The following is a 57,671-nucleotide window of genomic DNA, read 5'->3' as shown; positions in this document are numbered from 1 at the left end:
GGGACTCAATGTAACCATCCCCTACAAAGAAGTAGTGATTCCTTTCCTGGATGAGCTGAGTAAAGCCGCGGCACAAATAGGCGCCGTGAATTGTATTCATTTGAAAGATGGGAAGAAAACAGGCTATAATACAGATGTAATTGGCTTTACTAAGTCGCTGCAACCCTTGCTGCAACCGCATCATACACGGGCGCTGGTATTGGGTACAGGCGGTGCTGCCAAAGCCATCATGTATGCACTGGAGCAACTCAACATTACTTATACGGTGGTAAGCAGGCAACCCGGCAACGGTACTATCACTTATGAAGCCCTGGATGAAGCTACCATGGCTGCACATACCATTATTGTAAATACCACCCCTTTAGGGATGTATCCTAAAACAGATACCTTCCCCGAAATACCTTATCAATACCTGACTTCTCGTCATCTGCTGTATGATCTCGTATATAATCCGGCAGAAACAGCCTTTTTACAGCGTGGTGCCGCACAAGGCGCTACCATTAAAAACGGTCATGAAATGCTGATCCTGCAGGCGGAGGCCTCGTGGGAGATATGGACGGAGCAGAAAGCGTAAAGCAGAAAGCGTAAAGCTATTGAAGCGAATGAACAAAGCGGATTATTTTCGCCATGTTCATTCGCTTCAATAGCTTTACGCTTTCTGCTTTACGCTTTCTGCTCTCTGACTTATGCTTCCCCGTTTTGCAGGGGTTTAATCATATAATACATACAGGTGGTAACGAAATTTCTGACAAAAGGAATGGCGGCCACCGGCTTCCACTGCTCTCTTGCACTTACCCCGAATTTATATTTGTAGATGGGATTGATCAGGTAGAAGCGGCGCTGTGTAATCTTATACTGCTGACGTTTTACAATGCGTTCAAATCGCTCTATGGAAATGCCTGTAGACTTTACGTCCATCAGATCTACCACTACATCATCTCCTTCGCCAAACATGCGCAGTAAGCCTTTGTATAAGGGTCTGGGCAGGAGGTGGATATAAGGGACCATGCTGAGAAATTTGTTTTTGCAAATCTGCTGATGTCCTCCGTGGGGCATATACCAGGGTGGGAACCCGAAATATATCTGGCCGCGCGGGGTGAGTAATTGCTTCAGGTGTCCAATGATTTTTTCCTGGTCAGGAATGTGTTCAATGGCATCTTTCAAAATAATGACATCAAAGGAATGTTGGAATTCTCCCAGGAAGTCAAGATCATAGATGTTTTTGGCGATCAGCTTTAATTGTCCGCCATCCAGGTATTTTTGAAGGAAGTTTTTCGCCAGCTCGATACGGTCAGGTGCAAGATCCACGCCCACACAATTACAGCCTTTGTCCAGGAACGGGATCAATACGCCGCCTTCTCCACATCCCACCTCCATTACACGCAGGCCTTCCAGTTGGGGAAATTCCTGCTGAATGAATGGCAGTACGTAGTCGCGCGAATTATCCACCTGTTGCTGGTGCCGTAGTGTTGCGTCTAAGTGATGTTTTAATGCCATGTATTTGAAAATTGCGTGAATTTAGTAAAAAGCAGCTAGCTTTTAGTCATTCGCACCTGGTAAATGCTGCAAAGGTAATATATGATGGACTCTGCAGCACTTACTAAATGCTAAAAGCTAGCGGCTAAAAGCTAAATCGCTATCTTTGCGGCATGCAAACGAACGAAAATATTAATTACAAGGAAGGAGCGGTGATACTGATTAATAAGCCACTGACATGGACTTCCTTCGATGTAGTACGTAAAATAAGGAATACCACTAAAGCTAAAATAGGTCATGCCGGCACGCTGGACCCGCTTGCTACCGGTTTGCTGATTTGCTGCACCGGAAAAATGACCAAAAAAATTAATGAATACCAGGCACAGGAAAAGGAATATACCGGCACTTTTACCTTAGGAGCTACCACGCCTACTTTTGATAAAGAGTCTGAACCGGAGAATTTTAAAGACATCAGTCATCTTGACGAAGCCGCTATATTGGCTGCTACGCAGCCTTTTATCGGAGAAATCATGCAGTTTCCACCCATACATTCTGCTATCAAGCAAAATGGCAAACCTATTTACCTGTTAGCCAGAAAAGGGGTGGATGTAAAAGTGGAGCCACGTAAACTGACGATTTCCGAATTTGAGATTACCAAAATAGCATTGCCGGAAGTTCATTTCAGGGTAGTATGCAGCACGGGTACGTATATACGTTCATTGGCCAATGATTACGGTGCCGTCCTGGGTTGTGGTGCTTACCTGAGCAGCTTATGCAGAACAAGGATTGGTAATTTTAAGTTGTCGGATGCTACTGATATGGCCGATTTCATTGCGGCCAATACCATTCCTAAAACGGATAACCAATAGCGATATTCCAGATAATATTATCCCGTCGCCATTTACCATCTTTTAAATCCCATTGGCCTATATACCAGCCATTTTTATTGCCGGTAAAGTAAGGGACTTTCAATGGAATGCCCCAATCCACGCGGATAAGGAAGAAAGAGAAGTCTAACCGTAGGCCCGCGCCGGTTCCCATAGCCAGATCATGATACAACTGGTTGAATTGGAATTCAGAGCCGGGCCTGGTGGAATCTTTCCGGATCATCCAGATATTTCCCATATCCACGAAGGTGGCGCCTTTCAGGTTTACACTGCCTCCAAACATTCTCAACAGGTCGAAACGGTATTCTATATTGCCTTCCAGCTTCATATCGCCGGTTTGGTCGGGGAAAGTTTGTGCGGTAGCGGAGGTATCTTTATAAGCTCCGGGTCCCAGTGTACGTAGGCGGAATGCACGGATACTATTGGGGCCACCGGAAGTAAATTGCCTGATGTAAGGCAATACCTGCGAATGACTGTAAGGGATACCGATACCTGCATAAGCCCGTGTGGCCAAGCCACTATGGATTCCCAGCTTCCAGAAATGACGGTAGTCAGCTTCCAGTTTTACGAAGTTGGAGATATTAACGCTGGTTAGTGTTTCCAGGTTGGTTTTCTTACCGGAAATGCTGTTCATCACGCTGTTGATGCCATTGAGCCACAGGCCGGACTCTTCCAGGTTTACCCTGAAATAGCTGTAGTGGCGCTGATGTAGTAAGTCCTGGTTGCTGTAAATGAAGGATACGCTTTCGCCGCCAATTAATGCCGGCTCAAAGCTACGTTTCAGGTAAGGATTGGTATTTACGGTACTATCGCGGAAAGTAGGATCCAGGCTTACTCCTACATAGTTCAATGTGAAGGGGCGGATAATCCAGCGTTTATAAACCGATTCATTCCAATCGTAGCCATAGGAGGCGTTGATGCTCTTAATATCGAATCTTTCTATGCGGGACAGGTAGTTGGCGCCCAGTGTTAACCGGGTTTTTACGTTAGACCTGGCAGATTGTTTAATATGAAATGGCAGGGCGAAACGTGGCCAGGTAAGGCTTACTTCTCCGCCAAACTGTTTGGATTGCAGGTCCCACCCGGATTGCTGCTTTACCAGTTCAATACCGGTATTGAGCGTCATCCCAAACTGGGTGGCGGTTCTGTTTAAATTGATATGGCGGTAGTTGAGTGTGATACCCGATCCCAGCGTATAGTCGGAGCTGTTACTTAGCTCAAAACTGGCGCCCAGTTCCTGTTTGCGGCGTGGGGTAAGGAATACGTAAGCATCTAGGGTTTTAGTGGAATCTTTGGGTTCTTTGTACTGTAGTGTTACAAATTGCCAGATACCGATGTCGTATAATTTATTGATGGTATTGTTATACTGTTGTATGGAGTATGTTTCTCCCGGCCGCAGCAGTATTGACTTAGAAAGAATTTTAGGTCTTAGTATTTCCTGGTGGTAACGGATGTTGATATACTTGCGGTTGTCCCGTTTCAGGGTACTGTCGTCGGGGTTGCTATTCAGTGAGAAGTCAGGATAGGCGTATATTTTACCGATGTGGTATTGTTCCCAGGTGGTGAGGCTGTCTTCCGGATTTTTGATGTGGATTTCCACGTCCATGGTCAATTTCTCCCGTCCTTTATTTTCATTGAAGATATTTACAAATCCCTCGAAGGGGTTGAGGCTATTTCGGAAGAGGGCTTTATTCAGGGTATCTACGCTATATTCAATGGCATCACGGTTAAACTTATAGTAGCCGGCATCCCTGATGAGGCGGGTGAGTCTTTCTCTTTCACTGCCCAGTGTGGCTGATTTGAATACCACACCTTTGCGCACGAGGGATAAGTTTTCATTTGCCTTTACAATATTTAGGATGGCGGTATCCGGAATCACGTAGGTGACTTTATCTATTACGAAGTTTCTGCCGGTATTCACCTGGTAGGTGACGCTGGTTTTTTTGTGTTTGGTTTTGGACTCATAGTTTACCGTAGCATAGAAGAATCCTTGGTTACGGAGATAGCTGGTCATGCGGGCAACCGATTCTACGGATTTGGTAGAGTCGTATACCACGGGTTCTTCGAGGTTTCTTTTTGACAGTACCAGGTTCCAGAACCAGTTTGATTTTTTCTCATTATACTTCTGGTTATAGAGCCATACTTTGATGCGGGTAGTCAGTAACTTTTTGTTGGGTTGCTGTGTCATCAGCGATTTAGAGGAGAGGGAACTGCGGAGGTCCTGTTTTTCGGAACTGAGGATTTCTCCCTGTACGTCTACTTTGCTACTGGTGTAGAGTGTTTGATTTTGCTGGAGGTATTTGGTATTGGAGCATGCTGTCAACGTGAATATTACCGCCAGTAGCAGCCATTGTTTCAGCAGTAAAAATCTGGATTTGGGAAGCAGCTGCATCACGGGTGAAAACGTTATTAGTAGTTTTAAAAGCCATGCTGAACAAACTGGAAACCATGCCGCTACTTGGCTGATTAAAAGAAATCGTGTAGGTTTGGTCCCATGTTGTCAAAGGCGCAAATTAAATATATTCAATCATTACAGCACAAAAAAAACAGGCAAAAATCCAGCCAGTATGTAGCCGAGGGTGACAAGATCGTGCAGGAGCTGCTACAGGCGGGCATGCCCGTAAAAGGAGTGTTTGCAACAACGGATTGGTTGGAGCAGCATGCACCGTTGCTGGATAGCTTGCCTGCGGGGGCAGTAGTAACAGTGGATGCAACTATACTAAAACAATTGTCGTCGCTCACCACACCCAACAGGGCGATGGCTTTGCTGGACATGCCTGCACCGGTTGGCCCGTTGCCGGCGGCTGGTACAGTGGTATTGGCGCTGGAAGCTATACAGGATCCGGGTAATATGGGGACACTGATTCGTATTGCCGACTGGTTTGGTATTCCGCAGATTATTTGCTCCCCGGATTGTGTGGATGTATATAATCCTAAAACTATCCAGGCTACCATGGGTAGCATTGTGCGGGTACGTATAGCCGAATACGATATCCGGGAATTATTACAGCAAACTACGCTGCCTTCTTATGCGGCTACCTTGCACGGCAAAAATATCGCTGATTTTCCTGTCATGAAAGAAGGCATTATCCTGATTGGTAATGAAGGAAGAGGTTTAACGGAAGAAGTAATTGCCGGGGCTACCCACCGGATCACCATACCCCGCCTTGGCGGTGCTGAATCACTGAATGCAGCAGTAGCTGCAGGTATTATCTGCGGCCGGCTGCTTATTTAATCTGTCATGATACCCCGTGTATATTTTGTCGCCTTGTTATTGTTATTGGCTGCCTGTAGCCAGCCCACCCATCGTGGGAAGGTAACGCCTGCCTTTTATTATTGGAAACAAACCTGGACAGGTAACCCCCGGGAACAACGATATGTTGACCAGTTGCCTGCAAAGCGCTTATACATAAAGTTGTTTGATGTAGACCTCGATGAAGTCACCAAAGCCCCGGTACCCGTAGCTATTTTCCGGAAAACGGCGCCATTGCCGGCTGGTGTAGATATTGTGCCGGTAGTATTCCTGATGAATGAAGTATGGGCACATGCTGACAGTACATTGGCCGGCAACATTGCCCGGCTGTTGGAAGGGCTGTGCGACAGTATTCCGGCGGAGCGGATTCCTGAAATACAGCTGGACTGCGACTGGACACAGGGTACCCGCGAGGCCTATTTTTCTTTTATCAAACAGATCCGGCAAACGCCTTTCTTCCGGCAGCGACGCATATCCGCTACCATCCGCATGTACCAGGTGAAATATACCACGCGTACCGGTATTCCGCCAGTGGATAAAGGTTTGCTGATGTGTTATAACATGGGCGACCTGCGCAAGCCGGGCACCCATAACTCTATTCTTGACACGGAAGTAATGGACACCTACCTGGGAGATAGCCGGGTTGCGGAATATCCCTTACCTTTGGATATCGCATTACCGCTTTTCGAATGGAGTGTTTTATTCCGCCGGGACGTGGGGTATGCAGGGATTTTAAGGAATGTTGGTGCACCAGAATTGAGAAATACAAAGCTTTTTGCCCCAGGCCCCGCTAACCTATACACCGTACTGCAAGACACCGTACTGAATGGCTATTCACTCACGAAAGGAAGCGTTATCCGAAGGGAAACCAGCGACCCGTCCGCATTGACCGCTGCGGCTAAACTGGTAGCCAAACAATTGCAAACAAAAGATCCGTTTATTATATATTATCATCTTGACTCGTTGACGCTTGAAAAATATCCATTGAATGAACTACAAGAAATTATTCGTCTTTTTAATTAGCTTTTTTGCTGTTTTCTTCGGGAATGTGATCTACACTTTGTCGTGTGGCCCCGACCCTGATCCTTATGATTACTACATTTCCTTTTTTAGTCCGCTGACTAAAGGCGGTGGTTATGAACCATTTTATTATACGTCGCTATCGCAGTTCTACGCCGATCCGACGCCTTCAGAAGAAACCGCAAATGTGGCCGACTGGCAAGGCTATACTGGTAGCAAGGTAACGGCGAAGGATATACGCGAATGTATTTATACCTATACGCCAGAGCAACTATCGGCTATTGCCGCCGGTAATGATGCCCTGCCAGATAGTGTGAAAAAGAACTCCTTTGCGCAGTTTTTATTGAAAGATAAAAACCAGGAAGCTGCGAAGTATTTGTCATTTGCTAAAACCTGCGAACCAGCTGTTGTGAACGCTGATCCCTGGTCAGTACCAGAAAGGAATAATGCTTTACTGGGCGACCTGTACAAAACAGGAGAGGAGCTGCTGAATAAAACAAAGGATAAGGACATCCGCGACAGATATGCGTTTCAGTTGATTCGTCTGCAGCACTACCGTAAAGATTATCGTGAAGCGATTGCTTCATTTGATAAATATTTTGATGGAAAAGAGTTGTCTTCCCTCGTGTATTTTAAGGCACTGGCCTTGAAAGCCGGAGCTAACTTGCGTTTAAAGGATTCGGTACAAAGTGCCTATTTGTTTTCACGTGTGTTTGAGAAAGCACCTTCATTACGTATTTCCTGTTTTACCAGTTTGATGTGGAGCAATACTACCCCCCAACAAGTATATCCGCAGTGTAAGGATAATCATGAAAAGGCCATGGTAGCGGCTATTTACGGCTTCGCCAACAGTGAGCCGGATGTGGATGCTTTAAGGCAGGTGTATGCGTTTGATCCGGCTTCTCCTGCTTTAAATATCTTACTGGCCAGGGAAATTAATAAGGTGGAAAGTGATTACCTGAGCCCAACCCTGGAAGAGGCCCAGCCAGGATATGTGAGCTACCGTAACGCTTCTGTTGACGAGAAAAAAGCCATCTCCAACCGGGTTAAAGCATTACAAACCGTGGTAGATAGCCTCGTAAATAAGGGCCAGTTAAAAGACATGGACCTGTGGCGGGTATCATCTGCCTATATTTCCTATATCCGCAAAGATTATGTAGCCGCAAAAGCTAAGCTGGATGAAGTAAAGACTAAAGATGCCGCGGTGAAAGACCAATGGGAAATAGTTCGCCTGCTGGTGAATATCAATCAGCAGAAAACGATTGACAGCGCCTTTGAATCCAGTCTGTTGGCTTCTTTAAAGTGGCTGGACAGTAAAACACCAGACGCCAGAAAATCGAATGAGTGGTGGAATGGCACCGATAAATCCTATATTTTCCGGAAAACATACCGTAATCTCTTATTTGCGGTGCTGGCACCCCGCTACCATCAACAGGGCGACCTGGTGAAAGAAGTATTGGTGAGAGGGCGCTGTGATTCCTTGTATATGAATGGTTGGGGCGTTTCCGGCCAAACAGCGATTGGCCAGGTAACAGACGATATGAAGTCAGCAGATCTGCTGAAGCTCAACGACTTTTTACATCAGCCGGTGAAATCGCCGTATGAAACTTACCTGGTGGGCTTCTTCCCAAAATCACTGAATATTAACAAGGTGATCGGAGAAAGCTATATGCGGGTACATGATTTCGCCAATGCGCGCGACTGGTTCAAGAAAGTACCGGCAGCAGTGCAGGCTGTTTCCTTCCAGGTATTCCGTGAGCAACTGCAGGATTTTGGAGAAGACACTGCCAGGGCGGGTTTCACCAAACCGATTACCCAGCAACAGTTTTGTGAACGCATGGTGCAGTTACAGGAAAAAATGAAGACAGCTCCCGTGTCCTCTAACGTTTATTACGAGTATGCGTCTGGGTTATTTAGTATTTCTTACTATGGTAAAACCTGGTATTTCGTGAAGGATTACCGCCCGTCTACCAGTTGGTATGAAACCAAATGCGATAAAGATCCGTTTGAGAAACAGTATTTCGGATGCTATAATGCGGAAAGTTATTATTTAAAAGCGGCGCAAGCCAGTACCGACAGGGAATACAGGGCCCGGTGTGCATTTATGGCCGCCCGTTGTTCCCAGAAACATACTGCGGAGAATGAAGACAACGACAAGTATGTTTCTGCGTTGATACGTAACCGTTATTTCCCGTTGTTGAAAGATAATTTCGCGCAGACTAAGTTTTACCAACAGGTATACAATCAATGCAGTTACCTGCGTGATTATGTAAAAAGTACCCGTAAAAAATAATTACTTGAACTGGATGGCCTTAACCGGCGTAATACGTTCTATGAGTAATGACGGTAGCAGCAAAATCAATGTACAAATAAGGAAGGTGCCAATGTTGATCAACAGGATATCCAGCCAATGTACAGAGATAGCTGCTACCGACATATAGTAAGACTCTTCCGGTAATTTAAATATGCCGGTGCTTTGTTGGAGAAAGGCAATGCCCAGCCCAAAAAAATCCCCGATCAGGATCCCCAGCAGGATGATGTAGGCGGCCTGGAAAATAAATATCTGTTGAATATTCCAGTTACGCATGCCCAGAGCTTTGGCAATGCCCACCATGTTGGTACGCTCCAGTATCAGGATGAGTATAGCCGTAATCATGTTGATGATAGCCACTATCGTCATAATGATAATGATGATCAATTCGTTTTGGTTCTGTAATTGCAGCCAGTCGAATATGTTGGGATAGATATCTCTCACCGTGCGGGTAAACAAGTCATCCGGTAGTTGGTTCCGGTATAGATATATAGCCGTGGAATCCATTTTGCGGTAGTTGTTCAGCGTTATTTCGTAACCGCCTACCTGTGTGGGTTCCCAGTCGTTGAGTTTACGTACCAGGTTGAGGTCCCCGATCACATAGGTTTTATCGTATTCTTCGATGCCTGTTTTATAGATACCCGTTACCGTTAGTTTGCGGGCCCGTGGAGGTAATCCGCCGCCCTGGATGAAATATATAATGGCTTTATCATTTACTTTCAGCTGCAGCTCTCTGGCCATGTATTCTGAAATCATAATTTCCGGTGAGTAGGCCGAATCATTGAACTGTAATAGCTGACCAGATTGGAGGAAACGCTTTAACTGTGGCCAGTCGTAGCTTCTGTCTACTCCTTTGAAGATGACGCCGTCTATTTCTTTTTCTGATTTGAGAATCGCCGACTTGGTAGCATAGCTACTGATGGTTTTAATGCCGGGAGCCAGCTTAATGCTGTCTATGAGGCTCTTTCTTCCGGTAAAGGGGATTTCTTCCGTAAGAGGACCGGCATTGGGTTGGTATTCGTTCACATGGATATGGCCCCAGAAGCTGAATATCTTTTCCTGTATCACCTGTTGAAAGCCGTTTACCAATGCTGTAGCCAGTATCATTACTGCAACGCTGATCGCCGTGGCGGCAACTGCTATATTGATAATGAATTTGGAAAAAGTGGATCCCTTATTGAAAGCGATTCTTTTAGCAATAAAAAATGATAAACGCATGTGGCAAATATATACGGAAAAGGGGAAAGCGTAAAGCATAAAGCAAAAAGCCATGGAAGTGAATGACCTAAGTGGATAAATAATTTAAATATCCGCTTCCGTGATTCGCTTCGATGGCTTTTTGCTTTATGCTTTCCCCTATTTGTAGTAACTTCAATATTATCAATTTCCTAGTATGCGTACAGCAGCATTTTTTTTAATAGCCATTACTGTTTGTTTGTTTAGTGAGAAGACGGCGGCACAGGTGAGTGCTATTACCCCGGATCATGTGTATTATAACAATATCAGATCGGTGAAATTTAGTCAGGCTGGTGATCCGCTGAGTATGCCGATGTATACCATTGGCGGCAGTGAGAAGCTGGAGTTGTCTTTTGATGATATGGACAATGATGTGAAAAATTATTACTATTCCTTTGTGCTTTGTAATGCTGACTGGACACCGGCGCAAGTGAATCAGTTTGACTATATGCGTGGTTTTTCGGAAACGAGAATCATGACTTATAAAATGTCGAGTGTTGCCCTGGAGCGCTATACGCACTATACCGTGCAGTTACCGGGAACCAACAGCTACCCGGTAAAATCTGGTAATTATATGCTGAAGGTATACCTGGACAGTGATACCTCACAGCTGGCATTTACCCGCAGAATGTATGTGGTAGAGAATAAGGCGGGCATTACAGGTTTTATCCAGCAGCCTATTGCTCCTAAATTATTCCGTACTTATCAGAAAATTAACTTCGAAGTCAATACAGGTGGACTCAATATTCAGAATCCATTTGACCAGATTAAAGTAGTGGTATTACAGAATTATCGTTGGGACAACGCGCTGACAGGGCTCAAGCCCCAGTTTATCAATGGTAGTGTATTGAAGTATAATGCCGAACAGGATTGTATAATGCCTGCGGGAAAGGAGTACCGGTGGATAGACTTACGTAGCTTCCGGTTGCAAACGGAGCGGGTGCAGCGATCGGAATATCATAACAAGAGTACGGATGTATTTGCGGTGCCTGATCAGGAAAGAGCTGATAAGGTATACCAGTTTATTAAAGACATCAATGGCCGGTATTACCTTGCCACACTGGATGATTATGATCCCAGTTTTGAAGGGGATTATGCGTCTGTACATTTCTCGTTTGCATCGCCGGAGCCGTATGCAAATTATGATATGTACCTGTTTGGTGAGTTTACCAATTATGAGTGTAATAATACGAACAAGCTTACCTATAATGGCGCCACCCGTGCTTATGAGGGTACTTTTTTACTGAAGCAGGGCTATTACAATTATGTTTATGGATTGGTAGATAAAACCATTCCTAACCCTAAATTTGATACATCACTGACAGAAGGAGACTGGTGGGAAACAGAGAATAATTATACCATATTGTTGTACTACCGGGCATTGGGTGGAAGGTCCGACGAGTTGGTATCTTCTATTACATTGAATTCTATCTTGAACAGAAAATAGAGAAACAAGCGAATAACAATAAAGGGAGATGAGGTATTCATCTCCCTTTATTGTTAGATAGCTAATTGATACTTTGCCTTAGTTTCACAATATTGGCGGCGCCGCGTTTAATAATAATACGGGTACCTCTTTCATAAGTAAAGTAGCGGTAAAACCAGTTAATGAATACCACCAGTTTATTTCTGAATCCGAGTAAACTCATGAGGTGTACTGCCATCCAAACCAGCCATGCCGGGTAACCACTCATACGTAAACCTGCAATTTCCGCTACTGCCCTGTTACGTCCAATGGTGGCCATACTGCCGAGGTCTTTATAGGTAAAGCCTTTCATGGGTTTATTAGCCAGGGAAAGACGGAGGTTATGCGCCAGGTTTTTGCCTTGTTGAATCGCTACCTGTGCTACCATGGGGTATCCTTTGGGGAAGCGGGGATCGTTGGTCATTTGTGCCAGATCGCCGATGGCGTATACATTGGTGAGGCCTTTTAACTGGTTCAGTTCATTCACTATGATGCGGCCATTGGGCAGTATAATATCTGTGGGAATGCCTTTCACGGGGATACCCTTTACACCGGCAGACCACAGCAGGGACTGTGTTTGTATCATTTCACCGGTGCTGAGCGTAACGGTTTTTCCGTCGTATTCTTTCACGCCGGTATTGGTCAATACGCGAACGCCTAAATCCTGCAGTGCTGCCAGCGTTTTTTGGGAAGTAGTTTCACTGAAAGAGGCCAGTAATTTAGGACCTGCTTCAATGAGGTATACATTCATTAACGATTGTGGTAAAGTAGGATAATCTTTAGGCATGATGTATTTGCGTAATTCCGCGAAGGCGCCCGCCAGTTCTACGCCAGTAGGTCCACCGCCCACCATGACGAAATTTAGTTTGGGCTTGATCTCTTCCGGATTTTGCAGCAACAGGCTTTCTTCAAATTGCTTTACTACATAGTTCCTGATTTGCACTGCTTCAATCAGTGATTTCATGCCGATGGCATTTTCTTCAATGCCTTGATTGCCGAAGAAGTTGGTATTACTACCAGTAGCAAAAACGAGGTAGTCGTAGTGAATTTCACCGATTCCTGTTTCCAGTATATTTTCTGTTGTTCGCAGGCCGGTTACTTCTGCCATGCGGAATACCAGGTTTTTTTGTTTCCGGAATATGCCGCGGAGTGGAAATGCGATGCTGTCTGGTTCCAGGCCTGCAGTGGATACCTGGTATAGCAGGGGTTGGAAAAGGTGATAATTATTCCTGTCTAATAGTACAACCTGTACGGGCACATGTTTAAGTGCTTTGGCCAGGTTAACGCCTCCGAATCCGCCGCCGACAATAACTACGCGGGGTAGACTGCTGTCCGGTATGTTGGGCTGAATCATAATTCATCAGTTTATATGGTGCAGTAATTTTGATGATATGGTATTTAACGGATAGTACGTCATTAGACCTCAAATGGCATACCAGTGCTAAATTTTATCAAAGTTACTAAACTTTCAGAAAAAAATGAAAGTTTGAAGCGGATTTTTGTCTTGGGGCAAGATTAGGCTGATTATACTGATTTAATTTTTTGTGATTTTATAAGATAGAAAAGCGGAAAAGAGCGAGGAAGGACGCGGATATAGCGTTCTTCTTCGCTCTTTTTCATCTTATAAAATCACAAAAAATTAAATCAGTATAATCAGCCTAATCCTGGTCAAAGACAACGTTCGTTATTGCAGGAAGTACTTGAAAATAAAAGCTGCTGCGGCCGCACCTGCCAGTGGGCCCAGGATGGGAATCCAGGCATAGCTCCAGTCGCTGTCACGTTTTCCGGGAATAGGGAGGAGGAAGTGCATCAGGCGGGGACCGAAATCGCGGGCCGGGTTGATGGCATAGCCGGTAGGTCCGCCGAGGGATAAACCAATAGCCAACACTACAAAGGCTACGGGCAAGGCATCCAGTGAACCGATACCCACAGTAGGGCCAGTAATGAAGCAGATGGCCAGTATAAATACCAGGGTAGCGAGGAACTCGGTCAGGAAGTTGTATTTGCTGTTACGGATGGCGGGAATGGTACAAAACACGCCCAGCTTGGTATTGGCATCGGATGTTTCGTCAAAATGTTGTTTGTAGCAAAGCCATACGATAAGTGCGCCCAGCATGGCGCCGCCTACTTGTGCTGCTACATAACCGGGTACCATTTCCCAGGCAAATTTTCCCTGTAATGCCTGTGCGAAAGTAACAGCGGGATTGAGGTGGGCGCCGCTGTATTTTCCGGTGGCGTATACGCCTACAAATACGGCCATGGCCCATCCCATGGTGATGACCATCCAACCGCCCTGGTTGCCTTTTGATTTATTCAGTATAACACTGGCTACTACACCGTCTCCCAGCACAATAAGGAATGCGGTTCCAAGAACCTCTGCTAAATAAGGTGACATAAGTTGTGTGAAATTAGGTAACGTAGATAAATTATTCTTCGGTCCATGCCTGTGCCGCTCTGATAGCGCGTTTCCAGTCGCCGCACAGTCGTTTGCTTTCTGCCGTTTCCATTTCGGCTTCGAAGGTGGCATCTATTTTCCATTGTTGTGCAATGGTTTCGATGCTATCCCAGTAGCCAACGGCGAGGCCGGCGAGATAAGCGGCGCCCAGTGCGGTGGTTTCAGTAATGGTAGGACGTACTACCCGCAGGTGGGTGATATCTGCCTGAAACTGCATGAGCAGGTTGTTTTTGGTGGCGCCGCCATCTACGCGTATTTCGGTGATGGGCATGCCGGCATCTGCTTCCATGGCTTTCAGCACATCCATAGTTTGGTAGGCGATGCTATCGAGCGCTGCGCGGGCGATGTGAGCAGCTGTGGAGCCCCTGGTAAGTCCCACCATGGTACCACGTGCGTGTTGATTCCAGTAAGGCGCGCCTAATCCGGCGAAAGCGGGTACCAGGTACACGCCATCGCTGTTAGGCACGGTAGCGGCGAGTTTTTCTATATCGGCAGAGTGGCGGATAATCCCCAGGCCATCGCGGAGCCATTGTACTACGGCGCCACCAATGAAGATGCTGCCTTCGAGTGCGTAGCTCGTTTTGCCATTAATTTGCCAGGCCACGGTAGTCAGCAGGTTATTTTTAGACGGGATGGGTTTATCGCCGGTGTTTAATACCAGGAAACAGCCGGTGCCATAGGTATTTTTGATCATACCGGGTTGGGTACATAGCTGCCCGAATAAAGCGGCCTGCTGGTCGCCGGCAATACCGGCAATAGGAATGCGGTAAGGGGTGAGAATAGCTTCGGAATAGCCGTATACTTCGCTGGATTGTTTTACTTCCGGCAGCATTGCAGCGGGAATATCAAAGAGGGAAAGTAATTCAGGATCCCATTTCATGTCGTGGATATTAAACAACAAGGTGCGGGAGGCATTACTCACATCAGTGATATGCAGCTGACCTTTGGAGAAGTTCCAGGCCAGCCAGCTATCTACGGTACCGAAAGCCAGTTCACCATTTTCTGCACGTTTGCGGGCATCGGGAATATTATCCAGCAGCCATTTTATTTTAGTGCCGGAGAAATAGGCGTCGAGGCGCAGGCCAGTTTTATCTTTTACTAATTGTTCTTTTCCTGCTTTGATTAATGAATCGCAATAGGCGGCGGTGCGGCGATCCTGCCACACGATGGCGTGATGAATAGGTTTGCCGGTTTTTCTATCCCAAACAATGGTGGTTTCGCGTTGATTGGTGATACCGATCGCGGCGATGTCTTCCCCACTTATCCTGGCTTTGAGAATGGCTTCAGCAGCCACACTGGCCTGGGAAGTCCATATCTCCATTGCGTCGTGTTCCACCCATCCGGGTTGTGGAAATATTTGTTTGAATTCTTTCTGGGCCACCGCTTTGATGCTGCCGTCGTGATCAAAAATAATGGCGCGTGAGCTGGTAGTACCCTGGTCCAGTGAAAGGATATATTTTCCCATTAGGTTTTCGTTTATAGTGGGTATGCGTGGATATTATCTTTGAATTTAACTAAATTCTTTAATAAAATACGTTTTCGGTGGGTAAAGGAGGATAGAAGCAAAGGAGGCTTCCTGCATAAAAAAAATCCCCGGCGCAATTACTGCACCGGGGATACACCATCTAAAAAAATATCTGATAATTACATTTTCTTCGCGTCTTCGAGGAATTTCGCCAGACCGATATCCGTTAATGGGTGCTTCAGCAGTCCCAGGATAGAGTCTAACGGGCAAGTACATACGTCAGCACCCACTTCCGCACATTTCACAATGTGGAGTGCGCTACGGATAGAGGCCGCAAGGATTTCAGTTTTGAAACCCTGTAAGCTGTAGATCTGTGCAATTTGTGCAATCAGTTCAACACCATCCCAGTTAGTATCGTCAATACGACCAATGAACGGAGATACATAAGCCGCACCTGCTTTCGCTGCCAGGATTGCCTGACCAGCAGAAAATACGAGGGTACAGTTTGTTCTGATACCGTTATCAGTAAACCATTTGATGGCTTTTACACCGTCTTTAATCATAGGTACTTTCACCACAATGTTCGGGTGAATAGCGGCCAGTTTCTTACCTTCTTCAATGATAGATTTGAAATCTGTAGAAAGCACTTCTGCACTCACATCACCATCTACTATTTCGCAGATATCTTCGTAATGTTTGATAATTGCTGCTTCACCTTTAATGCCTTCCTTCGCCATGAGAGACGGGTTGGTAGTTACACCATCAAGAACGCCGAGGTCATGAGCTTCCTGTATTTGCGCCAGGTTAGCTGTATCAATAAAGAATTTCATACTATGATAAATTAGTTGTCAGGAAATGAACCATTTGTGGAAGATGCTGTCATTAGTGAAAGAGGTGGAGAAAATAGCAACCAGATACTATTGACAAGCAACTAATGACAATAAAAAAAGAAAAAAAAGGCAAGTTACTTATATCGCACCGCTACAACCACCTACCCTTGCTACATTCCTGTCCTGGGGGAGTTCAGTAGGAGCTGGTCGTATAAGACTTGCCGGTTGCAAAGGTAATATAATGTGTTGAATCTCCAAATATTAGCGAAGAAAAAGTTGAAGTTTTTTTTCAAAGCGTAGTTATACGCATTCTTTGCTTCTTAATAATGTAGTAACTATGTATATAGCGGGAAAATATATATATTTGGAGTGACAGCTGTTTAAACACTAATAAATTTAACCTCTTATGCAAATTCTTCAAACAAATCCTTATGAAGGTGGTAGCGCATTTGGCGCATTATTCACCGGTACTTTCCTGATTGTCATGCTGGTTATAGTGGTTTTCTTCATCGCCTGTATGTGGAAAATCTTTGAAAAAGCAGGCCAGGAAGGTTGGAAAGCCATCATTCCTATTTACAACATCTACATTCTGACTCAAATTATTGGCAAACCATGGTGGTGGCTGATCCTGATGTGCATTCCCTACATCGGCATTATCTGGGGTATCTGGGCTACCAACCTGCTCAGTAAAAGCTTTGGCAAAACAGAAGGCTTTACCGTAGGCCTGATTTTACTCGGTATCGTGTTTTATCCTATCCTGGCATTTGACCGTACTATCGTATACAAAGGACCAGCAGGTGATCCTACCCGTTTCAATAACGTCAACGATGATTTAAATTCGATAGGTAAAACTATCTGATTAAAAAATAGCTATTAAAAAGGCGGCCCATAGAAGGCCGCCTTTTTAGTTCCTGGTAGTGTAGTAATTGTAATCGTTTAGTACAGTTTCGAGGAAATGGGTATGTGACATATCGGAATCAATATGCAGCACATCTTTTACCCGGTAAGCTACCCTGGCCGCCAGTTCATCATCCTTTGCCATCAATGCACGATCCAGTAACTCCTTCACTTTATTCATATCCCTGTCGGATAATTTCATGATCTGGGGGAAATGTGGTTTATAATCGCTGTGGGAAAGATCCCGGAAAATAGTTTCTTCAATGCTACCTTTACGCTTGGTACTGATCACGATGGTACCAGCTATTAAATCGCCCAAACGCTGATTATACGGGGTTCTTACAATGGAAACAAGGGGAATCAGCACGGGTATTACCAACATAAAATAGATCGGCGTTTCAATTAACCGGAAAATCCATCTTATCAGGTGCTGACTAATACTGGGCGTATTTCCCATCATACTCACCACCTGGATATGCAACAGCTTTTTCCCTGGTGTAGATCCGTTCATGGTGATTTCCGTGATGGGGAAATAGAACATGATGGGCAGAAAAACGAGCAGTATATAGATGACAATATTGGCATCCATGTCCATCCGGAAAGAAGTCAGCACAGCCTGCATCACCAGGAAATAGGCCACACGAATCGCGAAATCAATCAGCCAGGCCAGGAAACGTTTTACAATATCGGCCGACTCAAATTCGAGATCTATATTAAAAGAAGTTGGTATTTTTATATCTGCCATACTCAAATTTACATATTTGTTTATATATTGTTAAACGATTTAGTAAGTTTGCCGGTATTCCCCATTAGTAACCCATTACTGTAGGTAATATCTGTATTTAAAAGGGAAAGAAGAACTCATTATGAGAGAATCGCTGTTTATCAAAAAGAATTTGTCCCGCTGGAAACAATACCAGGAGGAGCCCACAGATGACCCTGATGAAATGGCGGAAAGATTTGTATCAGTACTGGATGATCTGTCTTACGCTAAAACTTTTTATAGCTTCAGTAAAGTAACCCATTATATTAATGGGCTGGCGGCGGCTATCTATCACCGTATTTACCAGAATCGCAAGGAAGATGTAGGCCGTTTTCAACTGTTTTTTAAATACGAATTACCATTATTATTTCGGAAATATCATCGCCTGTTACTGTTTACTTTGTGCTTCTTCCTGCTATTCTGTGTGATTGGCGCTTTCTCCTCTGCGCACGATGAAACCTTTGTGCGTGGTGTACTGGGAGATGAATATGTGAATATGACGGAGCGGAATATCGCCAATGGAGATCCTTTTGGTGTGTATAAGGATGGTAATCCTGTTACCATGTTTTTCTACATTGCCATCAACAATATACAGGTATCTTTCTTTTGCTTTGTAGGCGGTATTTTTTTCGGCATAGGCTCCTTGTACCTGCTGGTACGTAATGGTGTAATGCTGGGCGTTTTTCAGTACATCTTTTTTACACATGGCCTGGGCTGGAAATCAATACTCGTTATCTGGATACATGGTACGCTGGAAATTTCCAGTATTGTGATTGCGGCCTGCGCCGGAATGATTTTGGGGAAAAGCATACTTTTCCCTGGTACACATAAGCGGATTGACTCTCTTCGCAAGGGTGCAAAAGACGGGATTAAAATTATGGTTACCCTAATGCCTATATTTATAGTAGCTGCTATATTGGAAAGCTTTGTTACCAGGCATACAGAAATGCCATTGGTATTAAGTCTTTTTATCTTGTTATCATCATTGAGTTTTATATTGGGCTACTTTGTTTTTTATCCCATCTATCTGCATAAAAAAGGATATCGTTTAAATGCGGAAGGGAAAGTTATCATCCCATTTACCCTTTCAAAGCAGTAACATGATAAGATATTTATGGTTAAAGAGCAGTGTAGGGTTGTTGCTTTGTTTGCTTCCGCTGATAAATATGGCGCAAACCGCAGAGGTTGCGCTGCCCGATACTACTGTAACGGAGCAAGTCGATAGTACAGTAGCTGTGGCTCCCGCTGAAGAAGATGCCTACGAGGACGAAGCCGCTTATTACGAAATGCGGCATATTCCCGACTCACTGATAAATGAGCTGAAAGCCAATAAGAAACTGCAATACAAGGATGTACAAGAAGCGCCGCCTGAACGGTATCTCTGGCTAGAGCGATTCATGGCCGCCCTTGTCAGATCGATCAGTGTTATCCGCTACGTGTTAATGGGATTACTGCTGGCCGGACTAGGATTCCTGGTTTACCGGTATATGAAAGCGAATGGTATGACCATGTTCCGTAAGCCGGTAATGATTGATGGCTTAACAGAAATACAAACAGAAGAACTACATAGCGGGGAAGAATATGAAGAAAAAATCAAGGCAGCCATGGCCGCAGGCGACGCCCGGCAGGCCATACGCTGGTGGTATCTTTACACACTATTTCAACTGGCCAGCAAACAAATGATTGTAGCAGGCAGGGAGAAAACCAATAATGATTACCTGCGTAATATGCGTAGCTCTCCCTACTATAAGAAATTTGCTGCACTCACGCTGGATTATGAATATATCTGGTATGGTGGATTTGACGTGAGTGAAGATAGTTTCAGAAATATTAACCAGGAATTCCGGGATTTTAATAACGCAATAGGAAAAGCTTCGTGAATACTAAACCTATATATATCATCGGATCGGTAGTACTTGTATTGGTATTACTGATGGTCATTGGAGGCAATTTTGGTTCCAACCCGGAAGAGCAAAGCACCAAGATGCTCCGGTCTTCTTTTTCCAGTAAGGATAAGAAAGCGGGAGGAGCTTATGCTGCCTTTAAAATGCTGCCACAGCTGTTTTACAAGAAATCCATACAAGTAGTTACCAAGCCATTTGCCAGCACCTACGAAAAAGAAACGGAGCTGAAAAAGAATGCGAATACCTATATCCTGGTGGCCAACCAAATGTATACTACGGAGAAAGATGTAGATGCTATGCTGGAATATGTGTCCGGGGGAAATGATTTGTTCATCGCAGTGAATAACCCGGATCCCTATCTTGCCAAACAACTTAACTTCAAAATGGAGGAAGGTGCCAGCGAGCAATTCTTTAAGGAAAAAACCGCACAATACTACCGGGATACCATTGTACCAATAGATACGAGCTTCGCTTATGAAGGGATGATCAGTGGCAGTAGCTTTGCGAAGGTAGATAGTACCACCACCACTGTGTTGGGTAGCAACGGGCAACATAAACCTAACTTTATCCGCATCTCATACAGTACTGGGTATATTTACCTGCTGTTGAACCCTTATACCTTCACTAACTATTTTTTATTGCATAAGCATAACACGGGCGCGCTGGAAACGCAGGTGTCTTATTTGAGTGACCTTGGCGGTAATGTATATTGGGATGATTTTTACAATGCACAACACAGCGCGCAGTCCGGCGATTTCAGCGAATGGCAGGTACTCATGCGGTATCCGGCTATGCGATGGGCTTTATGGCTGGGTGTTGCCCTGATGTTGTTGTATGTGATATTTGAAAGTAAACGCCGGCAACGGATTATCCCGGACAAGCCCGTGTTTAGTAATACTTCTGTGGAGTTTGTAGATGCTATCGGACAACTGTATTATCAGCAACACAACAATGATAACCTGGCGCATAAAATGATCCTGCATTTGTTGGAGTATATACGTACCCGTTATTATCTCAATACCAACGTACTCGACGAAGAATTTGTAAAAGCATTATCGCGCAAATCTGCTGTACCGGAAGCTGATATCAGAACCTTGTTACAAATGATGCATCATATACAGCTGGAAGGAAATATAAGTGATGATTACCTGAAGGAATTTTATAAACGCATTCAACTATTTTATTTAAACACGAAGTAAATAATGGATACCAATACATTTCAACCCAGAACTGATTTTTCTGCTTTACATGAAGGGGTAGAATCCATCAGGGAGCAAATAGGAAAAGTAATTGTAGGGCAGCATCAGATGGTAGACCTGTTGATTACGGGGTTACTCACGCAGGGGCATGTACTGATAGAAGGTGTTCCCGGCGTGGCCAAAACCTTAACCGCTAAATTGTTGGCGCAGTGTGTAGACGCGGATTTCAGCCGGATACAGTTCACCCCGGATCTGATGCCTGCGGATGTATTGGGTACTTCTGTATTTAACCCGCAAACCAGAGCATTCGAATATAAGAAAGGACCTATTTTCAGCAACCTGGTACTGATTGATGAAATAAACCGGGCACCGGCCAAAACACAATCTGCCCTCTTTGAGGTGATGGAAGAAAGACAGATTACCAATGATGGTACCACCTGGTCACTCGATCGTCCGTTTATGGTAATTGCCACCCAAAACCCCATTGAGCAGGAAGGTACTTACCGTTTGCCGGAAGCGCAGCTGGACCGTTTCCTTTTTAAGATAGAAGTGAAGTATCCTGATTTGCAGGAAGAAGTAGCGGTGCTGCGCAGTATCCATCATTTTAATGGAGAAACAGATCTTACTAAAATGATCAGTAAGGTAGTTACTACCACCCAAATTATTGCTTATCAGCAACAGGTAAGACAAGTAGTGGTAGAGGATAAGTTGTTCCACTACATTGCCGCTATTGTTAATGAAACACGTATGAATTCATCCCTGTACCTGGGCGCTTCTCCGCGTGCTTCCATTGCCATTATGAATTGTGCAAAAGCTACAGCTGCTATGAAAAACAGGGATTTTGTTATTCCTGACGACGTAGTAGAAATGGTACCCCATGTATTGCGGCATCGTATTATCCTTACTCCTGAAAAAGAAATGGAGGGCATTAAAACCGATGATGTGATTGCACAAATTATTAAGATGGTAGAAATACCAAGATAGCTGTTAGCTATTAGCTGTTAGCCATTTGCAGGTTCAGCTAAAGTCGTTGATTGATAACTAAAAGCTAAAAGCTGAGCGCTAAAAGCTAAGAGAATATGTCCGCAACCGTAAAGAATAATTTATACCAGATACTTTTTTTCACCAACAGGCTTTATCTCCTGCTGGGAGTGAATAGCCTGTTGTTTATTTTGGCATTCTTTTTCCCGGTGCTTTATAATGTAGCCATAGTGGCGTTCATCGTATTGCTGGGATTGGTGCTGCTGGATATGGTATTACTGTTACTGCGGCCATCTGGGGTTGTTTCGCTGGAACGTAAAGCCAGTCATCGTTTCAGCAATGGAGATGATAACGAAGTATTGCTCGATTTTCAGAATCGCTATTCTTTCCCGGTATTTGTAAATGTGATAGAAGAATTACCTTTTCAGTTCCAGGAGCGTAGCTTTCTCCTGAAAGCCAAAGTAGGTGGGGGTGCAAAGCATGTTTTTCGCTATGTACTTCGCCCGGTAGAAAGAGGTAATTATCATTTTGGATATAGTAATGTGTTTGTGAAAAGTGCCCTGGGCATTATCAGCCGGCGTTTTGTGTTTGATAATGAGCAGGAGATTAGCGTATATCCAAGTTTTCACCAGTTGCGTCATTTTGAATTGTACTCCTACATGAACCGGCTGAATGAGCTGGGTGTACATAAACGCCGTGTTATTGGCCATAGCATGGAGTTTGATCACATTAAACCTTATACCAAGGGCGATGATGTGCGCATGTTAAACTGGAAAGCATCTGCCCGTACGGGTAACCTGATGGTGAATAATTACGTGGAGGAAAGATCGCAGCAGGTATATTCTATCATAGATAAGGGGCGTACCATGAAGATGCCTTTTAATGGATTGTCGCTGTTGGACTATGCCATCAACGCATCTTTGGTATTCAGTAATGTAGCCATTAATAAAGGAGATAAAGCCGGACTGGTAACATTTACAGAGAATAAGACCGAAGTGTTACCGGCAAGCAACAAAAAAATTCAGGTAAACAAGATCCTGGACATGCTTTATGGGCAGGAAACGCAATGGCAGGAAAGTGATTATGAAGCATTGAGTATACAGTTGCGTAGTAGTGTATCTACCCGGTCTTTGTTAATGGTATATACCAATTTTGAATCGATGTCCAGTTTACACCGGCAGCTGCCTTTTCTGCGCCGTTTGGCCCGTTATCACCTGGTGTTGGTGGTGTTTTTTGAAAATACGGAGCTGAAGAAAATTACCGAGCAACCGGCACATGATATCGAGGGGATTTATAAACAGACTATTGCGCAAAAATTTGCGTACGATAAAAAGTTGATTGTAAAGGAGCTGGCAAAATATGGTATCATGTCATTATTAAGTACGCCCGAGCACTTAACCCTGAATGTGGTGAACAAATACCTGGAGCTGAAATCCCGTATGCTGATATAGTTATTGTCTTCTTTTTCTTTTATTCCCTTCGGGAGAAGTTTTTATGATCAGGGAATCATTGTCTGGTGCTTGTTTCACGGGGATGACAGACCGGAGGTACAAGCGATCGTTGTATTTGTACCAGGCTTCTACGGTTACTGTTTTGATGGTATCGTTTTTAGGTAACAGCAAATCCTGGCCAATAATGGTACCATCGGAAGTTGCAAACCGGACCGAAGTGGTATCCAGCGGAAATACTTTTCCACTGTTAAATTTTCCTTCTACATTCAGATAAAACCGGATATCGCGTTTGATGCTATCGGCATAATGATTAAACCGGATGCCGGTAATATAAGGCAGCGTGATAGTTGTTTGCAAAGGATCACCATTACCGATAGCTGCGGTGAGTACTACATGGTATTGGTCACGGATCAGTTGTGACCTGTCGAAATACAGTATGCCATTCCGGATGTTACCGTTGCTGCTGCTGACGTTTAATTTATTCCACCGGTAGGAGCCTTGGCCATAGCCGCTGGTGACTTGCGAGGAGCTATCGCTGAAGAATAATGTGATGGCGATGGGCGTACTGTTGTATAATTCGGTTACTGCCGATGGATCATAGCTCCCCTGTATCCTCACTACGCGTGCCTGTTGGGCGTTAGCCAACAGGGGGGTGAAGAACAGGGCGTAGCAGAGCAAGTGTTTTAACATTCAGTTGTGGACTTTAGTAACGAAATGCATTAGTTCCTTACTGCTAATTGCCTGGCTACATATTTACCAAGAATATCGAATTCCAGGTTGATGAGTGAACCTTTCTTTATTTTAGATACGTTGGTATGTTCGTAAGTGTATGGAATGATGGCTACGGAGAATTCGGTGCTGGTTACATCAAATACGGTCAAGCTGATACCATTCATGCAAATGCTTCCTTTTTCCACGATGAGTGCGGCAAATTCGGAAGGGTAGCGGAAACGGTATAGCCAGCTGCCATCCTGTTCCTGGCTGGAAATACATTCTCCCACGCTGTCTACGTGTCCCTGTACCAGGTGTCCATCTATGCGGCCGTTGAAAACCATGGCTCTTTCCAGGTTTACAAACTGGGTGGGTGTTAATTGGCCCAGGTTGGTTTTTTGCAGGGTTTCTGTTACGGCTATGGTTTCGTAAGTATCGCCCTGTATGTTGGTCACGGTAAGGCATACGCCGTTATGGGCCACGCTCTGGTCTATTTTTAATTCGCGGGCCAGTGGTGTTTGTATCGTGATAACCAGGTTACCGCCGTCTTTCCTGGTAGATACTACTTCTGCTAGTGTTTCTATAATTCCTGTAAACATGAAGCTAATTTAAGAAAATTTCTATACCCGGGGTTTCCACGGAATTTCATCTACGCCTAATTTATGTCCTACCCAACGGGCGAGTACAAAAAGGTAATCACTGAGGCGGTTAATATATTTGAGTACCAGTGGTTCAATGAACATATCGTGCTCCTGCATGCCTACGCAAAGTCGTTCTGTACGGCGGCAAACACAGCGGGCTACGTGGCAGGTAGATACTGCTACGTGGCCGCCGGGCAGAATGAATGACTTCATGGCTGGCAATTCTTCATTCATCTGGTCGATGCTTTTCTCCAGCAGGGTGATATCTGCTTCGTGGAGGTCGGGTATTTTTAATTTGGTTTCTTTATCGGGATCACAGGCCAGGGCGGCGCCGATGGTGAAGAGGCGGTCCTGTATTTCGCGGAGCAGTAATTTGGTATCCGGGTCTGCGATATGATCATTCACGAGGCCGATGTAGGAGTTGAGTTCGTCGACGGTGCCATAGGCTTCAATGCGTACATCGCTTTTGGGTACTTTGGTACCGCCAATGAGGGATGTTTTTCCTTTGTCGCCTGTTTTAGTGTATATCTTGAATGACATGGCTGTTATTTAGTGCAAATTACGAATTACGAATTACGAATTACGGAGTTGTGGGTAGATAATAGCGGATGGTCTTCGCCGATATCTACCCACAACTCCGTAATTCGTAATTCGTAATTCTTTTATGCGATTACTTTTTCATTAACCCGGTCTGATTCAATGACGCCGTCTCTTAGGCGGATCACGCGTTTGGCGTGATCGGCAATATCTTCCTCGTGTGTAACCAGTACAACGGTATTGCCGGAGGCATGAATGGCGCCAAAGATATCCATGATTTCCACGGATGTTTTGGAGTCCAGGTTACCGGTAGGTTCATCGGCGAGGATGAGGGAGGGGTTGTTCACCAGGGCGCGGGCAATAGCCACACGTTGGCACTGACCACCGGAAAGTTCGTTGGGTTTGTGTTTATAGCGTTCGCCCAGCCCTACTTTTTCCAGCATGGCAATGGCTCTTTCTGTTCTTTCTTTTTTACCGATACCGGCATAGATCAGTGGGATGGCTACATTTTCCAGTGCGGTAAGCCGTGGCATCAGGTTAAATTGCTGGAAGACGAAGCCAATTTCTTTGCCACGTACGGTAGCGAGGTCATTGTCTTCCATTTTACTCACATCATGTCCGCTCAGTACATATTTACCGGAGGTAGGTGTATCCAGGCATCCCAGGATATTCATCAGGGTTGATTTTCCCGAACCGGAAGGCCCCATCAGTGCTACATATTCATTTTTAAAAATGTCTAGTGCGACCCCTTTGAGTACCGGGAGTTCATTTTTTCCGAGAAAATAACTTTTTCTGATTCCTTCCAGGTGGATGACGGACTTTTGCATGTGGGTTATTTCTTTATAATTTTCGGCACTTTAAAGTATTCCTCAGTAGCGGAAGGTGCGTTCTGCAGGGCTTCTTCACGGCTGATACCCGGGATAACCTTATCTTCCCGGAAAACATTATAATCATCTGTCAGGTGAAGTAATGGTTTCACGTTGGAGGTATCCAGTTCGTTCAGTTTCTCCACGAAGGTAATCATGCGTTGCAGTTCTCCGCGTATTTCTACCTTCTCCTGGTCGTTAAATTCCAGCCGGGCAAGATCTGCCAGTTGTTGTACCAGCGCGTCGTTCACTTCCATAATCAAATTAAATCAAAAGATAATGAAATATAAATGGTAAATATGATAGTATCCCAAAATTAGGGATAAACGGCCAGAAAACACAGAAAGCATGCGTAGCTTTTTGCTTTACGCTTTCGGCTTTTTCATTAAATTGCGCCCTGTTATGGCTACTCAAAAAGAAATTGTGGTAAGCGGCATACGCCCCACTGGTTATTTGCATTTAGGCAACTATTTTGGCGCAATCCGTAATTATATCCGGATGCAGGAAGATTTTAACTGCTACTTTTTTGTGGCAGACTGGCATTCATTAACTACACATCCGGATCCTAAGGATCTGAAAGGCAATGTAATGAGGGTGCTGGCCGAGAATATTGCGTCCGGGCTGGATCCCGAAAAGGTAGCACTGTATGCACAGAGTGATGTACCTGAAATAGCAGAACTGTATTTGCTGATGAATATGCTGGCCTATGTGGGTGAACTGGAAAGAGTACCAACATTTAAGGATAAGGTACGTTTACAACCAGATAACGTAAATGCCGGGTTGCTGACTTATCCGGTGCTCATGAGTGTGGATATCATTATTCAACGTGCCGTAAAAGTTCCGGTAGGTAAGGACCAGGGACAACACCTGGAAATGGCCCGTAATTTCGCACAGCGTTTTAATCACCGTTATGGAGATTTGTTCCCTGAACCGGAAGCATTTAATTATGGTGATGGCCTGGTACGTATTCCAAGCCTGGATGGTAAAGGGAAAATGAGTAAGAGTGAAAATGAGATGGCTACACTTTATTTGGCAGATGAGGACAAACTGATTATGGACAAAGTGAAGAAAGCTAAGTCCGATACCGGTACTGGTGTGCCGGGTTCTCCAATGCCAGAATCTGTACAAAACCTGCTGGATCTGATGAAGTTGGTGTCTGCGCCGGATGCAGTTACTTTCTTCGAAGACCAATGGAATACTACAGGTAACATCCGCTTTGGAGATCTGAAGAAACAGCTGGGAGAAGATATGGTGAAATTCATTGCACCTATCCGTGAAAGAGCGAAAGAATTACAGAGGGATACTAACTATTTGGAGAAAATTATGAAAGCCGGTGCAGAGAAGGCAAGAGCGAATGCGGCACAAACTTTGCAACAGGCGAGAAAACTTATTGGTTTAAATTACTATTGAAAAAGTCGCCAACTGTAGCTATTTTCAATATTTACCTATCATCGCATGGCAAAACAGAATAAGATTAAGCATATAGCTATCGCCGGAAATATCGGAGCTGGCAAAACTACACTCACAGAAATGTTGTGTCGTCATTACAAATGGCATCCACAGTATGAAGATGTAGAGCACAATCCATATTTGAATGATTTTTATGAAGATATGCCCCGCTGGTCTTTCAACCTGCAGGTATATTTTCTGAACGGCAGATTAAAGCAACTGCTGGAAGTGCAGAATGGAAAAGAAACGGTGATCCAGGATCGCACCATTTATGAGGATGCGCACATTTTTGCGCCTAACCTTTATGAAATGGGGTTGATGACCAAGCGTGATTTCGATAATTATTTCAACTTCTTTGAAACGCTGAAAAGCATGGTGAAACCACCGGACCTGTTGATTTACCTGCAGGCTTCCGTTCCTACCCTGGTAGCACAGATCCAGAAAAGAGGAAGAGAGTATGAAGAAAATATTCGCCTGGACTATCTGAAACGCCTGAACGAATATTATAACAACTGGATCGAGAAGTATAATGAAGGCCCTTTGTTGATTATTGATATCGACAAAAATAAATTTCCGGAAAGCGACGAGGATCTGGGAGAAATTATCTCCAAAATTGATTCCCAGTTGTATGGTTTATTTTAAAAATATCCCGGGTTTATTTTTTTGATTTCGGAAGATATACAAGCTTAGCGGAAGCAGGTAAGACAAGCACTTACCGGTTTCCGCTAAGCTTTTTTAATGCTGCACGTATAGAAAAAATATACGCGTTTATGTTTCATTAACAGATGATGGTGGAAGGGTAGCTACCTTTGTATTCGTTGATAGCCCGTTAACCCAACTATAGTAAGCTATCAATTGAATGTATTGTTAAACCCCATTTACGGATGAAACGTTTTATGTTAACCCTCGTATCCACCTGGTGGATTACCTTGTTATCTGCGCAATCTTTACTGGCACCTATTGGAAGGAATACCAGCGTTGGCAGTTACAGCCGTCATTTTCAGCAGATCATTGCCATGTGGAATAATCCAGCCGCATTAGCCTGTTTGCCGGCATTTAGCGCCGGTATTTATTCGGAGAACAGGTTTTTGTTGAAGGCAGCTTCTTTGTATGCCGTCATGGTAGCAGTTCCGTCGCCGGGAGGTGCATTTGGTGGCAGCCTGGTACGTTTGGGTAACAGTGCGTGGCATCAGCAGCAATTAAGTGGTGCATATGGTCGTGGCCTCGGGCGCAGGGCCGGCATAGGGCTGCAATTCAATTATGAAACAACTACGGCGCAGGGAGCTGGTAGTACCAGCGCCTTAAGTGTGGACGGTGGCATATTGTGGCATTGCAATGAAAAATTGCATACCGGGCTACAGGTGCATAAAGCGGCCGGGAAAGGCGTAAGCTATAGTGGTGGTACCGGTTTTGAAGCATCGCGGGATTGCCTGCTAACGGCCATGGTTACCTCTACCGGTGCTATCACCAGTGTTAAGGCCGCGGTTTATTACCGGCTCATCAGTGCGCTGGCGCTGGAGATAGGCCTGGCAACTGGTCCTGCTTACCATAATGCGGCCATTATCGTTTATCTGCGCTCCCTGCGTATAGATATTGCTGCCGGGTTTCACCCACAATTAGGTATCACTCCTTCAACATCACTGATATGGCAACCTGCTGCGCCGTCCGCTGCGGAATAATTGGGAGTGTATTACTGTTGTGTTTATGCAGGGAAGCTATGGCGCAACAACCGGAAGAAGCATTGCCGACAGTGATGGCCAATAACCTGGAACAAACCACCGCCGGCACAGAAACCGTATCAGAAGATGATGCACAATGGCAACGGCTAAATGCCCTGAGCCGGCATCGCATCTCCCTGAATACGGCGGATGAAGCGACCCTGCAATCTCTTGGCCTGCTAACACCGTTACAGATCAGCCATTTCCTGCAGTACCGACTGGTACTGGGCGACCTGTTGAGTATCTATGAGCTACAGGCGATACCCGGTTTTGAGCCGGAAGTGATCCGGCGTATTTTGCCTTATGTGACGGTAGGAAATGACCTGGCGCCCCACTACACCCTGCGTGACTATTTGCATAAAGGGGATCATGCGTTGTTGCTGCGTTATGCCCGCCCACTGGAAAAAGCAAAAGGATACCTGCATACAGACAGCACCTTACCTGCATACAGTGGAGGGCCCGAAAAATTATTTATTCGTTACCGTTATAATTTCCCCCGTTATATCAGCTGGGGAATGGTGATGGAGAAAGATGCAGGAGAAGCGCTTTTCAGGGGAGCGCAGCAACAGGGATTTGATTTTTACAGTGCGCATATTTTTATCAGGAATGTAGGGAAGATAAAAGCACTTGCCATTGGTGATTATACCGTTAATCTCGGACAAGGGCTCTTGAACTGGCAGGCACAGGCCTATGGGAAAGGGGCTGCTGTGATGCAGATAAAGCGGGAAGGAGAGGTGTTGCGGCCCTATACTTCTCCGGGTGAATTTTATTTTTTCAGGGGAGCTGCTATCACGCTGCAGCAAAGGCATTGGGAAATGACGGCATTTGCCTCCTGGCGTAAACAGGACGCCAGCACAGATACACTTGTTGATGAGGTGATGGCGGAAAGTGTAAGCAGTAGTGGATATCATCGTACCGCAGCAGAGGTCAGCAAACGAGGCATGGTACAGGCGGCCAGTGCCGGAGGAAATATCCGGTATATAACGCATCGTTGGCAGCTTGGCGGGAATATGGTCTGGCAGCACTTTACACCTGGCCTGCAACAAAAGACCGCACCATATAATCAGTTCGATTTTCGCGGACAGCAGTTATTGGCCGGAAGCGTTGATTATGCCGGCAGCTGGAAAAATGTACATGTATTCGGTGAGGTGGCTGCCAGCGATAATGGTAAGCTGGCTATTGTACAGGGATTGCTTACCAGCATAGCGCCTGCGGCAGATATAGCATTGTTGTATCGCTACTATGATAAAGCCTACCAGTCGTTCTTTGCCAAAGGGTTTGGCGACAGTTACCGCACGGTGAATGAACAGGGTCTTTATATAGGGCTTACACTGAAGGTAAGCGCCCGGTGCAAACTGGATGCTTACGCTGATTTCTTTCATTTTCCCTGGCTGAAATATCGTATTAATGCTCCCTCGGGCGGACGGGAGTATTTGTTGTCGGGGAGTTATGTATTGAATAAAAGGATGACCTGGCTGTGCCGGTACAGCTTCCGGCAAGGTGAAGAAAATATGCCCTTCCCGGACAACCCCATTAAAGTACCGGAGGTAATAACGGCTACGCGCCTACGTATACAATGGGACTGGCAACAGCATAAGCAGTTTAATACTAAACTGCGATTGGAATGCAGCCAATATCAAACTACTGCCGCTACACAGCAGGGGTGGATGATATACCTGGATGCGGCGTATCATTTTAGTCGTTTACCCTTTGCCGTTAGTGGCCGCTTGTCTCGTTTCCAAACCAGTAACTACGATACGCGTATTTATGCTACGGAAAGCAGCGTGTTATACGAAAACGCTGTATCCCAGCTCTATGGCCGTGGATGGCAGTATTACCTGAATGTAAAATGGAAGGTGAATCGCCGGATTTCAGGTTGGGGACGTTTACATCAAGCGATCTACGAGGGAGTGGACCAGGTAGGTAGTGGTAATGATATGATCAGGGGACATAAAAAAACAATGGTACAATTTCAGTGGCAATATCTGATAGGAAAATAAAACGTTATCAAGACAATTAATCTTACTGATTATCAAACTATTGAATCACGATCTTTACAACCAGTTAAAAAAATGTTAACGAGATGTAGTGCGGCATTCTTTTTTTTTCTAACTTGTGATAGTCAACCGAAATCTAAATCTAATTTGCTTTATGATCCAGAGCGCCCTTCTTTATGAGTAGCAGCTTGTGATTCACAGCAAATGTATTCATTCAATCTAAGGTACATAGCATAATTAGTGACCATTACATTAGGACTCTTTACATTAGCCCGGACTTTGTCTTAATAGCTGGAGTGTAGCGCTCAATAACCATTTTCTGTAGATATATCTGAACCAGTTGTCGGTAATAAAATAATAATATTCCGCTGAGTATTCGGAAATACAAGATTGATATTTAAACAACCAAAATCTGAACAGTTTATGAAGAAAGGTAATTGCCCTTTTACATAGTCGTATCGTAGGCATATACGGTATATCCTGTAATCATATTTCCCTTTGTCCGGGGAACAGGATCCTTCATGCTATTTATTGATCGCATCCGGGGATGCGATATGGGATACGTATGCCATTTGCTTATGCTAGCAGCATGACGAAGCGTCGGAGAATATCTGGCGTAACGGCTGGCTATTGCTCAATAGTAAGTCACTTGTAAGACTCAATGTTTATTTTCTTTTTCAACCAAAACCTGAATTATTTATGAAAAAGGTTCTACTCCTTTTTGCCGTGCTTATGGCACTTGTTAGCCTGGCCTATTCGCAGCAGCGAAAGGTTACAGGTACCGTCAAGGGGAATGATGGTAATCCTATTCCATTTGCCACCATTCAGATAAAAGGTACTAACACCGGTACCACTGCAAACCCCAGTGGGGTATTCCAATTAAATGTCGCTGAGACAGGAACCGTACTAATTGTAAGAAGTGTCGGATTTAAAACGCGGGAAATTACTGTGGGAAATGACAATGTACTCAGCGTTGTGTTGGCTTCCGATAACAAAAATTTGCAGGAAATAGTAGTGACTGGTCTCGGATTGGTAAGAGAAAAGAAAACGGTAGGTTACGCTACCACCAGTTTTGCCACAGAACAAATTAACAGGGTAGCACCTGTAAGTATGATGGATGGATTGTCCGGTAAAATTGCCGGCGCTGAAATATCTACCATCAGTGGTTCTCCGGGTGCCTCCAATAAAGTGATCCTGCGCGGTTATTCTTCGCTGCAGGGAAATAACCAGCCGCTATATGTGGTAGATGGGGTGCCACTGAATAATGACCGCCCCGGATCTACAGATATCAAAGGTAGTAACATCACCGGTGGTTATGATTTTGGTAACAATGCCAATGATATCAATCCTAACGACATCGAAGCCATCAGTATTCTGAAGGGGGCAGCTGCTACTGCCATTTATGGTTCCAGAGCAGCCAGCGGCGTAGTATTAATCACTACTAAAAGAGGTAAAAGCGGAAAGCTGAAAGTGGATATCGCTTCCTCTGCCGACTATTCCCGGGTAGCAATGCTGCCTACTATGCAGGAGCAATTCGGTCAGGGTTGGGGTGGTACTTTCATCCTGTCTGAAAATGGAAGCTGGGGCCCTCGTTTAACCGGTGAAAATAAAAAGTGGGGCGCTACTGTAGATGGTGACCAACTATCCAAACCATTTTCTTTTGTAAAAAATAATGTACGTAATTACTTCACTACCGGAAAAGAATATAACAATACAGTAGCTCTCAGTGGTGGTAATGAAACCTCCACTTTCCTGCTATCATACGGTAATGTATATAGTGATGGAGTACTGCCTACAGATGCAGATTCTTACAAAAGGAATACATTTTCCGTTAGGGCTACTACCAAATACGGGAGATTTTCTGCTGCTACTTCCTTCAATTATGTGAATAAAAATGCTAAGGCGCCATCTACACGTAGTGAGGCGGGACTTGGTTCTTCTCTCTTTGAAGATATTATCCAGATTCCGGTGGATATTGACATTTCTCAGTTTAAGGATTATAAAGGTAAATTCTACAACGTAGACAATTATTTCACACCTTATGCAGAGAACCCTTATTATTCACTTTATGAAAATGGGAATAACCTCAGGAGTAACCGTGTGTTTGGAAATATTTTCCTCAAATATGGTATCAATGATTGGCTGAATGCGGAATGGCGTATTGGTGCTGATCTCACCAACACTGGCTCGAAAGCTTATAAAGCTAAGAACAGACCTACTGCCGGCAGCTGGAACGATGGTAACAACGTAGAAGGTTCCCAACGTGCAGAAGACGTAGGTTATGTGCGCGAGTACACCGATTACAGAGGTGAATACAATTCTGACCTGATGCTCTCCATTAATAAAAAAATAGCATCAGATTTGACCCTCGACGGACTAGTTGGTTTTAACCTGAACCAACGGGAGGGGAAAATTTTCAATTCTGCTGTAAAAGGATTGACTATTCCAGGATTCTACGTGATCTCAAACTCTCCCAATGCACCTGTTTCCACTACACAAGAGTTTACACGCAGACTGTATGGTTTGTACGCACAGGCCACACTCGGCTACCACGACTACCTGTTCCTGACGGTGAATGCACGTAATGACTGGTCATCTACCTTACCAGACAAAAATAACAGCTACTTCTATCCGGCAGTGAATGCCGCCTTCATTTTATCTCAGGCATTAAAGATGGATCCCAGCGGAATTTCTTTCGCAAAACTACGGGCCAGCTGGGGTAAAACAGGTAACGATGCGGGACCTTATCTGACTAAAACAGTTTTAAATACCGGAGAAATTATTGTGTTGCCTTTCGGATCACTGCTGTTCCCATTCAATGGCATACCCGGGTACACGGTGGGTGATAATATAGGTAATCCTCAACTCAGTCCTGAAATCAGCTCGGAATACGAGTTCGGCGGTGAAGTGAAATTTTTGCATAATCGCCTGGGCTTCGATGTTGCTTTTTATAATAAGTTGACTACCGGTCAAATCATTTCTGTACCGGTAACCCCCAGCTCTGGCTATTCCAGCATTACACAAAACTTTGGTAAAGTAAGGAATAAGGGAATTGAATTGTCTGTCAATTTAGTGCCGGTAGAAACGAGAGATTTCAACTGGACCATGAACTATACATTTTCACAGAATAAGAATAAGGTAGAAGAATTGCCTGCAGGGCTGGAACAAGTGGTACTGAATACCGCCTATGACGCTAAGTTCGTAGCACGTCAGGGAGATCCTTTAGGCGTTTTCTATGCACCGGTTGCGGCTACTACCAGTGATGGAAAAATCATTGTGGACGCTACCGGCTTACCGAAGGCCGCACAATCAGATGGCTATTACGGTACTTCACAACGCGACTTTACCATGGGATTGGTGAATACCTGGCGCTATAAAGACTTTACCCTGGGTTGTTCCATTGATTGGAGAAAAGGTGGCGTATTTTATTCCGGTACCGCGGATCTGACCTACTTCGTTGGAAACGCTTATCAAACGACTATGAACGACAGAAGAGCGTTTGTAGTGCCTAATTCAGTGATAAATACCGGTACCGAACTCAAACCGGTATATGTGGAAAACACCACGCCTATCACAGACGATAATTATGACGCTTACTGGTATCATACCACTAATAAAGGCTATGCTTATCAGCAGCGTATCATTGATAAAACCTTCCTGAAAGTGCGTGATATCACGCTTTCATACAGTCTGCCAACTGCTGCAGCCAGTAGGATTCATGCCAGTAATGTGCAACTGACATTATTTGCCCGTAATCTTTTTATCTGGACTCCTTCAGGTAATACTTTCATTGATCCGGAAGTATCTAACTATGGAAATGACCTGAGAAGTGAAATGGGTGAATTCAGGTCTATGCCTACTACTAAATCGTATGGCGCTTCACTGAGGGTTTCTTTCTAAAAATTTAAATTTTATGGCATTATGAAAACTAATAGCAACAAATATTTACTCGGCCTGTTTGCAGCGGTACTCTTCCTCGGTACTTCCTGCAAAAAGAACCTGGATATCAACAATGATCCAAATAATGCACCACTGGACAAAGCATCTCCCTATGTATTATTCCCGCCTGCAACACTGGCTACGGTAGCCGGCGTTGGAACAGAAGGAGCAGTGATAGGAGGCATATGGGCCCAGTATTGGACACAGAGCAATGCCTCTAACCAGTATAAAACCATTGATGCATATAATATCCAGCGTACAGATTATAACGCGTTGTATACGCAGTTATTCTCCGGCGCCCTGCAGGACTATAGCCTGATGCTCAAATTGTGCGATAGCCTGCATGATAATAATTTCGGTTTGATGGGGACCGTTATGAAAGCCTATAGCTACCAGGTATTGGTGGACTTATACGACCAGGTGCCATACCAGGAAGCGTTTGGAGGGCTAACACAGTTGCAGCCAAAGTTTGACGACGGTTACAGCATTTACAAATGGTTGCTGGCAGATATCGATAAAGCATTGGCAAAAGATCTGACAGTACCCATTTTAAATGAAAACCTGACCCGGGATATGATTTACAAAGGAGACATGAGCAAATGGGTAAAATTTGCCAATACACTCAAATTGAAAATGTATCTGCGCATGGTCAATGCAAAACCAGCGGAAGCAGAAGCAGGTATCCGGGGATTGCTGGATGCCCACGCGCCACTGCTGACCGATATAGACGCCAATATGAGTCTTTTCAAAGATGGCCCCGGACTGGACAATCCTTTGTATGAAATGAATGTAAGAAGCCTGAATACCACTACTAACATACGTGCCAGCAATACGTTTTTATTATGGTTGAAGAAAAATAAAGATAGCCGGCTGACCAAAATTTTTAGAGCGCCGGGAGCTGCGGGTGGTGTGTATTATGGTATCAACCAGGGAGATTTTACGAGTTTGAATCCAATCTACAACGTGTCATGTTATTACAGACAAACAGCAATAGATACGGCCTACCTGATTTCCCGCGCAGAAACTATGTTTATGTTGGCGGAAATACAGGAACGTTATTATGGTGGTGTCAATGCGAAAAACTATTATAATGCAGGCGTGACAGCTGCTTTCCAGCAATTGAAAGTAAATATCACCGATTCTTCTTACCTGAAAGCTGGTGGTGCTTATGAGTACCCTTCAGCAGGCACTTTCGATCAAAAGCTGGAAGCGATCATCACACAGAAGTGGGCTTCTTTCCCGGGTAACCATACATTGGAGGGTTTCTTTGAGCAAAACAGAACAGGATATCCGAAATATAGTTCGGTATATTCTACCGATCCCTCTTATATACCCGGGCAATTGGTGTATTCCCGCAACGGTGTTACCGGAGCAGGTAAATTCCCCAAACGGCTGGTATTCCCGGATGTGGAAAGAAGCCGGAATAAGAATACACCTGCAGAAGTACCTATTTATCAAAAAGTATGGTGGGCGCTATAACAGTTTACGGATCTAAAATTATGTACCATGACAACAAATAAGTATAAAAGATATTTCGTCGGCGCTTTAATGATCGCTGCTTTGACTATTTCTTCTTCCTGCAAAAAAGAATTACCTGATATACCAAATATGCAGGTGCAAAAATTGGCAGGTACCTGGTGGGTTACCAGGCAGCTGAACGGAGTTGCCGGCGACCATGTAAAAATTAACACCTTCAATACTGCCAATGACAATGGGAAGGAAATGTGGGTGCAGGACCAGGGACTGGGGTTTGACAACGATTTCCAGGCGAGGGTAAATGTAAATCTCGCAGATCTGACCTTTAATGCTACAAATTCCCCGGATGCACATAGCACGGCTACTGTTACCATTACTGGTGGAAAAGTATTCCCCGGTCAGGGCAAATCCAAAAGTGGACGTGTAACAGACAGCATTTACATGGAAATACAGGTATCTACAGATCCTGGCAAGAAGTACGTGGTGTCCGGTATTTTACGGACAAAATTTGATGATGATGACTATTAAAAGCCGATAATCAGCGGTTTCTAAAAAAAGAGGACTCATTTGAGTCCTCTTTTTCTATTTTTGTACGGCAAAAACGTACAACATGGAAAATCAGGAAGAACAGAATCAGCTTAATATAGAGTTGAATGAAGAAATCGCCGAAGGTCAATATGCGAATCTTGCGATCATCACCCATTCCAATGCCGAGTTTGTGGTAGACTTCGTGAATGTTATGCCAGGTCTGCCAAAGGCGAAGGTTAAATCCCGCATTATCTTAACTCCACAGCATGCTAAGCGTTTTATGAAAGCAATGCTGGATAATATTAAAAAGTACGAGTCTATACATGGCCCCATTCAGGACCAGGAGCAGGTATCCGTTCCATTAAATTTTGGTGGTCCTACCGCTCAGGCTTAACTCTCTTCAGATGGAACATATTTTTTCTTATCATCATTTGAGAGAATTTACGAAAGAGGTGTTTATCCACATGGGATGTAGCCTTGAGCATGCAGCCCTGGCCAGTGAAGTACTGGTTTCGGCAGACTTGCGCGGTATCGATTCTCATGGAATAGCCCGTTTATCGGGCTATGTTCGTTTATGGGAGGCTAAGCGAATCAATGCGCGCCCTAATATCCGGGTAGTGCATGAAACGCCCAGCACGGCTGTTATCGATGGAGATGCCGGCCTCGGACTGGTGGTGGCGCCATATGCTATGGAGATAGCCATGCAGAAAGCAGCGGCAGTAGGTACAGGTTGGGTGAGTGTTAAAAACTCCAACCATTTCGGTATTGCCGGTTATCACGCCATGATGGCGCTGGAGCGGGATATGATCGGAATGGCTATGACCAATGCCAGCCCGCTGGTAGCCCCTACTTTCTCTATTGAACGTATGCTGGGAACCAACCCTATTGCAGTGGCAATTCCTGCCAAAGAGCAGCCGGCTTTTGTAGCGGATTTTGCTACTACCACTGCTGCCAATGGCAAACTGGAAATTCTGCAACGCAAAAATGAAGAGGCTCCTTATGGCTGGATACAGGATAAAGACGGGAACCCCAGTACCAATCCCCATGAACTTAAAAGTGGTGGCGCTTTACTGCCGTTAGGCGGGGATAGGGAACACGGAAGTCACAAAGGGTATTGCCTGGGAGCAATTGTTGATATATTTTCGGCCGTTCTTTCCGGCGCCAATTATGGCCCGTGGGCACCTCCTTTTGTGAGCTTTTTACCGCTGGCCCCGGACCCGGTAGGGGAAGGGCTGGGCCATTTCTTCGGCGCAATGCGGGTAGATGCCTTCCGCCCGGCAGAAGAATTTAAACAGCATATGGATACCTGGATCAGCCGCTTTAGGGCAGCCGAACCGGTACCCGGAAAAAAAGTATTGATACCCGGTGATCCGGAAAGAGAAATGCAGCAGGAGAGACTGGATAAAGGAATTCCTGTGATAGCCCCTGTGGTGAAGGATATGAAAGAAGTGGCTGCAAAGTTTAATTTGAATTTTTAAATTGTAATCGTTCATAAAAAACGCCAGGAATAAAGCCGATGCTGGATTTCAGGTAGCTAAAGCAAAAACAAAACATTCAGATGAAAGTGTTAAAATTTGGTGGAACCTCCGTGGGAAAACCAGAGCGTATGCAGTCGGTAGCACAACTGATCACAGCCGATAACGATCAGAAAATTGTGGTACTGTCTGCACTGTCAGGCACCACAAATGCGCTTGTAGAAATTAGTCAGTCACTGTCAGAAGGCAAGAAGGAACAGGCAAAGCAACAAATAGATAAGCTGGAAAGCCACTACCGCAGCTTTTGTGACGAACTGGTGAAGCAGGAAGCTGGCCGCGCCAATGCCAAAGCGATTGTTGATGAACACTTCGAATTTCTGAATATCATCCTGAAAATCTCTTTCAATGAAGCGCTGAATAAAGATATCCTGGCACAGGGCGAATTGTTATCTACCCGCTTGTTCAATGTATATCTCGAAGAATCCGGTATCCCGGCAGTATTGTTGCCTGCGCTGGATTTCATGAGTATCGATGAATACGAAGAGCCGGAAATCCCTAAGATAAAAATTAAACTGGCTAACCTGATCAGCCAGCATAAAGGGAAAAGCATATTTATTACCCAGGGATACATCTGCCGCAATGCACGCGGTGAAGTGGATAACCTGAAACGTGGTGGCAGCGACTATTCTGCTTCCCTGATTGGTGCCGCCATACAGGCCAGCGAAGTACAGATCTGGACAGACATCGACGGTATGCACAATAACGATCCACGGGTGGTGAATAAAACGTTCCCCATCGAGCAGCTTTCTTTTGATGAAGCAGCGGAACTGGCATACTTTGGCGCTAAAATCCTTCACCCGGCTTCTATCTGGCCGGCGCAACATTTCAACATCCCGGTGAAATTGCTGAATACCATGCAGCCGGCAGCTAAAGGCACCATCATTACGGAACAGCCGAATGGTAACGGTGTAAAGGCTATCGCTGCAAAAGATGGTATTATTGCTATTAAAATCAAATCCAGCCGCATGTTGCTGGCATATGGTTTCCTGCGCAAGATTTTTGAAATATTCGAGAAATACCGCACACCGATTGATATGATCACTACTTCTGAAGTAGCCGTGTCTGTTACGATCGATAACCAGCAATACCTCGATCAGATCCTGAAGGAACTGCAACCTTTTGGTACCGTAGAACTGGATTACCACCAGACTATTGTATCTATTGTAGGTAACGAGGTAGCTGCAACACCTTCTATTATCACCAAATTATTTGATGCTATTGAAGAAATTCCTTTGCGCATGATTTCCTATGGTGGTAGCCGACATAATATCTCTATCCTGATCAATGGTCAGTATAAAGAGAAAACATTGCAGGTATTGAACAAAGGTCTGTTTGGCCTGGAATAATGATCCAGACAAGATATAAAACAAAATGCCACGGAAATTTTCCGTGGCATTTTGTTTTATGATCACTCGTTTATTTCTTCAGTCGCTGATCAAACACAAATGGTTGTGTATTGGAGATGGTAATAGCGGCGGCATCCGGATGAAGTGGATTTATCAGGTAATTATTTTCATCTGCGATGATCACCGAAGGGATTCTCAATACGGCATATTTAGCGGTCTCAGCCCATTCATCGCCAATGCTTTGCAGTACCGAATCAGGGGCCAGTGATTGCCAGCCGGAAGGCAGGTCATGCTTGGTCAATACTTTAATGGCGATATTATCGGGAATATGAATAGTAGCAATGCAGAAGTCCTGGATAATATTTTTGAGCGGAACATGTACCAGTACTTCCAGGGCGGCTAATGCCCTGCTGCCGGCGGTGTACACAACAGAATGTCCGGGACTGTTCCAGCGTCCGCCGTATAAACGCGCACCCGTTCCACCCAGATCATTGATGTAAGCACACTTACTGATCCTGTATATTTCCATGTTAAAGGTTTCGTAGGTTAGTTTGGTTGGTTATGCGAAGATGCCATGTTCAATGCGCCCCAGCTCGTCCTGGATCAGCTGGAATCCGAAAGTGGTATCTAACAATGAAATAGGCGTTTGATAATTGAATGCCGGCAACGGTGTTCTCATCCATTCTTTGAAGTTTTCGAGTTGTCCGAATACTTCGGTACCGCGCTGGTAGAGCTGAGACAACAATATTGCCCGCTCAGACGTATCGGCAGAGAGTTTCGCATCGTCTGCATAACGTTGTAATGTTCTTTCAGAAACATGCACCACCTGCGCCAGTTCAGACAAAGAAAAAGAAAGCTGCCTGCTCAGGTTCAATAATGCCTGCTTGATAATTCCACTACGGGAAAGTTGTATAAAATCAAAATAGCCGCTACCGGCACTGAAAGCCGCTCCAGGTGCTTCTACAATGAGCAACGCATTTTCCTGCACGCGGTATCCTTTTACGTGTTTCATAATACCCGACATTTGTCGCAAAAATACAACAATTTGTCGGTTTTATGGTTTTTTATCTTCAAAATACCCAATCTTCCACATCTTGTTGATTTCCAGCGTCACTACATCATGCTCCCGGGCAACTTTTCCCTGTAAAACATAAAAACCGCCTTTTTGAAAAGGAAACTGCCGCAAACTATCAGGAAAATGAACGGTGTCTATAAAGGTACCTTCCCTGTCCAGGAAAGTACCAAAGCACATGGGTTCACCTTTGTTGCTGCGTAAAAACTTGGTGGTGACCAGGTAGCCCAACGTAGTTACCGGCAGTCCTACATATTTTCCGAACTCACGGGCAGGCATATACGCACTTTGCTGGTGTTGCAATACGTCGAAGGGCGATTGTAACGGGAATCCCAGTAAATCTATCTCGTCAAAAGCATCTTCATGCGCGTGATAGGCCAGGGTGGGCAATTCGCAGTCAACGGTGGCCGGGCCAAACAGCGGTAAACCGGGAGCCTGCGTCGTGCTTTTATTTTTTACAAGCAGGCTGCTTTTCCATAATAATTCTTTTTTGGTATGCCGGGTAAAATGGAAGCAGCCAATGCGAATCAATATCTCCAGTTGTTCCGGACCCGGTGCAATACGATTGGTGAAGTCTTCCAGGCCGGCAAATGGTCCATATATTTTCCGGTTCTCCAGTATCTTCTCCACAAGCAATTGTTCCAGCCCTTCTACGTGAATGAATCCTACATACACTTCCTGTGCTTTGATATTGGTATAGTAATCACTGTTATTAATACAGGGTGGATGCAGCTTCACACCTGTTTTCTGTAGTTCACGGAAATATAGTTCCCGGTTATAAAAGCCACCGAAGTTGTTGATAACCGCTACCATAAATTCCGCCGGGAAATAGGTTTTCAGGTAGAGGCTCTGGTAGCTTTCTACCGCGAAGCTGGCGGAATGGGCTTTAGAAAAAGAGAAATTGGCGAAGCTGGAAATTTGTCGCCATACTTCTTCGGCTATTTCACGGGAATGCCCTCTGGCGGCACTGTTATCAAAGAATCGATCTTTTATCTGCTCAAAATGTTTCGATTCCCTGTATTTCCCGCCCATGGCGCGGCGCAGCGTATCTGCATCCGCCAGTTCCAGTCCGGCAAACCGGTGCGCCACTTTGATCACATCTTCCTGGTATACCATAATACCGAAGGTTTCTTTCAATAGCTCTTCAATCACCGGATGCAGGTACGTTACTTTATCCGGGTGCCGGTATCGCTCTACATACGCTTTCATCATGCCGGATTGCGCTACCCCAGGGCGGATAATAGAGCTGGCAGCTACGAGCGACAGGTAATTATCGCAGCGCAACTTCAGCAACAGTTGCCGCATGGCAGGAGATTCGATATAAAAACAGCCAATGGTATTAACCGTAGCCAGGTTATTTTTTACGCGAGTATCTATCTGGAATGCTTTCACATTATGGATGTCGATATGTACATGCCGGTTTTCCCGGATAATGTCAATCGCATCGCGTATATGCCCCAGCCCCCGCTGGCTGAGGATATCAAATTTGTAGAGTCCTATTCTTTCCGCCTGCCACATATCCAGTTGGGCGGTCACAAAACCTTTCGGAGGCAGGTAGGTGGTACAATAATGATGGATGGGCTGATCACTGATTAATATGCCACCTGCATGAATGCTGAGGTGATTGGGGAAAGCAGGTTTTCTATCCATCAGATCGCAGTAGTAAGCGATTTTCCGATGGATATCTTCGTTGTCTAACTGCAACTGAAAGCCATTCTCCAGTATTTTATCAATCTCTTTTTTGGGAAGTCCGTATACCTTGCCCAGCTCCCTGATAATGGCATTGGTCTGAAACGTAGTGACGGTACCGAGTAGGGCAGTATAATCTTTTCCGTAGGTATCAAAAACGTATTGGATCACCTGGTCGCGGTCCCGCCAGGAAAAGTCAATATCAAAATCCGGAGGAGAACTACGGGAAGGATTCAGGAATCGTTCAAAATATAAATCCAGTTCTATAGGATCAACGTCTGTAATTTTTATGCAGTAGGCAATAATGGAATTGGCGCCACTGCCGCGGCCTACATAGAAAAATCCTTGTTCCTGTGCGTACCGCACAATATCCCAGGTAATCAGGAAGTAGGCTTCAAATTCCATTTGCGCCACAATGGTCAATTCTTTCTCAATCCGGAGCAGGGCTTCTTCGTGATCATCGCCATAGCGGTAATACATGCCTTCCAGGGCCAGCTCCCGTAGTTTGGCGCGATCACCTTCCACGCTTCCGGTGAAATGTTTTTTATTGCGGGCCATCTGGGGGGAGAGGTCCATTTCCACCTGGCAGGTGTCCATGATTTTCACCGTATTTTGTACAATATGTGGATAGTCTGAAAAGCATTCCACCAGTTGGGAAGGAGGTACTAATTGTTCTGCCGGATGGCTGGCCATGGCGGGTGTTAGCTGTGAAATCAGGATGTTTTGATCTATTGCGCGTAGCAGGCGGTGTAGTTCAAAATAAGTGTCATCCTGGAAAGTTACTGGTTGCAGTATCACCAGCTTATGCCGGATGGCGAGTGTATCTGTTCTGAATAATTTATTTCGTTCCCAGGGTTTTATACCGATCAGTTCATGTGCCGCTAATGAGGTGGCGTCGCGGGTTCCCCACGCATAAATAACGTAGGTATGAGGGATAACAGGCGCCTGATCGGGGAATGGAATTTCCTGTTGAAGATGTTTGGATAGTAATTGATGAATGCCGTGCCATCCTTCCTGGTTGCGTGCGAGCAACAGGTATTTAAAATCATTTCCGTTCCTGCATTCCAGTCCCAATATGGGTTTGATGTCATGTTGCCGGCAAAGTTCCACAAACTCCCAGGCGTCGGAAGTCATGTTGATATTAGTCAATGCCAGGGAACCGATACCCAGTTCATGTGCTTTTTTTACCAGCATTTCCGCCGGCATGGTGCCATAACGCAGGCTGAAAAATGTTTTGCAGTTTAAGTACATAGTTGAACGGGTTGCTTCATTGTTGTTTATTGTTTTTTCCGGAGATAGATACGCTATGATGCATTATGCTATGCATATCAACCATCATGACTTTTATCCGGCAATATTCTTTTCGGATATGCCGGTGATTTTTCCGGAGATGCGATGCGTTGTGAAGTGTTATGCTATGCACATCCGCTACCATAACCTTTATCCGTTCCTTTCGCATTATATTTTAAAATACGGCATGATATCTTTTTTAGGTGTCGGCTGCTTCTTTTTACCAGGTGGTATTACGTTTGTTCCTTTCATCAGGTATTCCCAGCCGAAGCGGTTTTTGATTTGATCAATTGCCTGGTAAAGCGCAATCATTTCCTGTTTGTCGTCGAATAAACTGATCTGGTAATTCCCCTGTACCAGGTGGCTGAAACGTACACCGATCAGGCGTACCAGCAGGCGACGATCATATAATTTTTTGAATAGTTCCTTTACATGTTGCAGTAGCACATGGTCTGCACAGCAGTAGGCAACCGACATTTGTTTGGTAACGGTTTCAAAGTCGGAGTAGCGTAGTTTCAGGGTAACGCAACCTGTCAGTTTATTTTGTTGTCTTAGTTCAAATGAAATTTTCTCTGTCATCCGTACTAATTCAGCGTGCAGAAATTCCATATCGATGGTATCTGCGGGGAAAGTACTTTCTGTAGAAATAGATTTTTGTTCATAAAAAGGCACTACCGGCGATTCATCGATACCATTGGCTTTTTTCCAGAGCGCTATCCCGGTTTTCCCCATCCATGCTTCCAGCAGGGAGATGGGCACTTCACTCAGTGTTTTCACGGTTTCTACGCCACGGCGCCTTAGCAGGGCACCGGTTTCACGGCCTACCATTGGAATCTTTTCCACCGCCAGCGGTGCCAGAAAACTTTTTTCATCACCAAACAGTATTTCCAGTTGACCGTTAGGTTTCGCTTCATCAGTCGCTACTTTGGACACCAGTTTGTTGGACGCCAGTCCGAATGAAATCGGAAGCCCTGATTCTTTCATAATCATTTTCCGTAGTGCCGTCGTCCATTTCAGGGATCCGAAGAATTTGTCCATGCCGGAAAGGTCGAGGTAGAATTCATCGATAGATGATTTCTCATACAGGGGGGCTTTCTCTGCAATGATGTCGGTAATTTCCCTGGATTTGGCGCTATACAGTTCCATGTCCCCACTGCGTACAATCGCGTGCGGGCAAAGGCGCAGGGCCGTTTTCATGGGCATGGCAGAATGAATACCATATCGCCGGGCTTCATAACTACAGGCTGCTACTACAGCCCGGTCGCTGCTGCCGCCCACCAGCAGCGGTTGTCCGGATAACCGGCTGTCCCGTTGGCACTCTACTGAAACAAAAAAGCAGTCCAGGTCAAAATGCGCAATGGTCCGTTGTTGTAACGTAATCATAAAACATTGGTTTATGGGATAAACAAGGACGGAATCCCGGAAATAATAAAAGCGATACGGATGGCGGACCGGGCAAAGGGTGAGGATAGTAAAGCAGCAGGCCTGCCAGCCGGAATCACTTCTATCTGATTAATCTGGGACTGCTAAATTACTAATTATTTTAGTAATACTAATTAATTTAGCAAAATTTAATACAATTTCTCTACCATTCAATTTTCGTAACTTTAATAAACATTACTGGCATCCGATATGTAGTAGGTAAGAGAATGGAAATGAAGGAAAAAGGGACATATGTGAGTGGTTTAACCTTTAAACTGATCTCCGAATGAAACAGCCGGATTTTACCAAAGAGTTGCTGATTCTTGCGTTGCTGCTGGTACCCATGGCCTACCTTGCCATTGTCTGGAATTCAATACCTGCAGTACTTTCTACTAGCGCAAATGCCATAGATACGGCAGAGGTGAGCACCAGGCGCGATTTCCTGTTACTGATGATCTTCCTTTTTTTTACGAACGCGCTGATCTATTTCCTGTTCCGCTACATTCCGGCGGCGGGAGAGAAGCAAATCACGCCATCGGCTATAGAGCTGGAACATAAAGAATATTATCGCATCCGTTTCCTTATACATGCTTATCAGGCAATTTTTACCTGTGTGATTATCTTCTTGGTCAGCCAGGGGAAATCGTTTGTGATGGAGCGTTGGGCGTTTATCGGTGTGGGGCTGCTGATTACCGGAATTGGTTTTTACCTGCGCAAGCTGAAGCCCAATAATTATGTAGGGGTGCGAACGCCGTGGACATTGCAAAGCGCTACGGTATGGACGGAAACGCACTTAATGGCGAGTAATCTGTGGGTGAGTGCCGGTGTGGTGATTATTGTGGCGGGATTTTTCCTGTCGCTGATCACCGGGGTGTTTATTATTTTCTTTGCAGCTATTGTGCTGGCGGCTTTGCCATATATTTATTCCTTCAGGTTATATAACAAAGACAAAGGATAACCAGTGGTCAATCTATATCACCTAAAAAGAAATGGCGTCCCCGGTAAGGACGCCATTTTCAGTAAATAGCTGTAGTGAATAGTTCTTAGAACCATCCTTTGCCCAGCGCCGCGCGGAAAGGCCATGGAATCAGCGCCAGTATCAGTACCAGTGCCAGGCCAAAGAAGATCAGCCCCAGTTTATGTTTTTGCGCGTCAGAAGCGGCTTTCTTTATTTTAGATTTACCAATGTGTACCAATGCAATTGCAATGATAGCCATGGTTTCGTGTTCTACGGTGAAAAACCTTAACCCTGGATCTTTCATGGCAGCACCCATATTTGACATGCCAGCCTGAGACAGCGGACTTACAAAGAAGAGAATCAGTCCTACTAACAATTGCAGGTCACAGAATATCATAAAGAAAAGCCCTGCTTTGCTGTCTGCTGCAGTAAATGGCGTTTTGCCTGTTACGCCCTTTAGAGAACGGATAACGGCCCAGATCCCAGCGAGTAATAACGCCCATCTTAAGAAGGAGTGTATATGATTTAACATATCGAGTTGGATTTTACCGGGCAAAAATAAGCGAAGCGGCCCGAATATATTTGGTAAATCATAAAAATATTTGCTAATTTTGTTAGCAAGGTACTAAATTATTTAGGTTATGTCCGTAGTATGTCAGAATTTGAAATATCTGCGTAAGCAAAAAGCCTGGACGCAGCAAGAGTTTGCCGATAAACTCGGTATTAAGCGTTCCCTGCTGGGTGCATATGAGGAAGAGCGTGCAGAGCCCCGTACAGAAATCCTGGAACAGGTAAGTGATATGTTCCGGGTCTCCATCGATGATCTGCTTCGTCGTGATTTGGGTTCCCAGAAAGACAGTTTCCTGGAAAAGCGTCGTCAGCAAAAGCTGGGCAGTGCCCGGCAAGCAATACAGTTTGTGCCGGTAAAAGCGGCGGCCGGTTACCTGGCCGGGTATAATGACGATGAATTTATTGAGGAACTGAATACGTTTACTTTACCTATGTTGGGCGCCGGTGATTACCGCGCTTTTGAAATAACCGGGGATTCCATGTTGCCGGTTACTTCTGGTTCTATCATTGTTTGCCATAAGGTAGACGGCTGGGACGAAATTAAGAACAATGAAACCTATGTGGTCGTTACCTCCCGGGAAGGCATTGTATTTAAAAGGATCCAGAAAAACAACCGTTCCAAATCTAAAATTACCCTGGTGTCTGATAACCAGCAGTTTGAGCCATATGGGGTGGAAATGGAAGAAGTACTGGAGTTATGGCAATCTGATGTGGTGATAAGCAAAGCCGGCCAACAAAGCCGTATGAGTGTGAACCACCTGGCCGATATGGTGACCAGTCTCCAGGACCAGGTAAGTTTGCTGAAAAAGAAGCTGAAAGATTAAGGAAAGCTAAAAGCATAAAGGCGAAAGCATAAAGCTATTATAGCGTATGACCGTAGCGGATTTTTGTCTTTGTACAGGATTAAACTGATTATACTGATTTTGTTTTTGGGGATTAAAAGAGATGCTGAGAGACAGCAATAGAAGCTGATTTACTCGCTTCAATCTATTATCATCTTTTAAAACCTTAAAGAATATAATCAGTATAATCAGTTTAATCCTGTACAAAGACAAAAATCCGCTACGGTCATACGCTATAATAGCTTTTTGCTTTATGCCTTCCGCTTTTCGCTCAAATTCACGATTCTTTCTTAAATTCGGGGTATCTCAGAAGAAGTTAAAATAGCCATAGTATGAGGTTCCATGTCTCTTTTGCCGAGTCTTTAAGACAATTACAGAAAAGCGACGATGATTTCGCAGTATTGTTTGAACACGGTTCCATGCGGGGGATTATTTTTGGCCCGGAGGAAATTGATGGGCAGGAACCACATATCCAGGATGAAATTTACCTGGTAATGAAAGGGAGTGGGGAATTTGAGCTGGAAGATAAAGTGGTGCAGGTAGGGGTAGGGGATTTCCTGTTTGTGCCGGCCGGAGCCACCCACCGGTTCCGGAATTTCACGGCAGACCTGCTGCTATGGGTCATATTTTATGGGCCGGAGGGAGGGGAAACAGAATAATTTGATTGTCTTTTGTTTTTTTATAAATGTTGTGTTATCTTTGCGATCCTAAAAATAAGAGGCAAAAATTATGTTGATCATTGATTCTAAAGATTGCGAAAACATAGACAAGGCGCTTAAAAAATACAAAAAGAAGTTTGAAAAAGCTCGCATATTACTGCAGCTGAGAACGCGCCAGTCTTTTACTAAACCATCTGTTAAACGTCGTAACCAGGTGTTAAAAGCCGTTTACAAGCAACAGTTGGCTACCGGTAAATTTGAAGATTAATATTGCTTTTGGCAATAAGCTGAACGCAACTCAAAATATTTGATGATTGTAAGGTTATTTAATAACTTTACAGTCATCAATCTTTTTGTGTTGAACGAACCATTATACTCCTTAGTAGAGCGCTTTATAGCCTATATCCAGCTCGAAAAACGATACTCAGCGCATACCTGCACTGCCTATCGCAATGATCTTTTCCAATTTATCGATTACATTACGGCCACCTATAACAGTACTCCTGTGGAGGATCTCAGCCATGTAATGATCCGTAGCTGGCTGGCGAAACTCATGGAAGATGCCATGACTGCCAAAAGCGTTAACCGGAAAATTTCCACCCTTAAATCCTTCTTTAAATATTGTTTGCGTCAGGGCCTGTTGAAACAGTCGCCGATGACCAAGGTAATTGCACCCAAAATAAGCCGTCGTTTGCCGGGTTATATTGAGGAGAAGGGAATGCGTGCCATAGAAGATAATATCAGCCCTGTTTCCCTGACTTCCACGCAGATTTTTGCCAATGATTTCGAAGGCACTACCCACCGGCTTATTTTTGATATCTTTTATCAGACAGGTATCCGCTTGTCTGAATTAATTGCTTTACAGGAGTTTAAGATAGATAAAGGCAACCTTTCTATTAAAGTAATGGGAAAGGGAGGCAAGGAACGGATTATCCCCATTAGCCAGGGTTTGTTGGAACAGGTAGGTCACTACATGCAGCAAAAGCGCAGTTACCTGGAAGAGTTTGAAGGTGGTGTACTGTTGGTGCACCCACATAGCGGTCAGCGACTTTATCCCAAATACGTGTACCTGACAGTGCGGAAATATCTCACAGAACATCAAATTACTACTTTAAAGAAGAGAAGTCCACATATTCTCCGCCATACGTTTGCCACGCATCTGGCAAATAATGGAGCAGATCTGAATGCCATAAAAGAACTGTTGGGACACTCCAGTCTCGCTGCCACACAGGTTTATACGCATAATACAATTGAGCAGTTAAAGAAGGTGTATCGGCAGGCACACCCGAAAGCGTAGTAATTATTTTGGGCTTTTAACAAAATATTACGCAGCTATTCCGCATTGCATTGCAAAAGTGACTATATTAGTAATGAAGTTCATTAATACTAAATGAGAATGCCTATGACCGTCCTTTACTAACTAGAACCTAGATTGTTAAATATTTAAAAAATTAGTGCTATGAACGTACAAATTCAAACTGTGCATTTTGATGCGGATTCTAAGTTGATTGATCATGTGAACAAGAAACTCCAGAAATTAACCACGTTTTACGATCGTATTATCAGCGTGGATGTCTTCTTAAAAGTTGATAATTTAGCCCACCAGATCAAAGATAAAATAGCTGAGATCAGAGTCCGAATACCCCGCCAGGACTTGTTTGTCAAGCACGAGTCTAAGTCTTTCGAAGAGTCCTTCGACCTTGCCTTCGAATCCCTTGTAGAGCAGGTGAAAAGAAAGAAGGAAAAGAAATTTCAATAATTTTCTGAAATAATTTTGGAAATATTAATCTCTTTGCTACCTTTGCCATCCCGATTCAAAAAGAGGGTCGGTAAAGGTAGCAAAGTTCTTTATGGTAGGGCGTTTTCAGGGAAGCAGATAAATTTTTAAATATTTGTAACAAACTGAAAAAAAGATTTTGAGAATTGAAAAATTCGTTTAATTTTGCGCTCTCTTTCAACGAGTTACTTTATTTGAGAGAAGAATGTTTTTTGAAATTTAAGATGCCAGCATAGCTCAGTTGGCCAGAGCTACTGATTTGTAATCAGTGGGTCGGGGGTTCGAATCCCTCTGCTGGCTCATCGATTTTTATTTGGTTAGTACATAACCGGATGACAAAATCCAAAGGTGTTAGGGCAGGTTCCAGAGCGGCCAAATGGGGCGGACTGTAAATCCGCTGACTACGTCTTCATAGGTTCGAATCCTATCCTGCCCACCAATACAGCGTGTTCCGCTTTTGCCCGTGCAGAGGCGGAACATAGTTGTTGAGAGGAAGGTGATCATTTCAGAAGAAGTGGACCAGATTACCCTAAACCTGTGATACAACAGCTCTTAGTTCTTTTTTTTTATTCTATAATTCTATAAGTGGAAAGTTGCAGTGTTGTTTGCCGGAAACTTAGTGAATTTAAAATGCGGGAGTAGCTCAGTTGGTAGAGCGACAGCCTTCCAAGCTGTAGGTCGCGGGTTCGAACCTCGTCTCCCGCTCGTATTTTACACACCTTGCGTGTGATGCAATTTTTTCAAGCTGTTGTAGCTCAGGGGTAGAGCACTTCCTTGGTAAGGAAGAGGTCGAGAGTTCAATTCTCTTCAACAGCTCAATGAATTTTAGAAGAATAGTTGTAGTGAGATTTCTGTCGCCTCAACAAACTCCATAAAATTCGAATTTCGGAATTCGAATTTGTAAATTCCGCACTCCGAAATTAAAACTTAGCGTTGTAGCTCAATGGAAGAGCAACCCATTTTTATTTAGGGAAGGCCATGAGTTCAATTCTCATCAACGGTACAAGTTTGTAAAACCGTTTTTTTAAAACAACAATCAATACAATCTTTACAAACCATCTAAAAAGAAAATACAATGGCAAAAGAAACCTTCAAGCGGGATAAACCCCACGTAAACATTGGTACCATCGGCCACGTGGATCATGGTAAAACTACTTTGACTGCTGCCATTACCACAATTTTGGCAAATAAAGGTCTGGCAGAGAAGAGAGGATATGATGAGATCGATGCTGCTCCTGAAGAAAAAGAAAGAGGTATTACTATCAATACAGCTCACGTTGAGTATCAGACAACTGCTCGTCACTATGCTCACGTTGACTGTCCTGGTCACGCTGACTATGTGAAGAACATGATCACCGGTGCTGCTCAAATGGACGGTGCTATCCTCGTGGTGGCAGCTACAGATGGTCCTATGCCGCAAACAAGAGAGCACATCCTGCTGGCTCGCCAGGTAGGTGTACCTCGTATCGTAGTATTCATGAACAAAGTTGATCTGGTAGACGATCCAGAACTGCTGGAACTGGTAGAAATCGAAATTCGTGATCTGCTGTCTTCTAACGGTTTTGACGGTGACAACGCTCCAGTTATCCAAGGTTCTGCAACCGGCGCTCTCGCTGGCGACGAAAAATGGGTAGGTGCTATCGACCAACTGATGGAAGCTGTTGATACTTACATCCCACTGCCTCCACGTCCGGTTGATCAACCGTTCCTGATGTCAGTTGAAGATGTATTCTCTATCACCGGTCGTGGTACTGTTGCTACAGGTCGTATCGAGCGCGGTCGCATCAAAGTTGGTGAGAACGTTGAAATCGTAGGTCTGCAGGAAGAACCACTGAAATCTACTTGTACTGGTGTTGAGATGTTCAAAAAACTCCTCGACGAAGGTGAAGCAGGTGATAACGCTGGTCTGTTGCTCCGCGGTATTGAGAAAACTCAAATCCGTCGTGGTATGGTTATCTGCCAGCCAGGTACTATCAAACCTCACTCTGAATTCAAATGCGAAGTATACGTACTGAGCAAAGAAGAAGGTGGCCGTCACACTCCGTTCTTCAACAAATACCGTCCTCAGTTCTACTTCCGTACTACTGACGTAACCGGTGAAGTTGAATTACCAGCAGGTGTTGAAATGGTTATGCCTGGTGATAACGTTAGCCTGACAGTTAAACTGATCCAGCCTATCGCTATGGACAAAGGTCTGAAATTCGCTATCCGTGAGGGTGGTCGTACAGTAGGTGCTGGTCAGGTTACTGAAATCCTGAAATAAGCATCCAATAATATTAAAAGCCATTAGCTTTGGCGATTAAATGTCAGAAAATTTATATAGATTTGCTGACTGCTGAAAGCTGACTGCTAATGGCTTTACACACGGGTATGGTGCAACGGTAGCATACGGGTCTCCAAAACCTTTGATCTGGGTTCGAATCCTAGTACCCGTGCAAGGTTTAAGAAAATATAACTAAATGGTTGAATTGTTGTTATTACAAAATAAGACAAGTCAACCATTTTTTAGGCTTTAAACAATTGACCATAAATAGTTAACTTTATAGAATGAATAAGATCAGAAATTATTTCCGCGAGTCTTATCATGAATTGGTTTACAAGGTGTCCTGGCCTACCTGGCAAGAGCTCCAGTCATCTACCATGATTGTCCTGATAGCAACAATATTTGTTACTGCGCTGGTATGGGGTATGGATGCCGCTTCCAATTTTGTGTTAACTCACTATTACGAAATTTTCAAAGCTAAATAAATGGATGCAGCCAATCTTCCTGCTCAGGAAACAAAGTGGTATGTACTCCGCGTTGTTAGTGGCAAGGAAAAAAAAGTGAAGGAATACCTGGATATCGAAGTACGTCGCTCCGACTGGGGTAACGTGATCAGCCAGATTTTCCTGCCGGTAGAAAAAGTGTATAAAGTGCAGGCTGGTAAAAAAGTAATGCGCGAAAAAAACTTCTATCCCGGATATGTGATGATCGAAGCTGTAGATGGTAAAATGACTGACGAAGTAATACAAGCTATACGTAACGTATCTGGCGTTATTCACTTCCTCGGAAAAGAAAAACCAATCGCACTCCGTAAAGCAGAGGTAAACAAAATGTTAGGTAAAGTGGATGAACTGAGCGATCAGGGATTAACCATGAGCGAACCTTTCATCGTAGGTGAAACCATTAAAATTATTGATGGTCCATTCAACGACTTTAACGGTGTGATTGAAGAAGTAATCGAAGACAAGAAGAAACTGAAAGTAACGGTGAAGATCTTCGGTCGTGCTACTCCAGTAGAACTGAACTTTATGCAGGTGGAAAAACTCGCATAAATTATTATACAACTACTTTATTGAAAAGCGTTCTGGACAACCGGAGCGCTTTTCTCATTTACCTATATTACGATGAATATCAAATCCCTCACCATTGGTGTCATCTGCTTTTCCCTGACAGGAAGCCTGACAGCCCAGACTGCAGCAAAAAAGCCCGTTCAACCCACTGTAGCCAACACCGTTACTTTTGAACCCATACCGGATTCAGTTACTGCCACCTCCGCTGCTATGGCTGCGTATCTGAAAGCTAACCGTAATAGCCAGGCCGCAATGCTGAAATCGCTCTATGGCTGGATAGGTAGTAACATCACCTATGATATGGTGAATACCTTCAAACCAGATTACTACGCAGACACCGCTGATGCCATCAATAAAACCCTGAAAACCCGCATGGCCATTTGCCATGGATATGCCAGCCTGTTTATGGACGTTTGCCGCCGCGCTGGGATTCCTGCCTGGTTGGTTTCCGGGTATCCCATCACCGCAGGTAAGCCCGATAATGCAAGTCATACCTGGACGGCCGTGTTTACGGACAATAAATGGCTACTGGTTGACCCTACCTGGGGATCCGGCTATGCCAACAACAATAAATTTGTACGGCACTTAAATTGGGAGCACTTCCTGGTATCACCCGCCGCATTTATTAAAACGCATGCGCCATTTGATCCCTTGTTCCAATTCCAGGATCACCCCTTAAGACATGATGAAATCCGGGATGGAAAGTGGACAGCAGGCAGCAGCCGGCCTGTATTCAATTACCAGGATACATTAACCGCCTATACGAACCTGTCAGAAAAGGGCCGTGCACAAAATGCCGCTCACCGCATTGCACAATATGGCATCAGCAATCAGTTAATATCTGTTGAATTAACGAACCTGCGCAATATCATTGCTGCAGTGGAACATAATGAACAGGTAGATGTGCAGAACAAGCAGATCAGCAAAATCAATAAAGCCAGCAGCCTGTATAATGAGGTATCGAACACCTTTAACCAATACGTGGTGTTTAAAAATAACCAGTATACACCTGCCAAACCGGATAAAGAAATCCGGGAATGGGTAGATGGAATGGCTGCCCAGCTGGATGATATCGACAAATTATTGCAGACGGTGACGGCTACAGAACCCTCTCATATCAGTAACGTGGAAGAGATAAAAAAAGCCATAGCCGGATTAAGACAACGGGTTACAGAAGAACAGGCTTTTGTTACCAAATATATGAAGACGGGAAAGTTATTCCGGAAAGGCCTGTTTTATAAAGTGGGTTGGAGATAGGGGGGAGAAAAGCCCGTTATTTTTATAATTTTAGCGCATCATCCGGACCTTGCCCGGACCATTGAATATCGATCCCTATATTTTATTGTTATATGAAATCAGTTATTTCTTTTTTCCTGGCATTGGTGTGTATATCTGCCAGTGCGCAAAGCGGTAAATCTGTTAAGTCAGTTAAACCAATCATCAGCACGGTTATTCCGCAGATACCAGAAGCAGCTACCGCTTCACCTGCTGCCATGGCTAAATGGCTACAGGCACATACCAGCAGCAGTACAGCGCTGCAGCAGGCATTATTCACCTGGGTAGCCAATAACATTACCTATGATGTAGCCAATATGAATCATCCCAATAGTTACCGGGATTCGGCTGCTGCCATACAACGGACTTTACGCACCCGTAAGGGATTGTGTACAGATTATGCCGTATTATATGCGCAGGTGTGCCGGGAAGCGGGCATTAATGCTATTGTGGTGACAGGTTACGGCTTACAGAATGATATAATGATTCCTACTGGTTCACATGATTGGGTGCTGATCAAAAATGGCTCCCAATGGACTATTACAGATCCAACCTGGGGAGCAGGCGGTGTGGATAACGGGCGGTTTATCCAGAAGATCAACTGGACCTGGTTCCAGGCATTGCCGCAGCTGGCGGTAAAAACGCATATGCCTTATGATCCGATGTGGCAGATGTTGTCTTTCCCGTTGCGCCATGATGAACTGAACAGCCAGGGTTTTGCAGCAGCCACCAGGCGGCCGGTTTTTGCATACGGTGATTCGCTGAATGCCTGGTTTAAGCAATCCCGTTTGGAGCGGTTGCAACATGCCGCAGCGAGGATACGGCAATTTGGGGGGGCAAGCAATCCGTTTATTATGTCGGAGCTGGACTGGATGGATCAAACCATTAAGGTATTGGCCTCCAACCAGGAAATTGAGGCGCGGAACCGGCGGGTGGACCAGTTTAACGAGGTGAACCGTGATTATACAGAGGTAGTGAAGCTATATAATGAATATGTAGCGTTTAAGAATAACCAGTTCATACCAGAAGTGAAAGACGAGGCATTAAAGAAGATGATTGATGGCATAGCCGGCAGGCTGGCTGCTGCGGAAAAGTCACTTTCGGGGCTTTATATCCAGGATGATACGATTAAACATAATATGGATGAGTTGTTGCAGGCGATTACGGAAATGAAGGGAAAAGTGGGGAATGAGCAGGTTTTTGTTGGTAAGTACATAAAAACGGAGAAGGGAAAACGCAGGGAATTGTTTTATGTACAAGTGGCAGAGAAATCGTAACTTTGCCAGCTTCGAATGATAATGAAATTTTTCGGGTAATGCAATAGATTTGTAAAAAAAATCCTTTCTGAAGCAAAAAGGATGCCCAATTTCAATTACTTTTTGACAATTTCATAATAATATATACCTTTGCATCCCCTTTAAAAGGTTATTTTAGTTCCTTTTAGTTTTGGGAGTCTATTGTTTTGCAGTAGGCGTTTAACCAAATTAAATTAAAAAACATGGCAAAAGAGATCGCAACGTACGTGAAATTGCAGGTTAAAGGCGGCCAGGCCAACCCTGCACCTCCAATTGGTCCCGCTTTGGGTTCCAAAGGTGTGAACATCATGGAGTTCTGCAAACAGTTCAATGCCCGTACCCAGGATAAAATGGGTAAAGTATTGCCTGTGTTGCTGACTGTTTACACTGACAAATCTTTCGACTTCGTAATTAAAACTCCTCCGGCACCTGTACAATTGCTGGAAGCTGCTAAATTACAGAGTGGTTCTAAAGAACCTAACCGTAACAAGGTGGGTAAAGTTTCCTGGGCTCAGGTAGAAGCTATCGCACAAGACAAGATGGCTGATCTGAACTGCTTCACGCTGAACAGCGCTATGAAAATGGTTGCTGGTACTGCACGTAGCATGGGTATTACTGTTGATGGTAAAGCTCCTTGGGAAAACTAATTGTTTCACCCTGTTAAGGCAGGATCTTAAAATCATTTTGACAAATGGCAACTAAAAAAAGAAAAGTAGCTGACGCGAAGCTGGAAAAAAATAAGGTTTATAGCCTGAAAGAAGCTTCTAGCTTAGTTAAAGATATTAACTGTACTAAATTCGACAGTTCTGTCGATTTACATATCCGCTTAGGCGTTGATCCTAAGAAAGCAGACCAGGCAATCCGTGGTTCCGTAACGCTTCCACACGGTACTGGTAAAACTAAAAAGGTGTTGGTACTTTGCACACCTGATAAAGAAGCTGCTGCAAAAGAAGCAGGTGCTGACTTCGTTGGTCTGGACGAATTTATCCAGAAGATCGAAGCTGGTTGGACTGAGGTTGATGTAATCGTAGCTACTCCATCTGTAATGCCGAAAATCGGTAAACTGGGTAAGATTTTAGGTCCACGTAACCTGATGCCGAACCCTAAAACCGGTACTGTTACTAACGACGTTGCAGCTGCAGTAAACGATGTT

53 protein-coding genes, 6 tRNA genes and 1 other RNA gene (2 of these 60 only partly in view) are annotated in these 57,671 nt (G+C 44.5%); 41 read left to right on the top strand and 19 right to left on the bottom strand.

Translation table 11 applies throughout. The features are described from left to right. Positions 1 to 574: the 3' portion of a shikimate dehydrogenase family protein gene (locus AC5ZC7_RS24595; protein WP_496158396.1), read on the top strand. 167 nt of this gene lie to the left of the window's left edge; only the last 574 of its 741 coding nucleotides appear in the window; the start codon falls outside the window, past its left edge; its stop codon occupies positions 572 to 574. A gap of 110 nt (positions 575 to 684) precedes the next feature. Here AC5ZC7_RS24595 and AC5ZC7_RS24590 read toward each other — a convergent pair whose 3' ends face one another. Further along, the gene (locus AC5ZC7_RS24590) at positions 685 to 1,497 is read right to left on the bottom strand and encodes a methyltransferase domain-containing protein (RefSeq protein ID WP_496158397.1); all 813 of its coding nucleotides are present in this window, start codon (positions 1,495 to 1,497) and stop codon (positions 685 to 687) included. Positions 1,498 to 1,649: 152 nt separating this feature from the next. Between AC5ZC7_RS24590 and truB the strand changes: the two genes are divergently transcribed. Continuing rightward, positions 1,650 to 2,345, top strand: coding sequence for a tRNA pseudouridine(55) synthase TruB (truB, locus tag AC5ZC7_RS24585; RefSeq protein ID WP_496158398.1), 696 nt, complete (start codon positions 1,650 to 1,652; stop codon positions 2,343 to 2,345). Here truB and tamL read toward each other — a convergent pair. Then, positions 2,326 to 4,755 carry a translocation and assembly module lipoprotein TamL gene (gene tamL, locus AC5ZC7_RS24580; protein ID WP_496159025.1) on the bottom strand — a complete coding sequence of 810 codons (2,430 nt, stop codon included), beginning with the start codon at positions 4,753 to 4,755 and terminating at the stop codon, positions 2,326 to 2,328. The two genes, truB and tamL, sit on opposite strands and share 20 nt — an antisense overlap. Before the next feature lie 102 nt (positions 4,756 to 4,857). Between tamL and AC5ZC7_RS24575 the strand changes: the two genes are divergently transcribed. The 3 genes from AC5ZC7_RS24575 to AC5ZC7_RS24565 are packed head-to-tail and all read left to right on the top strand — an operon-like array spanning position 4,858 to position 8,929. Continuing rightward, complete coding sequence (locus AC5ZC7_RS24575) at positions 4,858 to 5,598, top strand: TrmH family RNA methyltransferase (protein ID WP_496158399.1); 741 nt, start codon at positions 4,858 to 4,860, stop codon at positions 5,596 to 5,598. A 6-nt stretch (positions 5,599 to 5,604) separates the two neighbouring features. After that, on the top strand, positions 5,605 to 6,639 hold the full coding sequence (locus AC5ZC7_RS24570) for a hypothetical protein (RefSeq protein ID WP_496158400.1): 1,035 nt from the start codon (positions 5,605 to 5,607) through the stop codon (positions 6,637 to 6,639). Continuing rightward, positions 6,605 to 8,929, top strand: a complete 2,325-nt coding sequence (locus AC5ZC7_RS24565; RefSeq protein ID WP_496158401.1) for a hypothetical protein — start codon at positions 6,605 to 6,607, stop codon at positions 8,927 to 8,929. The genes AC5ZC7_RS24570 and AC5ZC7_RS24565 overlap by 35 nt, the downstream gene beginning before the upstream one ends. Here AC5ZC7_RS24565 and AC5ZC7_RS24560 read toward each other — a convergent pair whose 3' ends face one another. Beyond that, the gene (locus AC5ZC7_RS24560; protein WP_496158402.1) at positions 8,930 to 10,165 is read right to left on the bottom strand and encodes an FtsX-like permease family protein; all 1,236 of its coding nucleotides are present in this window, start codon (positions 10,163 to 10,165) and stop codon (positions 8,930 to 8,932) included. Positions 10,166 to 10,340: 175 nt separating this feature from the next. Here AC5ZC7_RS24560 and AC5ZC7_RS24555 point away from each other — a divergent pair, with 175 nt between their 5' ends. After that, complete coding sequence (locus AC5ZC7_RS24555) at positions 10,341 to 11,630, top strand: type IX secretion system plug protein (protein WP_496158403.1); 1,290 nt, start codon at positions 10,341 to 10,343, stop codon at positions 11,628 to 11,630. A gap of 61 nt (positions 11,631 to 11,691) precedes the next feature. Here AC5ZC7_RS24555 and AC5ZC7_RS24550 read toward each other — a convergent pair whose 3' ends face one another. From AC5ZC7_RS24550 to ffs, 5 genes are all read right to left on the bottom strand, one after another. Further along, entirely contained in the window at positions 11,692 to 13,002 is a 1,311-nt protein-coding gene (locus AC5ZC7_RS24550; RefSeq protein ID WP_496158404.1) for an FAD-dependent oxidoreductase, read from the bottom strand. 330 nt (positions 13,003 to 13,332) lie between these two features. Further along, complete coding sequence (locus AC5ZC7_RS24545; protein WP_496158405.1) at positions 13,333 to 14,043, bottom strand: MIP family channel protein; 711 nt, start codon at positions 14,041 to 14,043, stop codon at positions 13,333 to 13,335. Positions 14,044 to 14,074: 31 nt separating this feature from the next. Next, complete coding sequence (gene glpK, locus AC5ZC7_RS24540; RefSeq protein ID WP_496158406.1) at positions 14,075 to 15,568, bottom strand: glycerol kinase GlpK; 1,494 nt, start codon at positions 15,566 to 15,568, stop codon at positions 14,075 to 14,077. Between the two features lie 179 nt (positions 15,569 to 15,747). After that, positions 15,748 to 16,398: a fructose-6-phosphate aldolase gene (fsa, locus tag AC5ZC7_RS24535; protein ID WP_441572556.1), complete on the bottom strand. Its 651-nt coding sequence runs from the start codon at positions 16,396 to 16,398 to the stop codon at positions 15,748 to 15,750. Between the two features lie 124 nt (positions 16,399 to 16,522). Further along, an RNA gene (gene ffs, locus AC5ZC7_RS24530) (signal recognition particle sRNA small type) lies at positions 16,523 to 16,622 on the bottom strand. A gap of 182 nt (positions 16,623 to 16,804) precedes the next feature. Here ffs and AC5ZC7_RS24525 point away from each other — a divergent pair. Further along, the gene (locus AC5ZC7_RS24525) at positions 16,805 to 17,257 is read left to right on the top strand and encodes a DUF5684 domain-containing protein (protein ID WP_496158407.1); all 453 of its coding nucleotides are present in this window, start codon (positions 16,805 to 16,807) and stop codon (positions 17,255 to 17,257) included. Between the two features lie 45 nt (positions 17,258 to 17,302). On the opposite strand, the gene AC5ZC7_RS24520 is transcribed toward AC5ZC7_RS24525, so the two are convergent. Beyond that, positions 17,303 to 18,040, bottom strand: a complete 738-nt coding sequence (locus AC5ZC7_RS24520) for a DUF8484 domain-containing protein (protein ID WP_496158408.1) — start codon at positions 18,038 to 18,040, stop codon at positions 17,303 to 17,305. 121 nt (positions 18,041 to 18,161) lie between these two features. Between AC5ZC7_RS24520 and AC5ZC7_RS24515 the strand changes: the two genes are divergently transcribed. From AC5ZC7_RS24515 to AC5ZC7_RS24495, 5 genes are all read left to right on the top strand, one after another. After that, complete coding sequence (locus AC5ZC7_RS24515; RefSeq protein WP_496158409.1) at positions 18,162 to 19,157, top strand: stage II sporulation protein M; 996 nt, start codon at positions 18,162 to 18,164, stop codon at positions 19,155 to 19,157. Between the two features lies 1 nt (position 19,158). Then, positions 19,159 to 19,938, top strand: coding sequence for a hypothetical protein (locus AC5ZC7_RS24510; RefSeq protein WP_496158410.1), 780 nt, complete (start codon positions 19,159 to 19,161; stop codon positions 19,936 to 19,938). Beyond that, positions 19,935 to 21,161, top strand: a complete 1,227-nt coding sequence (locus tag AC5ZC7_RS24505) for a DUF4350 domain-containing protein (RefSeq protein ID WP_496158411.1) — start codon at positions 19,935 to 19,937, stop codon at positions 21,159 to 21,161. Before AC5ZC7_RS24510 ends, AC5ZC7_RS24505 begins: the two co-directional genes overlap by 4 nt. Positions 21,162 to 21,164: 3 nt before the next feature. Continuing rightward, positions 21,165 to 22,145: an AAA family ATPase gene (locus AC5ZC7_RS24500; protein ID WP_496158412.1), complete on the top strand. Its 981-nt coding sequence runs from the start codon at positions 21,165 to 21,167 to the stop codon at positions 22,143 to 22,145. A gap of 95 nt (positions 22,146 to 22,240) precedes the next feature. After that, positions 22,241 to 23,593: a DUF58 domain-containing protein gene (locus AC5ZC7_RS24495; RefSeq protein WP_496158413.1), complete on the top strand. Its 1,353-nt coding sequence runs from the start codon at positions 22,241 to 22,243 to the stop codon at positions 23,591 to 23,593. Here AC5ZC7_RS24495 and AC5ZC7_RS24490 read toward each other — a convergent pair whose 3' ends face one another. The 5 genes from AC5ZC7_RS24490 to gatC all read right to left on the bottom strand — a co-directional run bounded on the left by AC5ZC7_RS24490 (position 23,594) and on the right by gatC (position 26,605). Continuing rightward, positions 23,594 to 24,283 (bottom strand): hypothetical protein, encoded by a 690-nt coding sequence (locus tag AC5ZC7_RS24490; RefSeq protein WP_496158414.1) that lies wholly within the window; start codon positions 24,281 to 24,283, stop codon positions 23,594 to 23,596. A 29-nt stretch (positions 24,284 to 24,312) separates the two neighbouring features. Beyond that, entirely contained in the window at positions 24,313 to 24,903 is a 591-nt protein-coding gene (locus AC5ZC7_RS24485; protein ID WP_496158415.1) for a riboflavin synthase, read from the bottom strand. Positions 24,904 to 24,924: 21 nt separating this feature from the next. Further along, a complete protein-coding gene (locus AC5ZC7_RS24480) occupies positions 24,925 to 25,485 on the bottom strand; it encodes a cob(I)yrinic acid a,c-diamide adenosyltransferase (protein ID WP_496158416.1) in 561 nt (186 codons plus the stop codon). Between the two features lie 122 nt (positions 25,486 to 25,607). Beyond that, positions 25,608 to 26,309 (bottom strand): ATP-binding cassette domain-containing protein, encoded by a 702-nt coding sequence (locus tag AC5ZC7_RS24475; protein WP_496158417.1) that lies wholly within the window; start codon positions 26,307 to 26,309, stop codon positions 25,608 to 25,610. 5 nt (positions 26,310 to 26,314) lie between these two features. Next, on the bottom strand, positions 26,315 to 26,605 hold the full coding sequence (gatC, locus tag AC5ZC7_RS24470) for an Asp-tRNA(Asn)/Glu-tRNA(Gln) amidotransferase subunit GatC (RefSeq protein ID WP_477075713.1): 291 nt from the start codon (positions 26,603 to 26,605) through the stop codon (positions 26,315 to 26,317). A 145-nt stretch (positions 26,606 to 26,750) separates the two neighbouring features. On the opposite strand from gatC, the gene trpS reads away from it, so the two are divergent. The 10 genes from trpS (at position 26,751) to AC5ZC7_RS24420 (ending at position 40,336) form a co-directional block, all read left to right on the top strand. After that, the gene (trpS, locus tag AC5ZC7_RS24465) at positions 26,751 to 27,758 is read left to right on the top strand and encodes a tryptophan--tRNA ligase (RefSeq protein WP_496158418.1); all 1,008 of its coding nucleotides are present in this window, start codon (positions 26,751 to 26,753) and stop codon (positions 27,756 to 27,758) included. Between the two features lie 45 nt (positions 27,759 to 27,803). Continuing rightward, the gene (locus AC5ZC7_RS24460; protein ID WP_496158419.1) at positions 27,804 to 28,439 is read left to right on the top strand and encodes a deoxynucleoside kinase; all 636 of its coding nucleotides are present in this window, start codon (positions 27,804 to 27,806) and stop codon (positions 28,437 to 28,439) included. Between the two features lie 242 nt (positions 28,440 to 28,681). Further along, a complete protein-coding gene (locus tag AC5ZC7_RS24455) occupies positions 28,682 to 29,476 on the top strand; it encodes a hypothetical protein (RefSeq protein WP_496158420.1) in 795 nt (264 codons plus the stop codon). Between the two features lie 38 nt (positions 29,477 to 29,514). Further along, positions 29,515 to 31,515 (top strand): ComEA family DNA-binding protein, encoded by a 2,001-nt coding sequence (locus AC5ZC7_RS24450; RefSeq protein ID WP_496158421.1) that lies wholly within the window; start codon positions 29,515 to 29,517, stop codon positions 31,513 to 31,515. A gap of 696 nt (positions 31,516 to 32,211) precedes the next feature. After that, the gene (locus AC5ZC7_RS24445) at positions 32,212 to 35,412 is read left to right on the top strand and encodes a SusC/RagA family TonB-linked outer membrane protein (RefSeq protein ID WP_496158422.1); all 3,201 of its coding nucleotides are present in this window, start codon (positions 32,212 to 32,214) and stop codon (positions 35,410 to 35,412) included. 21 nt (positions 35,413 to 35,433) lie between these two features. Next, entirely contained in the window at positions 35,434 to 36,930 is a 1,497-nt protein-coding gene (locus AC5ZC7_RS24440; RefSeq protein WP_496158423.1) for a SusD/RagB family nutrient-binding outer membrane lipoprotein, read from the top strand. Positions 36,931 to 36,957: 27 nt separating this feature from the next. Then, positions 36,958 to 37,455 carry a lipid-binding protein gene (locus tag AC5ZC7_RS24435; protein ID WP_496158424.1) on the top strand — a complete coding sequence of 166 codons (498 nt, stop codon included), beginning with the start codon at positions 36,958 to 36,960 and terminating at the stop codon, positions 37,453 to 37,455. 82 nt (positions 37,456 to 37,537) lie between these two features. After that, positions 37,538 to 37,849 carry a DUF3467 domain-containing protein gene (locus tag AC5ZC7_RS24430; RefSeq protein ID WP_291917457.1) on the top strand — a complete coding sequence of 104 codons (312 nt, stop codon included), beginning with the start codon at positions 37,538 to 37,540 and terminating at the stop codon, positions 37,847 to 37,849. Between the two features lie 10 nt (positions 37,850 to 37,859). Then, on the top strand, positions 37,860 to 38,933 hold the full coding sequence (locus tag AC5ZC7_RS24425) for an Ldh family oxidoreductase (protein WP_496158425.1): 1,074 nt from the start codon (positions 37,860 to 37,862) through the stop codon (positions 38,931 to 38,933). Between the two features lie 80 nt (positions 38,934 to 39,013). Further along, entirely contained in the window at positions 39,014 to 40,336 is a 1,323-nt protein-coding gene (locus tag AC5ZC7_RS24420) for an aspartate kinase (RefSeq protein WP_496158426.1), read from the top strand. A 70-nt stretch (positions 40,337 to 40,406) separates the two neighbouring features. On the opposite strand, the gene AC5ZC7_RS24415 is transcribed toward AC5ZC7_RS24420, so the two are convergent. The 4 genes from AC5ZC7_RS24415 to dinB form a co-directional block, all read right to left on the bottom strand. After that, positions 40,407 to 40,865 carry a type II RES/Xre toxin-antitoxin system toxin gene (locus tag AC5ZC7_RS24415; RefSeq protein WP_496158427.1) on the bottom strand — a complete coding sequence of 153 codons (459 nt, stop codon included), beginning with the start codon at positions 40,863 to 40,865 and terminating at the stop codon, positions 40,407 to 40,409. Between the two features lie 30 nt (positions 40,866 to 40,895). Further along, a complete protein-coding gene (locus tag AC5ZC7_RS24410) occupies positions 40,896 to 41,348 on the bottom strand; it encodes an Xre family toxin-antitoxin system antitoxin (RefSeq protein WP_477075703.1) in 453 nt (150 codons plus the stop codon). A 42-nt stretch (positions 41,349 to 41,390) separates the two neighbouring features. Beyond that, positions 41,391 to 44,348, bottom strand: a complete 2,958-nt coding sequence (locus AC5ZC7_RS24405; protein WP_496158428.1) for a DNA polymerase III subunit alpha — start codon at positions 44,346 to 44,348, stop codon at positions 41,391 to 41,393. 207 nt (positions 44,349 to 44,555) lie between these two features. Next, positions 44,556 to 45,770 (bottom strand): DNA polymerase IV, encoded by a 1,215-nt coding sequence (dinB, locus tag AC5ZC7_RS24400; RefSeq protein ID WP_496158429.1) that lies wholly within the window; start codon positions 45,768 to 45,770, stop codon positions 44,556 to 44,558. A 325-nt stretch (positions 45,771 to 46,095) separates the two neighbouring features. On the opposite strand from dinB, the gene AC5ZC7_RS24395 reads away from it, so the two are divergent. Beyond that, entirely contained in the window at positions 46,096 to 46,767 is a 672-nt protein-coding gene (locus AC5ZC7_RS24395; RefSeq protein ID WP_496158430.1) for an SdpI family protein, read from the top strand. A gap of 85 nt (positions 46,768 to 46,852) precedes the next feature. On the opposite strand, the gene AC5ZC7_RS24390 is transcribed toward AC5ZC7_RS24395, so the two are convergent. Next, positions 46,853 to 47,299: a hypothetical protein gene (locus tag AC5ZC7_RS24390; RefSeq protein WP_496158431.1), complete on the bottom strand. Its 447-nt coding sequence runs from the start codon at positions 47,297 to 47,299 to the stop codon at positions 46,853 to 46,855. 109 nt (positions 47,300 to 47,408) lie between these two features. Between AC5ZC7_RS24390 and AC5ZC7_RS24385 the strand changes: the two genes are divergently transcribed. From AC5ZC7_RS24385 to rplA, 18 genes are all read left to right on the top strand, one after another. Then, complete coding sequence (locus AC5ZC7_RS24385; protein WP_496158432.1) at positions 47,409 to 48,161, top strand: helix-turn-helix domain-containing protein; 753 nt, start codon at positions 47,409 to 47,411, stop codon at positions 48,159 to 48,161. A 350-nt stretch (positions 48,162 to 48,511) separates the two neighbouring features. Beyond that, on the top strand, positions 48,512 to 48,838 hold the full coding sequence (locus AC5ZC7_RS24380; protein WP_496158433.1) for a cupin domain-containing protein: 327 nt from the start codon (positions 48,512 to 48,514) through the stop codon (positions 48,836 to 48,838). A gap of 70 nt (positions 48,839 to 48,908) precedes the next feature. After that, positions 48,909 to 49,106 carry a 30S ribosomal protein S21 gene (rpsU, locus tag AC5ZC7_RS24375; RefSeq protein WP_079470678.1) on the top strand — a complete coding sequence of 66 codons (198 nt, stop codon included), beginning with the start codon at positions 48,909 to 48,911 and terminating at the stop codon, positions 49,104 to 49,106. Between the two features lie 42 nt (positions 49,107 to 49,148). Then, positions 49,149 to 50,135, top strand: coding sequence for a tyrosine-type recombinase/integrase (locus AC5ZC7_RS24370; protein WP_496158434.1), 987 nt, complete (start codon positions 49,149 to 49,151; stop codon positions 50,133 to 50,135). 162 nt (positions 50,136 to 50,297) lie between these two features. Next, positions 50,298 to 50,597 (top strand): HPF/RaiA family ribosome-associated protein, encoded by a 300-nt coding sequence (locus tag AC5ZC7_RS24365; RefSeq protein WP_291917423.1) that lies wholly within the window; start codon positions 50,298 to 50,300, stop codon positions 50,595 to 50,597. Positions 50,598 to 50,841: 244 nt separating this feature from the next. Further along, a tRNA-Thr gene (locus AC5ZC7_RS24360) sits at positions 50,842 to 50,915 on the top strand. Positions 50,916 to 50,969: 54 nt separating this feature from the next. Further along, positions 50,970 to 51,054: transfer RNA gene (locus AC5ZC7_RS24355), tRNA-Tyr, on the top strand. A gap of 193 nt (positions 51,055 to 51,247) precedes the next feature. Next, positions 51,248 to 51,320 (top strand) — tRNA-Gly (locus AC5ZC7_RS24350). Between the two features lie 39 nt (positions 51,321 to 51,359). Further along, a tRNA-Thr gene (locus tag AC5ZC7_RS24345) sits at positions 51,360 to 51,431 on the top strand. A 113-nt stretch (positions 51,432 to 51,544) separates the two neighbouring features. Further along, positions 51,545 to 51,618, top strand: a tRNA-Lys gene (locus AC5ZC7_RS24340). Positions 51,619 to 51,690: 72 nt separating this feature from the next. Next, positions 51,691 to 52,878: an elongation factor Tu gene (gene tuf / locus AC5ZC7_RS24335; RefSeq protein ID WP_477075696.1), complete on the top strand. Its 1,188-nt coding sequence runs from the start codon at positions 51,691 to 51,693 to the stop codon at positions 52,876 to 52,878. Positions 52,879 to 52,979: 101 nt separating this feature from the next. Continuing rightward, positions 52,980 to 53,050: transfer RNA gene (locus AC5ZC7_RS24330), tRNA-Trp, on the top strand. 112 nt (positions 53,051 to 53,162) lie between these two features. Continuing rightward, positions 53,163 to 53,363, top strand: a complete 201-nt coding sequence (secE, locus tag AC5ZC7_RS24325) for a preprotein translocase subunit SecE (RefSeq protein WP_106527941.1) — start codon at positions 53,163 to 53,165, stop codon at positions 53,361 to 53,363. Then, a complete protein-coding gene (gene nusG, locus AC5ZC7_RS24320) occupies positions 53,364 to 53,930 on the top strand; it encodes a transcription termination/antitermination protein NusG (protein ID WP_145672408.1) in 567 nt (188 codons plus the stop codon). 72 nt (positions 53,931 to 54,002) lie between these two features. Then, entirely contained in the window at positions 54,003 to 55,205 is a 1,203-nt protein-coding gene (locus AC5ZC7_RS24315) for a transglutaminase domain-containing protein (RefSeq protein WP_496158435.1), read from the top strand. A 92-nt stretch (positions 55,206 to 55,297) separates the two neighbouring features. Continuing rightward, positions 55,298 to 56,500, top strand: coding sequence for a transglutaminase domain-containing protein (locus AC5ZC7_RS24310; RefSeq protein ID WP_496158436.1), 1,203 nt, complete (start codon positions 55,298 to 55,300; stop codon positions 56,498 to 56,500). Between the two features lie 221 nt (positions 56,501 to 56,721). Then, positions 56,722 to 57,165, top strand: a complete 444-nt coding sequence (rplK, locus tag AC5ZC7_RS24305; protein WP_079470671.1) for a 50S ribosomal protein L11 — start codon at positions 56,722 to 56,724, stop codon at positions 57,163 to 57,165. A 44-nt stretch (positions 57,166 to 57,209) separates the two neighbouring features. Next, a protein-coding gene (gene rplA / locus AC5ZC7_RS24300) for a 50S ribosomal protein L1 (RefSeq protein WP_496158437.1) crosses the window boundary here: on the top strand, positions 57,210 to 57,671 show its 5' portion. The gene runs 228 nt beyond the window's last position; only the first 462 of its 690 coding nucleotides appear in the window; it begins with the start codon at positions 57,210 to 57,212; its stop codon lies beyond the right edge, outside the window.

This window comes from Chitinophaga sp. 9-1-y (assembly GCF_059511905.2).
The sequence above is the reverse complement of the archived record's forward strand: the minus strand, read 5'-3'. Positions and strand labels throughout refer to the sequence as shown.

Excerpts from the sequence above, each read along its gene's own strand:
- AC5ZC7_RS24490 (WP_496158414.1), bottom strand. The coding sequence starts at position 24,283 with ATGTTAAAACACTTGCTCTGCTACGCCCTGTTCTTCACCCCCCTGTTG.
- AC5ZC7_RS24475 (WP_496158417.1), bottom strand. The coding sequence starts at position 26,309 with ATGCAAAAGTCCGTCATCCACCTGGAAGGAATCAGAAAAAGTTATTTT.
- AC5ZC7_RS24495 (WP_496158413.1), top strand. The coding sequence starts at position 22,241 with ATGTCCGCAACCGTAAAGAATAATTTATACCAGATACTTTTTTTCACC.
- AC5ZC7_RS24520 (WP_496158408.1), bottom strand. The coding sequence starts at position 18,040 with ATGGCAGATATAAAAATACCAACTTCTTTTAATATAGATCTCGAATTT.
- tuf (WP_477075696.1), top strand. The coding sequence starts at position 51,691 with ATGGCAAAAGAAACCTTCAAGCGGGATAAACCCCACGTAAACATTGGT.
- AC5ZC7_RS24370 (WP_496158434.1), top strand. The coding sequence starts at position 49,149 with ATGATTGTAAGGTTATTTAATAACTTTACAGTCATCAATCTTTTTGTG.
- AC5ZC7_RS24420 (WP_496158426.1), top strand. The coding sequence starts at position 39,014 with ATGAAAGTGTTAAAATTTGGTGGAACCTCCGTGGGAAAACCAGAGCGT.
- AC5ZC7_RS24500 (WP_496158412.1), top strand. The coding sequence starts at position 21,165 with ATGGATACCAATACATTTCAACCCAGAACTGATTTTTCTGCTTTACAT.
- AC5ZC7_RS24515 (WP_496158409.1), top strand. The coding sequence starts at position 18,162 with ATGAGAGAATCGCTGTTTATCAAAAAGAATTTGTCCCGCTGGAAACAA.
- fsa (WP_441572556.1), bottom strand. The coding sequence starts at position 16,398 with ATGAAATTCTTTATTGATACAGCTAACCTGGCGCAAATACAGGAAGCT.
- dinB (WP_496158429.1), bottom strand. The coding sequence starts at position 45,770 with ATGATTACGTTACAACAACGGACCATTGCGCATTTTGACCTGGACTGC.
- AC5ZC7_RS24310 (WP_496158436.1), top strand. The coding sequence starts at position 55,298 with ATGAAATCAGTTATTTCTTTTTTCCTGGCATTGGTGTGTATATCTGCC.
- AC5ZC7_RS24460 (WP_496158419.1), top strand. The coding sequence starts at position 27,804 with ATGGCAAAACAGAATAAGATTAAGCATATAGCTATCGCCGGAAATATC.
- AC5ZC7_RS24550 (WP_496158404.1), bottom strand. The coding sequence starts at position 13,002 with ATGATTCAGCCCAACATACCGGACAGCAGTCTACCCCGCGTAGTTATT.
- AC5ZC7_RS24410 (WP_477075703.1), bottom strand. The coding sequence starts at position 41,348 with ATGAAACACGTAAAAGGATACCGCGTGCAGGAAAATGCGTTGCTCATT.
- AC5ZC7_RS24445 (WP_496158422.1), top strand. The coding sequence starts at position 32,212 with ATGAAAAAGGTTCTACTCCTTTTTGCCGTGCTTATGGCACTTGTTAGC.
- AC5ZC7_RS24510 (WP_496158410.1), top strand. The coding sequence starts at position 19,159 with ATGATAAGATATTTATGGTTAAAGAGCAGTGTAGGGTTGTTGCTTTGT.
- AC5ZC7_RS24485 (WP_496158415.1), bottom strand. The coding sequence starts at position 24,903 with ATGTTTACAGGAATTATAGAAACACTAGCAGAAGTAGTATCTACCAGG.
- AC5ZC7_RS24390 (WP_496158431.1), bottom strand. The coding sequence starts at position 47,299 with ATGTTAAATCATATACACTCCTTCTTAAGATGGGCGTTATTACTCGCT.
- AC5ZC7_RS24570 (WP_496158400.1), top strand. The coding sequence starts at position 5,605 with ATGATACCCCGTGTATATTTTGTCGCCTTGTTATTGTTATTGGCTGCC.
- AC5ZC7_RS24545 (WP_496158405.1), bottom strand. The coding sequence starts at position 14,043 with ATGTCACCTTATTTAGCAGAGGTTCTTGGAACCGCATTCCTTATTGTG.
- truB (WP_496158398.1), top strand. The coding sequence starts at position 1,650 with ATGCAAACGAACGAAAATATTAATTACAAGGAAGGAGCGGTGATACTG.
- trpS (WP_496158418.1), top strand. The coding sequence starts at position 26,751 with ATGGCTACTCAAAAAGAAATTGTGGTAAGCGGCATACGCCCCACTGGT.
- nusG (WP_145672408.1), top strand. The coding sequence starts at position 53,364 with ATGGATGCAGCCAATCTTCCTGCTCAGGAAACAAAGTGGTATGTACTC.
- tamL (WP_496159025.1), bottom strand. The coding sequence starts at position 4,755 with ATGCAGCTGCTTCCCAAATCCAGATTTTTACTGCTGAAACAATGGCTG.
- gatC (WP_477075713.1), bottom strand. The coding sequence starts at position 26,605 with ATGGAAGTGAACGACGCGCTGGTACAACAACTGGCAGATCTTGCCCGG.
- AC5ZC7_RS24395 (WP_496158430.1), top strand. The coding sequence starts at position 46,096 with ATGAAACAGCCGGATTTTACCAAAGAGTTGCTGATTCTTGCGTTGCTG.
- AC5ZC7_RS24555 (WP_496158403.1), top strand. The coding sequence starts at position 10,341 with ATGCGTACAGCAGCATTTTTTTTAATAGCCATTACTGTTTGTTTGTTT.
- AC5ZC7_RS24435 (WP_496158424.1), top strand. The coding sequence starts at position 36,958 with ATGACAACAAATAAGTATAAAAGATATTTCGTCGGCGCTTTAATGATC.
- AC5ZC7_RS24405 (WP_496158428.1), bottom strand. The coding sequence starts at position 44,348 with ATGTACTTAAACTGCAAAACATTTTTCAGCCTGCGTTATGGCACCATG.
- AC5ZC7_RS24590 (WP_496158397.1), bottom strand. The coding sequence starts at position 1,497 with ATGGCATTAAAACATCACTTAGACGCAACACTACGGCACCAGCAACAG.
- AC5ZC7_RS24440 (WP_496158423.1), top strand. The coding sequence starts at position 35,434 with ATGAAAACTAATAGCAACAAATATTTACTCGGCCTGTTTGCAGCGGTA.
- AC5ZC7_RS24380 (WP_496158433.1), top strand. The coding sequence starts at position 48,512 with ATGAGGTTCCATGTCTCTTTTGCCGAGTCTTTAAGACAATTACAGAAA.
- AC5ZC7_RS24525 (WP_496158407.1), top strand. The coding sequence starts at position 16,805 with ATGCAAATTCTTCAAACAAATCCTTATGAAGGTGGTAGCGCATTTGGC.
- AC5ZC7_RS24425 (WP_496158425.1), top strand. The coding sequence starts at position 37,860 with ATGGAACATATTTTTTCTTATCATCATTTGAGAGAATTTACGAAAGAG.
- AC5ZC7_RS24365 (WP_291917423.1), top strand. The coding sequence starts at position 50,298 with ATGAACGTACAAATTCAAACTGTGCATTTTGATGCGGATTCTAAGTTG.
- rplK (WP_079470671.1), top strand. The coding sequence starts at position 56,722 with ATGGCAAAAGAGATCGCAACGTACGTGAAATTGCAGGTTAAAGGCGGC.
- rpsU (WP_079470678.1), top strand. The coding sequence starts at position 48,909 with ATGTTGATCATTGATTCTAAAGATTGCGAAAACATAGACAAGGCGCTT.
- secE (WP_106527941.1), top strand. The coding sequence starts at position 53,163 with ATGAATAAGATCAGAAATTATTTCCGCGAGTCTTATCATGAATTGGTT.
- AC5ZC7_RS24415 (WP_496158427.1), bottom strand. The coding sequence starts at position 40,865 with ATGGAAATATACAGGATCAGTAAGTGTGCTTACATCAATGATCTGGGT.
- AC5ZC7_RS24560 (WP_496158402.1), bottom strand. The coding sequence starts at position 10,165 with ATGCGTTTATCATTTTTTATTGCTAAAAGAATCGCTTTCAATAAGGGA.
- AC5ZC7_RS24450 (WP_496158421.1), top strand. The coding sequence starts at position 29,515 with ATGGCGCAACAACCGGAAGAAGCATTGCCGACAGTGATGGCCAATAAC.
- AC5ZC7_RS24315 (WP_496158435.1), top strand. The coding sequence starts at position 54,003 with ATGAATATCAAATCCCTCACCATTGGTGTCATCTGCTTTTCCCTGACA.
- AC5ZC7_RS24565 (WP_496158401.1), top strand. The coding sequence starts at position 6,605 with ATGAACTACAAGAAATTATTCGTCTTTTTAATTAGCTTTTTTGCTGTT.
- AC5ZC7_RS24575 (WP_496158399.1), top strand. The coding sequence starts at position 4,858 with ATGTTGTCAAAGGCGCAAATTAAATATATTCAATCATTACAGCACAAA.
- AC5ZC7_RS24430 (WP_291917457.1), top strand. The coding sequence starts at position 37,538 with ATGGAAAATCAGGAAGAACAGAATCAGCTTAATATAGAGTTGAATGAA.
- AC5ZC7_RS24385 (WP_496158432.1), top strand. The coding sequence starts at position 47,409 with ATGTCCGTAGTATGTCAGAATTTGAAATATCTGCGTAAGCAAAAAGCC.
- AC5ZC7_RS24480 (WP_496158416.1), bottom strand. The coding sequence starts at position 25,485 with ATGTCATTCAAGATATACACTAAAACAGGCGACAAAGGAAAAACATCC.
- AC5ZC7_RS24455 (WP_496158420.1), top strand. The coding sequence starts at position 28,682 with ATGAAACGTTTTATGTTAACCCTCGTATCCACCTGGTGGATTACCTTG.
- glpK (WP_496158406.1), bottom strand. The coding sequence starts at position 15,568 with ATGGGAAAATATATCCTTTCACTGGACCAGGGTACTACCAGCTCACGC.